General features: G+C 59.7%; 56 protein-coding genes and 1 tRNA gene (2 of these 57 running past the window's edge). 33 read left to right on the forward strand and 24 right to left on the reverse strand.

Annotation, left to right across the window (positions count from 1 at the left end; translation table 11 throughout):
* A protein-coding gene (locus HKK55_RS03355; RefSeq protein WP_003172487.1) for a glycine cleavage system protein R crosses the window boundary here: on the reverse strand, positions 1-304 show its 5' portion. It extends 257 nt beyond the left edge of the window; the window shows 304 of its 561 coding nt (coding positions 1-304); the start codon lies at positions 302-304; the stop codon falls past the left edge of the window.
* A 261-nt stretch (positions 305-565) separates the two neighbouring features.
* Here HKK55_RS03355 and dapA point away from each other — a divergent pair, with 261 nt between their 5' ends.
* The 5 genes from dapA to HKK55_RS03380 all read left to right on the forward strand — a co-directional run bounded on the left by dapA (position 566) and on the right by HKK55_RS03380 (position 4,255).
* Complete coding sequence (dapA, locus tag HKK55_RS03360) at positions 566-1,444, forward strand: 4-hydroxy-tetrahydrodipicolinate synthase (protein WP_169353358.1); 879 nt, start codon at positions 566-568, stop codon at positions 1,442-1,444.
* Positions 1,445-1,461: 17 nt separating this feature from the next.
* Complete coding sequence (gene bamC / locus HKK55_RS03365; RefSeq protein WP_169353359.1) at positions 1,462-2,577, forward strand: outer membrane protein assembly factor BamC; 1,116 nt, start codon at positions 1,462-1,464, stop codon at positions 2,575-2,577.
* Positions 2,578-2,581: 4 nt separating this feature from the next.
* Positions 2,582-3,340: an MBL fold metallo-hydrolase gene (locus HKK55_RS03370; protein ID WP_169353360.1), complete on the forward strand. Its 759-nt coding sequence runs from the start codon at positions 2,582-2,584 to the stop codon at positions 3,338-3,340.
* A 28-nt stretch (positions 3,341-3,368) separates the two neighbouring features.
* On the forward strand, positions 3,369-4,082 hold the full coding sequence (gene purC / locus HKK55_RS03375; protein WP_003211975.1) for a phosphoribosylaminoimidazolesuccinocarboxamide synthase: 714 nt from the start codon (positions 3,369-3,371) through the stop codon (positions 4,080-4,082).
* Positions 4,083-4,165: 83 nt separating this feature from the next.
* Positions 4,166-4,255: transfer RNA gene (locus tag HKK55_RS03380), tRNA-Ser, on the forward strand.
* Between the two features lie 131 nt (positions 4,256-4,386).
* Here the strand turns inward: HKK55_RS03380 and HKK55_RS03385 are convergent.
* Positions 4,387-5,358, reverse strand: coding sequence for a hypothetical protein (locus HKK55_RS03385; protein ID WP_237151313.1), 972 nt, complete (start codon positions 5,356-5,358; stop codon positions 4,387-4,389).
* Positions 5,359-5,505: 147 nt separating this feature from the next.
* Here HKK55_RS03385 and HKK55_RS03390 point away from each other — a divergent pair, with 147 nt between their 5' ends.
* Entirely contained in the window at positions 5,506-6,408 is a 903-nt protein-coding gene (locus tag HKK55_RS03390; protein ID WP_169353361.1) for a LysR family transcriptional regulator, read from the forward strand.
* Here the strand turns inward: HKK55_RS03390 and HKK55_RS03395 are convergent.
* Together HKK55_RS03395 and HKK55_RS03400 are read right to left on the reverse strand one after the other, a co-directional pair.
* Entirely contained in the window at positions 6,400-7,158 is a 759-nt protein-coding gene (locus tag HKK55_RS03395) for a substrate-binding domain-containing protein (RefSeq protein WP_169353362.1), read from the reverse strand. The two genes, HKK55_RS03390 and HKK55_RS03395, sit on opposite strands and share 9 nt — an antisense overlap.
* A gap of 16 nt (positions 7,159-7,174) precedes the next feature.
* Positions 7,175-8,470 (reverse strand): MFS transporter, encoded by a 1,296-nt coding sequence (locus HKK55_RS03400; protein WP_169353363.1) that lies wholly within the window; start codon positions 8,468-8,470, stop codon positions 7,175-7,177.
* Between the two features lie 207 nt (positions 8,471-8,677).
* Here HKK55_RS03400 and HKK55_RS03405 point away from each other — a divergent pair, with 207 nt between their 5' ends.
* On the forward strand, positions 8,678-8,824 hold the full coding sequence (locus HKK55_RS03405) for a hypothetical protein (protein WP_169353364.1): 147 nt from the start codon (positions 8,678-8,680) through the stop codon (positions 8,822-8,824).
* Positions 8,825-8,845: 21 nt separating this feature from the next.
* Here HKK55_RS03405 and HKK55_RS03410 read toward each other — a convergent pair whose 3' ends face one another.
* Positions 8,846-9,031 (reverse strand): hypothetical protein, encoded by a 186-nt coding sequence (locus HKK55_RS03410; protein WP_169353365.1) that lies wholly within the window; start codon positions 9,029-9,031, stop codon positions 8,846-8,848.
* 130 nt (positions 9,032-9,161) lie between these two features.
* Here HKK55_RS03410 and HKK55_RS03415 point away from each other — a divergent pair, with 130 nt between their 5' ends.
* Genes HKK55_RS03415 through HKK55_RS03425 form a run of 3 tightly spaced genes read left to right on the forward strand, consistent with a single transcriptional unit; the run spans position 9,162 to position 11,750 of the window.
* Positions 9,162-10,097: a LysR substrate-binding domain-containing protein gene (locus HKK55_RS03415; protein ID WP_169353366.1), complete on the forward strand. Its 936-nt coding sequence runs from the start codon at positions 9,162-9,164 to the stop codon at positions 10,095-10,097.
* 42 nt (positions 10,098-10,139) lie between these two features.
* Complete coding sequence (locus HKK55_RS03420) at positions 10,140-11,327, forward strand: low temperature requirement protein A (RefSeq protein WP_169353367.1); 1,188 nt, start codon at positions 10,140-10,142, stop codon at positions 11,325-11,327.
* A 60-nt stretch (positions 11,328-11,387) separates the two neighbouring features.
* Complete coding sequence (locus tag HKK55_RS03425) at positions 11,388-11,750, forward strand: 5-carboxymethyl-2-hydroxymuconate Delta-isomerase (RefSeq protein ID WP_169353368.1); 363 nt, start codon at positions 11,388-11,390, stop codon at positions 11,748-11,750.
* A gap of 60 nt (positions 11,751-11,810) precedes the next feature.
* Here the strand turns inward: HKK55_RS03425 and HKK55_RS03430 are convergent, their stop codons facing one another.
* The 4 genes from HKK55_RS03430 to HKK55_RS03445 form a co-directional block, all read right to left on the reverse strand.
* On the reverse strand, positions 11,811-12,746 hold the full coding sequence (locus tag HKK55_RS03430; RefSeq protein WP_169353369.1) for a LysR family transcriptional regulator: 936 nt from the start codon (positions 12,744-12,746) through the stop codon (positions 11,811-11,813).
* A gap of 163 nt (positions 12,747-12,909) precedes the next feature.
* Positions 12,910-14,097: a cyanate transporter gene (locus tag HKK55_RS03435; protein WP_169353370.1), complete on the reverse strand. Its 1,188-nt coding sequence runs from the start codon at positions 14,095-14,097 to the stop codon at positions 12,910-12,912.
* A 135-nt stretch (positions 14,098-14,232) separates the two neighbouring features.
* Entirely contained in the window at positions 14,233-15,675 is a 1,443-nt protein-coding gene (locus tag HKK55_RS03440) for an aldehyde dehydrogenase family protein (protein ID WP_169353371.1), read from the reverse strand.
* Positions 15,672-17,297: a 5-guanidino-2-oxopentanoate decarboxylase gene (locus HKK55_RS03445; protein WP_169353372.1), complete on the reverse strand. Its 1,626-nt coding sequence runs from the start codon at positions 17,295-17,297 to the stop codon at positions 15,672-15,674. Before HKK55_RS03445 ends, HKK55_RS03440 begins: the two co-directional genes overlap by 4 nt.
* 115 nt (positions 17,298-17,412) lie before the next feature.
* Between HKK55_RS03445 and HKK55_RS03450 the strand changes: the two genes are divergently transcribed.
* A complete protein-coding gene (locus HKK55_RS03450; RefSeq protein ID WP_169353373.1) occupies positions 17,413-18,285 on the forward strand; it encodes a LysR substrate-binding domain-containing protein in 873 nt (290 codons plus the stop codon).
* Positions 18,286-18,387: 102 nt separating this feature from the next.
* Here HKK55_RS03450 and HKK55_RS03455 read toward each other — a convergent pair whose 3' ends face one another.
* A complete protein-coding gene (locus HKK55_RS03455) occupies positions 18,388-19,002 on the reverse strand; it encodes an NAD(P)-dependent oxidoreductase (protein WP_169353374.1) in 615 nt (204 codons plus the stop codon).
* Positions 19,003-19,033: 31 nt separating this feature from the next.
* The gene (locus HKK55_RS03460) at positions 19,034-19,900 is read right to left on the reverse strand and encodes an MBL fold metallo-hydrolase (RefSeq protein ID WP_169353375.1); all 867 of its coding nucleotides are present in this window, start codon (positions 19,898-19,900) and stop codon (positions 19,034-19,036) included.
* A 114-nt stretch (positions 19,901-20,014) separates the two neighbouring features.
* Here HKK55_RS03460 and HKK55_RS03465 point away from each other — a divergent pair, with 114 nt between their 5' ends.
* A complete protein-coding gene (locus HKK55_RS03465) occupies positions 20,015-20,920 on the forward strand; it encodes a LysR family transcriptional regulator (protein ID WP_169353376.1) in 906 nt (301 codons plus the stop codon).
* Between the two features lie 100 nt (positions 20,921-21,020).
* Complete coding sequence (locus HKK55_RS03470; RefSeq protein WP_169353377.1) at positions 21,021-21,197, forward strand: hypothetical protein; 177 nt, start codon at positions 21,021-21,023, stop codon at positions 21,195-21,197.
* On the opposite strand, the gene HKK55_RS03475 is transcribed toward HKK55_RS03470, so the two are convergent.
* Positions 21,190-22,077: a helix-turn-helix domain-containing protein gene (locus tag HKK55_RS03475; RefSeq protein WP_169353378.1), complete on the reverse strand. Its 888-nt coding sequence runs from the start codon at positions 22,075-22,077 to the stop codon at positions 21,190-21,192. The two genes, HKK55_RS03470 and HKK55_RS03475, sit on opposite strands and share 8 nt — an antisense overlap.
* Positions 22,078-22,265: 188 nt before the next feature.
* Here HKK55_RS03475 and pobA point away from each other — a divergent pair, with 188 nt between their 5' ends.
* Positions 22,266-23,450, forward strand: coding sequence for a 4-hydroxybenzoate 3-monooxygenase (pobA, locus tag HKK55_RS03480; RefSeq protein ID WP_178128868.1), 1,185 nt, complete (start codon positions 22,266-22,268; stop codon positions 23,448-23,450).
* A gap of 72 nt (positions 23,451-23,522) precedes the next feature.
* The gene (locus tag HKK55_RS03485) at positions 23,523-25,040 is read left to right on the forward strand and encodes an MDR family MFS transporter (protein WP_169353380.1); all 1,518 of its coding nucleotides are present in this window, start codon (positions 23,523-23,525) and stop codon (positions 25,038-25,040) included.
* A gap of 823 nt (positions 25,041-25,863) precedes the next feature.
* On the opposite strand, the gene HKK55_RS03490 is transcribed toward HKK55_RS03485, so the two are convergent.
* From HKK55_RS03490 to HKK55_RS03500, 3 genes are read right to left on the reverse strand one after another with little or no spacing between them, the layout of a single operon-like run.
* Positions 25,864-26,703 (reverse strand): cache domain-containing protein, encoded by an 840-nt coding sequence (locus HKK55_RS03490; protein ID WP_169353381.1) that lies wholly within the window; start codon positions 26,701-26,703, stop codon positions 25,864-25,866.
* Positions 26,704-26,757: 54 nt separating this feature from the next.
* The gene (gene cynS, locus HKK55_RS03495) at positions 26,758-27,228 is read right to left on the reverse strand and encodes a cyanase (protein WP_169353382.1); all 471 of its coding nucleotides are present in this window, start codon (positions 27,226-27,228) and stop codon (positions 26,758-26,760) included.
* A 27-nt stretch (positions 27,229-27,255) separates the two neighbouring features.
* Positions 27,256-27,915: a carbonic anhydrase gene (locus HKK55_RS03500; RefSeq protein ID WP_169353383.1), complete on the reverse strand. Its 660-nt coding sequence runs from the start codon at positions 27,913-27,915 to the stop codon at positions 27,256-27,258.
* Between the two features lie 112 nt (positions 27,916-28,027).
* On the opposite strand from HKK55_RS03500, the gene cynR reads away from it, so the two are divergent.
* Positions 28,028-28,894, forward strand: coding sequence for a transcriptional regulator CynR (gene cynR, locus HKK55_RS03505; RefSeq protein ID WP_169353384.1), 867 nt, complete (start codon positions 28,028-28,030; stop codon positions 28,892-28,894).
* Here the strand turns inward: cynR and HKK55_RS03510 are convergent.
* Positions 28,869-29,645 (reverse strand): transporter substrate-binding domain-containing protein, encoded by a 777-nt coding sequence (locus HKK55_RS03510; RefSeq protein WP_169353385.1) that lies wholly within the window; start codon positions 29,643-29,645, stop codon positions 28,869-28,871. The genes cynR and HKK55_RS03510 overlap by 26 nt on opposite strands.
* Before the next feature lie 388 nt (positions 29,646-30,033).
* On the opposite strand from HKK55_RS03510, the gene HKK55_RS03515 reads away from it, so the two are divergent.
* The 7 genes from HKK55_RS03515 (at position 30,034) to HKK55_RS03545 (ending at position 40,251) form a co-directional block, all read left to right on the forward strand.
* Entirely contained in the window at positions 30,034-31,407 is a 1,374-nt protein-coding gene (locus tag HKK55_RS03515; RefSeq protein WP_169353386.1) for a glutamine synthetase family protein, read from the forward strand.
* Positions 31,408-31,570: 163 nt separating this feature from the next.
* On the forward strand, positions 31,571-33,220 hold the full coding sequence (locus HKK55_RS03520; protein WP_169353387.1) for a phosphoethanolamine transferase: 1,650 nt from the start codon (positions 31,571-31,573) through the stop codon (positions 33,218-33,220).
* A gap of 73 nt (positions 33,221-33,293) precedes the next feature.
* A complete protein-coding gene (locus HKK55_RS03525; protein ID WP_169353388.1) occupies positions 33,294-33,953 on the forward strand; it encodes a class I SAM-dependent methyltransferase in 660 nt (219 codons plus the stop codon).
* A 122-nt stretch (positions 33,954-34,075) separates the two neighbouring features.
* Positions 34,076-35,209: a ribonuclease D gene (gene rnd / locus HKK55_RS03530; RefSeq protein WP_169353389.1), complete on the forward strand. Its 1,134-nt coding sequence runs from the start codon at positions 34,076-34,078 to the stop codon at positions 35,207-35,209.
* Positions 35,206-35,499: a YcgL domain-containing protein gene (locus HKK55_RS03535; RefSeq protein ID WP_169353390.1), complete on the forward strand. Its 294-nt coding sequence runs from the start codon at positions 35,206-35,208 to the stop codon at positions 35,497-35,499. Before rnd ends, HKK55_RS03535 begins: the two co-directional genes overlap by 4 nt.
* A 122-nt stretch (positions 35,500-35,621) precedes the next feature.
* Positions 35,622-36,554, forward strand: a complete 933-nt coding sequence (locus HKK55_RS03540) for a D-2-hydroxyacid dehydrogenase (RefSeq protein WP_169353391.1) — start codon at positions 35,622-35,624, stop codon at positions 36,552-36,554.
* Positions 36,555-36,750: 196 nt separating this feature from the next.
* On the forward strand, positions 36,751-40,251 hold the full coding sequence (locus HKK55_RS03545) for a hypothetical protein (protein WP_169353392.1): 3,501 nt from the start codon (positions 36,751-36,753) through the stop codon (positions 40,249-40,251).
* Between the two features lie 89 nt (positions 40,252-40,340).
* On the opposite strand, the gene HKK55_RS03550 is transcribed toward HKK55_RS03545, so the two are convergent.
* Positions 40,341-40,934, reverse strand: a complete 594-nt coding sequence (locus tag HKK55_RS03550; protein WP_169353393.1) for a nitroreductase family protein — start codon at positions 40,932-40,934, stop codon at positions 40,341-40,343.
* A 186-nt stretch (positions 40,935-41,120) separates the two neighbouring features.
* Here HKK55_RS03550 and HKK55_RS03555 point away from each other — a divergent pair, with 186 nt between their 5' ends.
* Complete coding sequence (locus HKK55_RS03555) at positions 41,121-41,570, forward strand: YcgN family cysteine cluster protein (protein WP_155586388.1); 450 nt, start codon at positions 41,121-41,123, stop codon at positions 41,568-41,570.
* An 11-nt stretch (positions 41,571-41,581) separates the two neighbouring features.
* Positions 41,582-42,820: a hypothetical protein gene (locus HKK55_RS03560; protein WP_169353394.1), complete on the forward strand. Its 1,239-nt coding sequence runs from the start codon at positions 41,582-41,584 to the stop codon at positions 42,818-42,820.
* 122 nt (positions 42,821-42,942) lie between these two features.
* On the opposite strand, the gene HKK55_RS03565 is transcribed toward HKK55_RS03560, so the two are convergent.
* The 3 genes from HKK55_RS03565 to HKK55_RS03575 all read right to left on the reverse strand — a co-directional run bounded on the left by HKK55_RS03565 (position 42,943) and on the right by HKK55_RS03575 (position 44,311).
* Positions 42,943-43,293, reverse strand: coding sequence for a DUF2892 domain-containing protein (locus tag HKK55_RS03565; protein WP_169353395.1), 351 nt, complete (start codon positions 43,291-43,293; stop codon positions 42,943-42,945).
* A gap of 68 nt (positions 43,294-43,361) precedes the next feature.
* Positions 43,362-43,829, reverse strand: coding sequence for an RNA methyltransferase (locus tag HKK55_RS03570; protein WP_063032537.1), 468 nt, complete (start codon positions 43,827-43,829; stop codon positions 43,362-43,364).
* Positions 43,830-43,936: 107 nt separating this feature from the next.
* On the reverse strand, positions 43,937-44,311 hold the full coding sequence (locus HKK55_RS03575) for a YajD family HNH nuclease (RefSeq protein WP_003210675.1): 375 nt from the start codon (positions 44,309-44,311) through the stop codon (positions 43,937-43,939).
* A gap of 175 nt (positions 44,312-44,486) precedes the next feature.
* Between HKK55_RS03575 and HKK55_RS03580 the strand changes: the two genes are divergently transcribed.
* On the forward strand, positions 44,487-45,407 hold the full coding sequence (locus HKK55_RS03580; RefSeq protein WP_169353396.1) for a ParB/Srx family N-terminal domain-containing protein: 921 nt from the start codon (positions 44,487-44,489) through the stop codon (positions 45,405-45,407).
* Positions 45,408-45,449: 42 nt separating this feature from the next.
* Here HKK55_RS03580 and HKK55_RS03585 read toward each other — a convergent pair whose 3' ends face one another.
* The gene (locus HKK55_RS03585; RefSeq protein WP_169353397.1) at positions 45,450-46,136 is read right to left on the reverse strand and encodes a spermidine synthase; all 687 of its coding nucleotides are present in this window, start codon (positions 46,134-46,136) and stop codon (positions 45,450-45,452) included.
* A gap of 81 nt (positions 46,137-46,217) precedes the next feature.
* Between HKK55_RS03585 and HKK55_RS03590 the strand changes: the two genes are divergently transcribed.
* Positions 46,218-46,505, forward strand: coding sequence for a hypothetical protein (locus tag HKK55_RS03590; RefSeq protein WP_169353398.1), 288 nt, complete (start codon positions 46,218-46,220; stop codon positions 46,503-46,505).
* Between the two features lie 28 nt (positions 46,506-46,533).
* On the opposite strand, the gene HKK55_RS03595 is transcribed toward HKK55_RS03590, so the two are convergent.
* Complete coding sequence (locus HKK55_RS03595; RefSeq protein WP_169353399.1) at positions 46,534-48,588, reverse strand: S9 family peptidase; 2,055 nt, start codon at positions 48,586-48,588, stop codon at positions 46,534-46,536.
* A 90-nt stretch (positions 48,589-48,678) separates the two neighbouring features.
* On the opposite strand from HKK55_RS03595, the gene HKK55_RS03600 reads away from it, so the two are divergent.
* The 3 genes from HKK55_RS03600 to HKK55_RS03610 are packed head-to-tail and all read left to right on the forward strand — an operon-like array spanning position 48,679 to position 50,522.
* Complete coding sequence (locus HKK55_RS03600) at positions 48,679-49,161, forward strand: MFS transporter (RefSeq protein WP_237151355.1); 483 nt, start codon at positions 48,679-48,681, stop codon at positions 49,159-49,161.
* Positions 49,162-49,191: 30 nt separating this feature from the next.
* Positions 49,192-49,968, forward strand: coding sequence for a class II glutamine amidotransferase (locus tag HKK55_RS03605; protein WP_169353400.1), 777 nt, complete (start codon positions 49,192-49,194; stop codon positions 49,966-49,968).
* An 11-nt stretch (positions 49,969-49,979) separates the two neighbouring features.
* On the forward strand, positions 49,980-50,522 hold the full coding sequence (locus HKK55_RS03610) for a DUF2937 family protein (RefSeq protein WP_169353401.1): 543 nt from the start codon (positions 49,980-49,982) through the stop codon (positions 50,520-50,522).
* 216 nt (positions 50,523-50,738) lie between these two features.
* Here the strand turns inward: HKK55_RS03610 and HKK55_RS03615 are convergent, their stop codons facing one another.
* On the reverse strand, positions 50,739-51,677 hold the full coding sequence (locus HKK55_RS03615) for a LysR family transcriptional regulator (protein ID WP_169353402.1): 939 nt from the start codon (positions 51,675-51,677) through the stop codon (positions 50,739-50,741).
* Positions 51,678-51,855: 178 nt separating this feature from the next.
* On the opposite strand from HKK55_RS03615, the gene HKK55_RS03620 reads away from it, so the two are divergent.
* Genes HKK55_RS03620 through HKK55_RS03630 form a run of 3 tightly spaced genes read left to right on the forward strand, consistent with a single transcriptional unit; the run spans position 51,856 to position 54,211 of the window.
* Positions 51,856-52,596, forward strand: coding sequence for a 5-oxoprolinase subunit PxpA (locus HKK55_RS03620; RefSeq protein WP_169353403.1), 741 nt, complete (start codon positions 51,856-51,858; stop codon positions 52,594-52,596).
* A complete protein-coding gene (locus HKK55_RS03625; protein WP_169353404.1) occupies positions 52,593-53,297 on the forward strand; it encodes an allophanate hydrolase subunit 1 in 705 nt (234 codons plus the stop codon). The genes HKK55_RS03620 and HKK55_RS03625 overlap by 4 nt, the downstream gene beginning before the upstream one ends.
* Entirely contained in the window at positions 53,294-54,211 is a 918-nt protein-coding gene (locus tag HKK55_RS03630) for a biotin-dependent carboxyltransferase family protein (RefSeq protein ID WP_169353405.1), read from the forward strand. Before HKK55_RS03625 ends, HKK55_RS03630 begins: the two co-directional genes overlap by 4 nt.
* Positions 54,212-54,315: 104 nt before the next feature.
* On the opposite strand, the gene HKK55_RS03635 is transcribed toward HKK55_RS03630, so the two are convergent.
* Positions 54,316-55,254 carry the 3' portion of a VWA domain-containing protein gene (locus HKK55_RS03635; RefSeq protein ID WP_169353406.1) on the reverse strand. Its footprint extends 240 nt past the window's final position, so only the last 939 of its 1,179 coding nucleotides appear in the window; the start codon falls outside the window, past its right edge; it ends in the stop codon at positions 54,316-54,318.

Below are 55,254 nucleotides of genomic sequence, written 5' to 3' on the forward strand. Positions count from 1 at the left end.
CATAGGCCACATACGGCAGGGCTTGAGGACGGTTCTCCAGCGCTGCACTGCGTACCACGTTGACGGTGAAGTCATGTTTCTTGGCCAGGCCCGGCAAGCCGGTTTCCAGACGTGCCAGGGCATCCCAGGTTCCGGAAATCTGCAGGACCAGCGCGCTGCACTCGCCATGGCGGGTCAGGCGGGAGGTCACGACGGCGCAGCGATTTTCATGGCTGGCGCGGCACAGGACGTTAGTCAGCTCCATGGGGTTGGCGCCGAGGGCACTGATGACAAGGAATTGTTCGCGGACTGTGGGGGTGGACATGCAGCCTTCCTAAAGCGATGAGCGGTCGATACGATGACAGCGGTATCAATCAAAGGATGAAGGGTAGCGAAAACCATCGCCAAGGGCTAGGAGGTGGCGTTTTCATTACGTTATCGCCTTCTTTAAACCTTCCTTTGCCTCAATGATGGCATTGCGGGCGACTAAGTTGATCCATAACGCGTACTCATACGGTACTTCGCTTGTGCAAGCATCTTGGCGCCAGTACCATTACCGCTCTCTTTTTCCGGCAGGAGCGGTTGCATGATTGCGGGCAGTATGGTGGCACTGGTCACACCCATGGATGCACAAGGTAATCTCGACTGGGACAGCCTGGGCAAACTGGTGGACTTCCACCTGCAAGAGGGCACCAACGCCATTGTGGCGGTCGGCACCACGGGTGAATCGGCCACGCTTGATGTGGAAGAACACATCAAGGTGATCGAGTACGTGGTCAAGCGCGTTGCAGGGCGTATTGCCGTGATCGCTGGCACAGGCGCCAATTCGACCCGCGAAGCGATCGAATTGACCAAGAACGCCAAGAAAGCAGGCGCTGATGCCTGCCTGCTGGTGACGCCGTACTACAACAAGCCGACCCAGGAAGGCCTGTACCAGCATTTCCGCACCATTGCCGAAGCCGTAGACATCCCGCAGATCCTCTACAACGTGCCCGGTCGTACCGCATGCGACATGAAGGCCGAGACGGTGATTCGCCTGTCCACCGTGCCGAATATCATCGGTATCAAGGAAGCCACTGGCGACCTGCAACGTGCCAAGGACATTCTGGCCGGCGTGAGCAGCGATTTCCTGGTGTACTCCGGTGACGACGCGACTGCCGTCGAACTGATCCTGCTGGGCGGCAAGGGCAACATCTCGGTGACCGCCAACGTTGCGCCGCGCGCCATGAGCGAGTTGTGCGCCGCTGCCATCGCCGGTGACGCTGTCACTGCTCGTGCGATCCACGAGAAGCTGATGCCGCTCAACAAGAACCTGTTTATTGAATCCAACCCTATTCCCGTGAAATGGGCGCTGCATGAGATGGGCCTGATGCCGGACGGTATCCGTCTGCCGCTCACCTGGCTCAGCGAAGCCTGTCACGAACCGCTGCGACAGGCCCTGCGCCAGTCCGGCGTCCTGGTTTAATTGAGGAAGCACTACGCATGAAGCGATTGGCCGGACTTTCCGCACTTGCCTTGATTATCTCCAGCACCAGTGGCTGCGGTTGGATCTGGGGCCCGGAAGGCTACTTCCGTGACCGCGGCAGCGATTACCTGGAAGCACAACCCTCCAAACCGATGCAATTGCCGCCGGATGTCACTGTCGCCAAGCGTCTTGACCCGTTGCTGCCAATTCCACGCAACGTCGCCGATGACACTGCCAAGGGCGAGTTTGAAGTGCCGCGCCCACAGCCGATCTCGGCCGTGGCTGATGCCAGCGACTACAGCCTGCAGAAGAGCGGTGATTCTCGTTGGATCATGGCCCAACGCCCACCTGCCGAAGTCTGGCCGGTGGCCGTGCAGTTTTTCCAGGACAACGGTTTCCGCATGGACCAACAGCGCCCGCAAACCGGTGAGTTCACCACTGCGTGGCAGCAACCGAGCGAACTGTCGGCCACAATGGCCAAGCGCCTGCAAGCAGGCGGTGTGGCTGGCGATGGCGAAACCCGTATTCGGGTGCGCATCGAGCCAGGCGTGCAGCGTAATACCAGTGAAGTCTATGTGGTCAGTGCCCAGCGTCCAGCGGGCAGCACGGCCGACGTCGACTTCACCACGCGCTCGGTCAACACCGGTGTTGATTCCGCGCTGGTGGACGAAATGCTTGCCAGCATGAGCCGCATTTCCGAGAAGGGCGGGTCTGTCTCCCTGCTCGCCGCTGGTAGCTTCGACACGCCTAGCCGCGTCAGCCTCAGCGAAGACGGCAGCGGCAACGTCGTACTGAACCTGGGTGAAGACCTGGATCGTGCATGGTCGAGTGTTGGCCGTGCGCTGGAAAAGGGCCAATGGCGGGTTGAAGACATCAACCGCAGCCTGGGCCTGTACTACATCAACTTGGCCGAAAAAGCCGAGAAGAAAGACGAAGAGCCAGGTTTCTTCAGCAAATTGTTCGGTAGCACACCGACCAAGGAAGAAGTTGAAACTCGCGCCGAGCGTTATCAGGTTCGTTTGAGCAAGGTAGGCGAGAGCGTGCAGGTCACCGTCGAGAAAAACATCAACACCGTGGCGCCGGCAGAAGTGGCGCGCAAAGTGTTGGGCGTGATTCAGGACAACCTGGGCTGATCCGATGCGTTTTGCCGTTCTCGGCAGCGGTAGCCAAGGGAACGGCACGCTTGTAGCCCACGACGACACGTACGTCCTGGTGGATTGTGGTTTCTCCCTGCGGGAAACCGAGCGACGCCTGCTGCGCCTGGGGGTTCACCCCGCGCAGCTGAGCGCGATTCTGGTAACCCACGAACATGCCGACCACGTGCATGGCGTGGGTTTGCTGTCTCGACGCTACAATCTTCCGGTGTACCTGAGTCGCGGTACCTTGCGCGGGATGCGCAAACCCATTGAACCCGCAGGTTTCCTGGCCGGTGGCGAGCAGCTACAGGTCGGTGCCCTGAGCATCGACGTGATTGCCGTGGCTCACGACGCCCAGGAACCCACGCAGTACGTATTCAGTGACGGTGAGCGCCGCTTCGGCTTGCTCACCGACCTGGGTTCTTATTGCTCCAGGGTGCTGGACGGTTACCGGGACCTCGATGCATTGATGATCGAGTCCAACCACTGCCGTGACCTGCTTGCACGCGGTCACTACCCGTACTTTCTCAAGCAGCGGGTCGGCGGTGAACTGGGACATTTGAACAACCACCAGGCGGCGTACCTGGTGTATGAGTTGGGCTGGCAAGACCTGCAACACCTGGTCCTGGCCCACCTGAGCAGCAAGAACAACCTGCCGCAGCTGGCCCGGCAATGTTTTGTCGACACCCTCGGGTGCGACCCGGACTGGCTGCAACTGGCCGATCAAGATTCAGGGCTCGACTGGCGACACATCGCCTAGCCCACCTACTTAGCAAGCGGAGCCCATCATGGAAAAACGTGAAGAACTCTACCGCGGCAAAGCCAAATCGGTTTACAAGACCGACGACGCCAACCGCTTGATCCTGTTGTTTCGCAACGACACCTCGGCGTTCGACGGCAAGCGCATCGAACAGCTCGATCGCAAAGGCATGGTGAACAACAAGTTCAACGCCTTCATCATGCAGAAACTCGAAGCGGCCGGCATTCCGACCCAGTTCGACAAACTGCTGGGCGACAACGAATGCCTGGTGAAAAAACTCGACATGATTCCGGTCGAGTGCGTTGTGCGTAACTACGCAGCCGGCAGCCTGGTGAAGCGTTTGGGCGTGGAAGAGGGCCTCAAGCTCAATCCCTACACCTTCGAACTGTTCCTGAAAGACGACGCCAAGGGCGACCCGTTCATCAACGAATCCCACGTGGTGGCATTCGGTTGGGGCACCGCTGAGCAACTGGCCCGTATGAAGGAGTTGTCCCTCAAGGTCAACGACGTCCTGAGCAAACTGTTCGACGACGCCGGCCTGCTGCTGGTGGACTTCAAGCTAGAATTCGGTGTGTTCCACGACGGCTCCATCGTCCTGGGCGATGAGTTCAGCCCGGACGGCTGCCGTCTGTGGGACAAGGACACACGCAAGAAGATGGACAAAGACCGCTTCCGCCAAGGCCTCGGTGACGTCATCGAAGCCTACGAAGAAGTCGCCAATCGTCTCGGCGTACCGCTGTAATCGACGCAAGCATCTGATAGCACGGAAAAAAATCTCTTCGGAGCTTTGCTTCCAGGTAACAGGCTGTTATGATGCGCGCCGTTGGAGAGATGCCAGAGTGGCCGAATGGGACGGATTCGAAATCCGTTGTACCTTCACCGGTACCTAGGGTTCGAATCCCTATCTCTCCGCCATACATAGAAAAGCCCCGTAACTGAATAAGTTACGGGGCTTTTTCGTATCTGGGATTTTGCTCCAGAATGCGTTCACTGTGCGGCATCCTCACCCAGGTCCGCCCGGCTTCAAAGCCGAGCGGATAATGTACTTACTGCTGAGGCTTTCCCTCATCAAGAACATGCTCCTCCAGATTCACGACATCGAGTGCCTTACCCATTGAATCGCGTGCCACAAGCGTCTGAGACGGCACCAACTCTAACACCCGATTCCGACCACCTTCGGCCACCAGATACGTCCCTTTGGCGGTACGCACGATCGACTGCGGTGCCTTCAAGAACGACAGAATGGTCTGCTGGTGCCCTTGTTTATCAATCAGCAATAACCGTGCACGGTGTGTCGAGTCTTCATTGATCCATAACCCGCGCTCATCGCACATCAAAAAGGTAGGCTTGTTCAGATTGGACAACACCACGGGGTCGCTGCCGTCTTCGGTCAACTCACGTACAACGCCTTTCTTCTTTTCCGTATAGAGCATGCGCCCATCCGTACAGCGTGTGATCGACTCGCCTTCGTTGAGCTGGTCGCGCAGTACGGTCAATGTCTGGTCGCTCCAGCCGTAGCGCAGTATTCGTCCACCTTCCTTACGGTCTTCGATGGCGTAGAGGTATTCGCCGTCATCCCATAGCCCCTGCACGTTTTCCCCTGTGAACAGGGCGGTAACGCTGCCGTCCTTGAGGAGGCTGACAGGTGCGCCACCGACTTCCTGGCTGAACGCCCAGCCACCCTGAGTGGGGACTAAACCATCGGGTTTGGAGAGGTTTCCTACAACCACTTCGCGCTTACCGTCGGGGTGGATGCGCACGATGCTGCCGAGGCCCTTATTCAGTTCCTGGCTGACCATCAGCGACCCATCGAGCATCGGGGCCAGGGAGGCGGCCTTTTCCACATCGCGATGGAGCACGTGATAACTCCAGTCATCGGTGGCCTGTACCGGGTAGAAGCTCTGCCAGGCAAAGAAGCCCAGGGTGGCGAAGCATGCGAGGCCGAGTATCGAGAATCCCAATCGAAGTGCTCGATACGGCGAACCTGCGCGGTTAGTCCTTTTTATTGTCTTGCCCATGGATCCCACTGCTAAACACTCTTTAAGAAAGGTCGTACCGACCGATGCTGCCCGCTACGGTAACAAGTAGAGGACTCAACATCACCCTGCTATTTTCAATCCCGCCCCCCATAATGACGCCACCCGCGACCAGCCAATGGCCCACCCATGATCATCAACTTCGACCTGAACGATCTCCAAGCCTTCCGCGCCGTGGTAGACAAGGGCAGCTTCCGCGCCGCCGCCGAGGCGATCCGCATCTCTCAGCCCGCCTTGAGCCGACGCATCGAAAAACTCGAGTCCGCCCTCGACGTGAAGCTGTTCGAGCGAACTACTCGACGCGTCAGCCTGACCATGGTCGGCCGCGCTTTTCTGCCCCAGGTCGAACGCATGCTGGATGACTTGGATATCGCCTTGATGGGCATCAGCAACGTCGCTTCGACCCGTATGGGCAATGTCACCATCGCTTGCGTCCCCTCGACCGCCTACTACTTCATGCCTCACGTGATTTCCGAGTTCCACAAGTTGTACCCGAAGATCCGCCTGCGGGTGCTGGATGCCAGTGCCGGTGAAGTCAGCGCGGCAGTGGCCAGCGGCGAGGCGGATTTTGGCGTGAGTTTCAGCGGCAGTCTGGCGGACGAGGTGGAGTTCGAGTTGCTGTTGCAAGAGCGTTATGTGTTGGCCTGTCGACGTGATCATCCGTTGGCCGAGCGCGTGAATGTGACGTGGGCCGAGGCTTACGAGCACGACTACATCACGGTGGACAAGACCTCAGGCAATCGTTTTTTGCTGGATCAGGCGTTGCGTGGCGTTCGGGTGAAGAAGCCGAGCATCTGCGAGACCCATCATGTGACGACAATGATCGGGCTGGTGGAGGCGGGGTTGGGCGTGGCGATGGTGCCGTCGATTGCGATGCCGGCTGGGGCGCACCCGATTTTGGTGAGTGTGCCGCTGGTGGAGCCGGAAGTGGTGCGCAATGTCGGTTTGATCAAGCGCCGAGGGCGTACTTCTACGCCGGCGGCGCTGGAGTTGGAGCGCCTGGTACGAGAGAAACCGTTCCGATCAGGGTGAGACCGAGTCCAGGCCAGTGGATTGCACCACCGGTTGCGCCTGGGGCGAGGCGAGGAATTGCAGCAGCGCCTTGGCTTGGGCCGGGTGTTCGGCGTTGACCGGGATACCGGCGGCGAAGCGGGTGACCGACTGCACGTCTTCGGGGATTTTGCCGACGTACGTCACACCGGGGACCGGCAGCAGTTCAGCGACTTGCTGCAAACCCACTTCGTAATCGCCCTTGGCAACCACCGAAGCCACCGGGATGCGTTCGATCATCGTGCCCTTGGATGCCATCCCCAGTTTTTTGAACAGCTCCTTTTCCACGTACACACCACTGGCGCTGTCGGAGTACGCCACCGACTTGGCCTTGAGCAACACGGCCTTCAGCTCTGCATCGTTGCCAATCAACGGCTTGGCGGCGCCTTGCTTGATCACCATGCCGATCCGCGAATCCGCCAGCTCAACGCGGGAGTCTTTGTCGACCTTGCCTTGTTTGATCAACTCATCCAGGGCGTAGCCGACCATGATCACCACATCGGCCTGTTCACCACGGGCCAGTCGATTGGGAATGGCTTCAGGCGCTTTGCCCATCGAAGGGCCGAGGATGGTGTCGAGGCTATCGCCGCTTTGGCTGGCGTATTGCGGGCCCAGTAGTTGGTAGGCGGCGGTGAATCCGCCGGATGTCATGACTTTCAGCTCTTCGGCCTGGGCTGCCATTGCCAGCGTTGCAGTCATCAATACAGCCAGTGCCTTGCATGCAAATTTCATCAGTTTGGCTCCTGGATTACACCGCCACTTGCGTACGCAAGTTGGCGCGGCGGTACAGCATCAAGGTCGAGCAGAGCGCGCACAGCGCCGCAAACACCAGCCAGTAGGCAGGCGATGCCTTGTCCTCGGTGACATGAATCAGCCAGGTGGAAATGGCGGGGGTGAAACCACCGAACACCGCCGTGGCCAAGCTGTAGGCCAGGGAGAAACCTGCCACACGCACTTCCACTGGCATGATTTCAGTCAGGGCCGGGATCATTGCGCCGTTGTACATGCCGTAGAGGAAGGAGAACCACAACAGGACTTCCAGCATGTGCGTAAAGCTGGGTGCTTGCACCACGAAAGACAACGCTGGATAGGCCGTCAGTACAGTCAGCGTGGTCATGGCGACCAGCACCGGCTTGCGGCCGAAACGGTCACTCAAGGTGCCGCCAATCGGCAGCCAGATAAAGTTGGAGATCGCCACCAGCAAGGTCACCAACAGCGCGTCGGCGGTGCTCAGGTTCAGTACGGTCTTGCCGAAGGTCGGCGCGTAGACAGTGATCAGGTAGAACGCGGTGGTGGTCATGGCCACCATCAGCATGCCGGCGATGACGATGGTCCAGTTTTTGACCAGCGTGGCCAGCACTTCGCGCATGGTTGGGCGATGGCGGCGGGCGGCGAACTCTTCGGTTTCCTGCAGGTTACGACGCAGCACAAAGATGAACGGAATGATCACGCAACCGATGGCGAACGGGATGCGCCAGCCCCAATCCGCGACCACGGCGGGTTCCATCCACTGGTTCAGGCCAAAGCCGAGGGCGGCCGCGACCACAATTGAGATCTGCTGGCTGCCTGATTGCCAACTGGTATAGAAGCCCTTGCGCCCCGGCGTGGCCATTTCAGCCAGGTACACCGACACACCGCCCAGTTCCGCACCGGCCGAGAAACCCTGGAGCAGACGGCCGAGCAGCACCAGCAGCGGTGCCCACAAGCCAATGGTCTGGTAGCCAGGCACCAACACGATCAACAGGGTGCCGCTGGCCATGATCGAGAGCGTGACGATCAGCCCTTTGCGACGCCCAACATCATCGATGTATGCGCCGAGAATCACGGCGCCCAGCGGCCGCATCAAAAAGCCCGCGCCGAATACGGCGAAGGTCATCATCAATGAAGCGAATTCGTTGGCGGCCGGAAAGAACGCTGCGGCGATGTAAGTGGCATAGAAACCGAACAGAAAGAAATCGAACTGTTCGAGGAAGTTGCCGGAAGTGACGCGGAATACCGCGCCGGCTTTCGAGCGGGCAGAGTCAGGCCGGGAAGGGCTTTGCATGGTTTGTGTCTCCAGCGTTCTTTTTAAAGTGCTTGTTTCGCTTAAGACCGCCGATAGTGGCTGACACATTTAGAAATGATAAGTGAGTTATTTACATGTATTGATGCGTGAAGGTTATCAATCTGGCCAAATTATCCGGGCTACACAACGACATTCCCTGTTCTATGCTTGGCCAGTGTGATCAATTCTTGCGCAGGGGAGGTGAGTATGACCAACGAGCAAAAGCCGCGGGATGAGACGGATCAGGAGCGCGCCAAGCGACAACGCGAAGAAGAAAAGCCCCAGACCTGGAAACATCCAGACGACGGAACGGAGCTTTCCGAGCGGGATCAGGAGCGCCCGCTCAAGCCTTGACTGTGCCTGCCGGGAGCCGCATCAGGCTCCCGACACCAGCAATGAGACAGGAAACCCGGAGACCAGGCACAAAAAAACCAGGAACGCCGCCAGACATAACCCGATTAATACCCGCAGCAGTGTCCTGATGGTTGGATGATCGATGAACTTGATGGCCCAGAACAAAACGCCGACCAGCAGGACGATCAAAGGAAGAATCAGCAGCACGATGACGCTCCGGATAGCCGTAAAAGCTGATTTATAGTCCCAATGACGCAGGTTGGATAGTCTGCGCATAGACGCCGGGCCCGCTGTGTTTCTACACTGGCTGCTGTCTTGGGGAGTGGGGCGAGCACCAATGAATCGCAATGAATTACGCAAGGCTGACATCAACCTGATGGTGGTCTTCGAAACGCTGATGCTTGAGCGCAACGTGACACGGGTGGCGGAGAAGCTGTTCCTCGGGCAGCCGACCATCAGTTCGGCCCTCAACCGCTTGCGCACCTTGTTCAATGACCCGTTGTTTATTCGTGTGGGCCATCGCATGGAACCGACGGCGCGGGCCGAGGAAATCATCCAGCATCTGTCGCCGGCTCTGGACTCGTTATCATCGGCCTTGAGCCTGACCCACGACTTCGACCCGTCCATCAGCACCATGACTTTTCGCATCGGCCTGTCCGATGACGTCGAGTTCGGTCTGTTGCCCCCTTTGCTTCGCACCTTGCGCCAGGAAGCGCCCCAGGTGGTGTTTGTGGTGCAGCACGTCGATTACTGGCGTATCCCCGACCTGCTGGCCTCGGGTGATATCACCGTAGGGATCACCCAGACCCGTGGCCTGCCGGCCAATGCCAAGCGCAAGTTGCTGCGCCATATCCGTCCTTGCGTGTTGCGTGCCGATGCCTCGGAACATCCATTGACCCTCGATGAGTACTGCGCGCGGCCCCATGTACTGGTGTCCCACACTGCCAACGTCGCAGGCTTTGCCGATGAGTGGCTGGCAGAGGTCGGGCGCAAGCGCCATGTGGTGTTGTCGGTGCCGCAATACAGCTCCTTGCCGGCGCTGCTGGCCGGGACTGACATGATCGCCAGCCTGCCGGACTACACCGCCCAAGCCATGGCGGCTTCGGGCAGCCTGTTCTGTGAACCATTCCCGTTCGAAACCCCAACCCTGGATTTGTCCATGGTCTGGCTTAGTCACGTGGACACCGACCCGGCCGAACGCTGGATGCGCTCGCGGCTGGAGGCGTTCATGAGTGATCGGGAATTGTTGCCGGTTGTGGCGTCTAAGCCCTGAACCAACACCGGTGCTGCTAGTAACCCCTATGGAGATCCACCCATGAACCCATCCCGTTCATTGCTGCGCGGACGCGGCAGTCATGACAGTGGCAAGGTCGGCATGGTCGAGTTGTTTTTCGACCTGGTGTTTGTCTTTGCCGTCACCCAACTGTCCCATTCCCTGTTGGCCCATTTGTCCATCGGCGGCGCGGTGCAGGTGGCGTTGATGATGATCGCGGTCTGGTGGGTGTGGATTTTCACCTCCTGGGTCACCAACTGGCTGGACCCGGAAAAGATCCCGGTCCGCCTTGGCCTGTTCGCCTTGATGGTGGCGGGGTTGCTGCTGTCGTCGTCGATCCCCAAGGCGTTTACCGACCGTGGCCTGCTATTCGCCGGCGCCTATGTGTTCATGCAGGTCGGCCGAACATTGTTTGCGCTGTGGGCGGTGCGTGCCGCGCCGCTGAACATGACCCGCAACTTCCAACGAATCCTGGTATGGCTGCTCTGTTCAGCCGTGTTTTGGATCAGCGGGGCGTTGCTGGAAGGTGACCAACGCCTGGCATGCTGGGCGGTAGCGCTGCTGATCGAACTGATTTCACCATCGTTGTATTTCTGGGTGCCGGGGATGGGGCGTTCGACCCTGACGGACTGGAATGTGGAAGGTAATCACATGGCCGAGCGTTGCGGACTGTTTGTGATCATTGCCCTGGGCGAGTCCTTGCTGGTGACCGGGGCAACCTTCGCCGAGCTGCCCTTGAGCCTGGACGGCCTGGCGGCGTTCCTGGTGGCGGTGGTCGGCAGTATTGCCCTGTGGTGGATCTATTTCGACAGCGGCGCTGAGCGCGCCCATCACCGTATTGCCAGCTCCGACGACCCCGGCCGCCAGGCGCGGATTGCCTACACCTACCTGCATGTGTTGATTGTCGCCGGGATCATCGTCAGTGCCGTCGCCGATGAACTGGTGCTGGTGCATCCAGGCCATGCCAGTGACGCCGGGATTGTGGCGATCATTGCGGGGCCGCTGTTGTTCCTGTTGGGCAGCGGGTTGTTCAAGTGGGTCATGAACGATCGGCCATTGCCGCCGTTCTCTCACGTGGGCGGCCTGGTGCTGTTGCTGGTGTTGTTGCCGCTGGGCTTGCAGCAGGTGTTTTCGGCGTTGGTGCTGGGTACGTTGACCACGGCAGTGCTGGTGCTGGTAGCCGCATGGGAGAACCTGTCGCTGCGAAGCAGTGCGGTGGTTTCACACTGAACACTGTCCAGTCTCGTGCTATATCTATGACTCTTTTCTTACAGCAACTCGGAGCTTTTCATGCCTCACCTGCACCTGGAATACACCGCCAACCTGCCGGAGCTGGACACCGACAAAGCCCTGCTGCGACTCAATCATGCGCTGGTGGCCTCCGGTCAGTTCGGGGCCGAGTTCGATATCAAAAGCCGCGCGGTGAAGGTGGAGAGTTTCCGTGTTGGCACCGCCATGTCACCACGGGGTTTTGTCGCGGTGAGGCTGGCGTTGCTCAGCGGGCGTTCACCGCAGGTCAAGAAGCAGTTATCGGAAAGCTTGCTGGCGGTGTTGCAGGACTTGGGCGCTTGGCCTGCTGATGTGCAAGTTCAATTGAGTGTCGAGCTGCTGGATATCGATCGCGATTCCTATAGCAAAGTCGCCATTGGCTGATGCCGAAATCCTGTAGGGCGGTCCTACGGACCGCATCGCAGCCTTGTACCTCGGCAGCGGCTACAGCACTCCCTGAACCCCACACACCTTCACTACCTGCTCGCGAAACCAGGTATTGGCGTTGTCCTGTTCGCTGGACTCATTCCATTGCATCTCCAGGGTGAACCCCGGCAGGCCGTTGGGTGCTTCGCAATGGCCGAAGAGCGGCTCGACCGCCAGCAGTTTCTGCACCCGTCGGGGTAGGGTGACGATGAAGTCGGTGCCGGTGATCATCTTCAGGGCCGCGCTGTAGCTGTTGGCCCGGGCAATCACCTGGCGCTTGTGGGCCTGGCGGGCCAGCCAGCCATCGATCATGTTGGTGTCGGAGGTCCAGGGCGTGGGGAATACGTGGCGCCGGGCCACAAAGGATTGCAAGCTGAACGTCGGCTCGCGAGGGGCTGAACGTTTATCGAAGACGCAGACCAGATCGTCCTCCAACAGCATTTGCGTCTTGAGATCCTTGTGGGTCCGATGAAAGTGCGGGCCAAAGCAGATCACCAGGTCCAGGCTGCCGCTGCGCAAGGCTTCGGCAGGGATGTCGGTTTCCAGCTTCTGCACGTTGACGATCACCGGCAGGTCGGCGTGATCGAAGTTCTTCAGCAGCCGAGGCAGGATCAGTTGCTCGAAGTATTCCGGGGCGCAGATGTTGAAGGTCACGGCTTCCTGGCTCGGGTCGAAGGCCTGGCTGCCTGCATGACACAGGTTGATGCTTTCCAGGATCTTCTGCACATGGCCGTACATGCTGGTGGCCTTGTACGTGGGACGCATACCGGCCCGGGTGTTGATAAACAAATCGTCCTCGAAACTGGTGCGCAGTTTCTTCAAGCTGTAGCTCACGGTGGACTGGCTGACGTAGAGGGTTTCGGACACCTCGGTGACGCTGCTTTGCTCATACACAGCGATAAACACCATCAGGTCCTGCATATCGAGCTTTCTAAGCAAGTTGCTGTTTAGCATCCATTCCGTCCGATAAGCCCTTTGCGCTGTTGCAGCGCAATACAGGGTCAAAATGTTAACGGAACGAGCGTACCAATAGAAAGGTCTGTAGCTCCTTTCTATGTTTGGTGTGGGACAAATAGTGTTTTGAATACGACGCTGCGACCAAAGGCTCTAGCTCAAGCTATTTAATATGTTGGGTGTAATGCCGTGGATCGAAGCGCAGCACGATCAGCAGCATGACCACCATCACCGCCGTCAGCGACCACCAGGCCCATTCGAAGCTGCCCAGTTGGTCGCGGATCATCCCGGCAATCAGCGGCGACAGGCCTGCGATCAAATAACCGATGCCTTGCACGAAAGCTGTCAGGCCACCGGCGCGGCGGGGGTTGTCCAGGTGGTCGAGGGACAGGATCAGGCTCATCGGAAACAACCCGCCAATACCCAGGCCCAGCAGGCACGGCCACAGCAAGCTCAAGTGTTGGGGAGACAGAATCAGGCCGTAGAAACCGGCGATGATCAGCACCAGCAACACCGCGACCACGCCACGTTTGTCCTGGCGTCGGTTGGCGATGGCCGGCGTGATCAGGCCCGAGACCACTTCCATGGCGGTCAGAAAGCCCAGCAGCAGCCCGGCGTTCTGTTCGCTCCAGCCTTGTTCCACGTAGTACGGCGCGAGCCAGGCCAGTACGCAGGTGTAGGACGCGGTACCGAGACCGAAGAAGATCGCCAGCAACCATGCACGACGATTGCCGAAAAACGACTCCTGCGGCCCCGAGCCCGTTTGCGGCAGTGGTGGCAGCGCCGAGCGCTGGGCGAACCAGAACACCAGCGCCAATACAGCCAGCACCGCCCAGATTGCCAGGCCCATGCGCCAACTGCCGGTGCGTACCTGGACGAAGGGCGAAAAGGACGCAGCGAGGGCCGCGCCGCCCATGATGGCGGTGACGTACAGGCCCATGAACAGCGAAACGTTATCGCTGAAACGGGATTTGATCAGCGCCGGCATCAGCGCCTGGATCATCGCGATCCCCACGCCGGCAGCGATGGCACTGATGATCAACTCCAGCGCCGAGTTGAGAAACAGCCGCGACACCGTCGCCAGGCCAATCACCACCAGCGACAGCACAATGCTGCGGTGCTCACCGAAGCGCTTGGCCAGGCCCATGCCAAAGAACATCGCCAGCCCCATGGCCATGACCGGCAACATGGTCAGCAATGAAGCGCTGCTGAAGCTCAAGGGCACATCGGCGCGAATCGACGACAACAACGGGCCGACCGCGGCCATCGACGGTCGCAGGTTGAGGGCGACCAACACGACACTGATCATCAGCCAGAGGGCGGTGGTGGGTTTTGCGCGAACGGTTTCCATGGGCGGGCCTTGAAATGACAAGGGCATGATTAGGCCGCGCAGGAGGGAGTGGGGCAAATGAGAAAGTCGTTGAGGCTATTGAAAAAATACATCCATTGGCCTAACACAAATCAAATGTGGTGATCTTGAGGTGTACTACACCGCCCGAATTACGTGCTTGATCTCCTGAAACGCCTGCAACCCCCACGGCCCCAGCTCCCGACCGATGCTGCTCTGCTTGTAACCACCCCATGCCGTTTGCGGGAAGATCACCTGCGGTGCATTGATCCACACCAGGCCCACCTGCAAGGCATTCGCCACCCGTTCGGCAGCGTTCAAGTCAGCACTGACCACGCTGGCCACCAACCCAAAATCGCTGTCATTGGCCAGGGCAATCGCCTCGGCTTCGTTGGCAAAGCTGCGTACACACAGCACCGGGCCGAAGATTTCTTCGTTCCACAACGCACTGTCCAGCGCCACTTCGGTAAACACCGTGGGCCGGATGAAGTAGCCGTGGGGCAGGTCCGCAGGCCGTTTGCCGCCGCACACCAGATGCGCGCCGGCCTGTACACCGCGTTCGATATGACCAAGTACTCGCTGATACTGCGCACGATTCACCAGTGGACCCATCTCCACACCCTCGGCAAACGGCTCGTCCACACGAATACTCTCGGCCTTGGTTTGCAGGCGCATGAGGAACTCATCCGCCAACTCATCGGCCACCAACACCCGACTGGTGGCGGAGCACATTTGCCCGGCATTGAAGAAACCGCCGCCACAGGCCAGCTCCACGGCCAGTTCCAGATCAGCATCCGCCAGTACCAGCAACGACGATTTGCCACCCAATTCCAGGCTCACACTCTTGACGGTTTCGGCGGCGCGTTGCATCACCTGCACCCCCACGGCATTGCTGCCGGTGAAGGAAATTTTCGCCACTCGGGGATCCGCCGCCAATGGCGCACCGACCGCAAGCCCGGTGCCGCAGACCAGATTGAACACGCCGTCCGGCAAGCCCGCTGCCGCGATGATCGTCGCCAATTGCAGCTCCGCCAACGGCGTGACTTCCGACGGCTTGAGCACCACGCAGCAACCTGCAGCAAGGGCCGGGGCGAGTTTCCAGGCAGTGGTGACCATCGGGAAATTCCACGGCACGATCAGCCCCACCACGCCACAGGGTTCGCGGCGCAGGCGGGCACTGAAATCGTGGCTGGGCAGCGCCACCGGCTGGTCTTGTCCCGCGTCCAGTGCTTCGGCCACACCGGCGTAGTATTCAAAGGTCGCGATCACGTCATCCACGTCGATACCGGCCTCGAACAGCGGCTTGCCGTTGTTGCTCGATTGCAGGTGCATCAGCCGTTCACGTTGTTCGCTCACGCCTTGGGCGATCTTGCGCAGCAGCGCGCCCCGTTCAGCGCCGGTGGTGTTGGCCCAGGCCGGGAAGGCCGCGCTGGCGGCGTCCACCGCCGCAGTCACCGCATTGGCATCGCCGACGCTGACCTGAGCGAGGGTGACCTCGGTCGCGGGGTTGATCACCTCCAGCACCTCAACGCCTGCGCGCCATTGACCGTTAATGTACAAACCTTCGAGCGCGGCACTCATACCGAGACTTCCTTCATCCACCGGCCCTGGTCGATTTCAATCAGCGTCGGCCCCTGGCGGTCAGTGGCGGCGCGCAATGCCGTACGCAGTTCTTCAACGCCGCAGATGGCCTGGGCGGCGCAGCCCAGGGCCTTGGCCACGCCGATAAAGTCCGGGGTGTAGATGTCCACGCCCACCGGTTCGATAGCGCGGTTGACCATGTATTTCTTGATCTCTTCGTAGCCCTGGTTATTCCACAGCAGGACGATGATCGGTGTGCGCGCCTCCACGGCGCTGGCCAGTTCTGACAGGGTGAATTGCAGCCCACCGTCACCAATCAGGCACACCACCGGCGCCCTGCAACCACGCCCCAGCCAAGCGCCGATGGCGGCGGGCAGGGCGTAGCCGAGGGTGCCGTAGCCGGTGGACGAGTTGAACCAGCGACGCGGTTGATCGAGGTTCAGGGTCAGGTTGCCGGTGTAGACCGGTTGCGTGGAGTCGCCCACCAGCACTACCTCGGGCAGCTCTTCCAGAACAGTGTTGAGGAACAGGGTTTGCGCGCGGGTGGCGGCGTCCCAGGTGGGTGTCAGGTCGGCCCACAGGCGGGCGACGCGGTTGACGCCCCAATCATCATGACGAGGCGGCAACGGTTGGCGATTTAACGCTTCCAGCAACGCCTCGGCGGCGATCTGCGCGTCAGCCACCAGCGCCACCTGCGGCGGGTAGTTGCGTACGGTCTGGTCCGGGTCGATGTCGATGCGCAGCAAGGCGCCGGGAATCTCGAAGCCGCCGGCGAAGGTGACGTCGTAGTCGGTTTCGGCCAATTCAGTGCCGATAGCCAATACCACATCCGCTTCGGCGACCAACGCGCGGGTGGCCACCAGGGTTTGGGTGGAACCGATCAACAGCGGATGGTTGGCCGCCAGCATGCCTTTGGCATTGATGGTCAGGGCCACCGGTGCGCCAAGAGTTTCGGCCAGGCGGGTCAGTTCGGCAGCGGCGTCGATGGCACCGCCACCGGCCAGGATCAGCGGCCGTCTGGCTGCTCCCAGCAACTGGCTCATCTGCTTGACCGCCGACGGTGCGGCACCGGCCCGGGCGACACTGATTGGCTCACTGCCAAGCAGCGCATCGGCATTCTCCACCAGCACATCCAGGGGGATTTCGATATGCACCGGACGCGGCCGCCCGGCCTGGAACAGCGCAAACGCCCGCGCCAGTACGCCCGGTAATTCGGCGGCCGACATCAACGTATGGGAAAACGCCGCGACACCGGCCACCAGCGCGCTCTGGTTCGGCAGTTCATGCAACTTGCCGCGCCCGCCGCCCAACTGGCTGCGGGACTGCACGCTGGAAATCACCAGCATCGGGATCGAGTCGGCGTAGGCCTGTCCCATGGCGGTGGTGATGTTGGTCATGCCCGGGCCGGTGATGATGAAACACACGCCGGGTTTGCCGCTGGTGCGGGCATAACCGTCGGCCATAAAGCCGGCGCCTTGTTCGTGGCGCGGGGTGACGTGGCGGATGCTGGAACGAGCCAGGCCTCGATACAGCTCCACGGTGTGAACCCCGGGGATGCCGAACACCTGTTCCACGCCGTAGCCTTCCAGCAGCTTGACCAATACTTCGCCACACGTCGCCATTTCAAAAGCCCTTGTTGTTAATTGAGACGAGGGCGCTATTGGACGGCTGGGCTGTAGCGGCAACAATCGATAAAAAGTCATACTAGCCATGTCCTCACGTCATGGCTGCTGCCCGATGAAACGCCTCCCACCGTTGCCCGCACTGCACACCTTCTGGGTCACGGCCCAGTGCTGCAACTTCACCCGTGCTGCCGAGCAATTGCACATCACCCAGGGCGCGGTCAGCCGACAAATTGCCGGGCTGGAAAGCCATCTGGGCTACCCGCTGTTCCAGCGCCAGGCCCGCGGCTTGAGCCTGACCGATGAGGGGCGCGAGTGGTCGCTACGGGCGCAGCAAGTGTTCAGCCTGATCGGTGATGCGGTGGAGCAGATCGGCCGCCGCCGCGAGACTTTACAACTCAAGGCCTCCACCTGCGTCATGCGCTGGCTGCTGCCACGGTTGATGCAGTGGCAACAGGAACGGCCGGACGTGCCGGTGGAACTCACCACCACCGTGGCCTACACCGTGGATTTTCGTCGTGAGCAGTTTGATGCGGCGGTGATCTATGCGCCCATCGCTGAGCAGTCAGCCCAGGCTCGGCATCTGTTTGATGAGCAACTCACACCGGTTTGCGCGCCGGCCTTGCTGGAGGGGTTGAAGACGCCGGCGGACTTGCAGCGGCAGGTGCTGCTGCACCCCACGCGGGATGAGCGGGATTGGGCGTTGTGGTTGAAGGCGGCAGGTACACGATTGGGTAACTTGAACCAGGGGCATCATTTCGAGACGCTGGACTTGGCCATGACCGTGGCGTCACAGGGTTCGGGCGTGGCGATTGGCGACAGCGCGTTGATCGGCGAAGACCTCAAGGCCGGGCGGCTGGTGATGCCGTTTGAGTTGAGGGTGCCAACAGGGATGGGGTATTACCTGGTGTATCCGCCGGGGACGGAGCCGTCGGTGGGGCTTGAAGCGTTGCTGACCTGGTTGGTGGGGCAAACTCAACCTGTGTAGCCGCTGCCGAGGCACGAGGCTGCGATGGGCTGCGCAGCGGCCCCCGAGGGCGGTCCTGCGTCCCGCATCGCAGCCTCGTGCCTCGGCAGTGGCTACAGGTGATTAGTAACCGACAGTAAACCGCTGGCGCGAATGCTTCGGCGTTTCCACTTCATCAATCAACGCAATCGCGTAGTCGGCAAAGCTGATCCAACTGCGACCTTCGCTGCTCACCAACAAATCATCCTGACCCAGGCGGAATTTGCCGGTGCGCTCAGTCTCGACAAACTCCGCCGACGGCGACAGAAAGGTCCAGTCGAGCTCCTTTTCCTGACGCAAGGCGTTGAGGAATTCAATCCCAGCGCCGGCTTCAGCCTTGTACTCCGCCGGGAAACCAGGGCTGTCGAACACGCGACCACCGCCCGGTAGCAACAGCGAAGCGGCACCGCCCACCACCAACAGGCGTTTCACGCCGGCCTTCTTCACCGGGCCGATCACAGCGCTGGCGGGCAGGGTGGCAAAGTGTGCGGCGCTGATCACCACGTCGTTGCCGGCGACGGCCTGTTGCAGGGCATTGGCGTCCTGGGCATCCACCTGCTTGACCGTCACACCAGGGCGTACGCCGATCTTGTCGGTATTTCGGGCAATGGCCGTAACGGTGTGGCCGCGACGCAGGGCTTCTTCCAGCAGTTGGCTACCGGCACGACCGGTGGCACCAATAATTGCGATCTTGCTCATGACGTTCTCCAGTACGGTAGGTTGAAACACTTCACCACTTCATCTCGCCCTTGGCGACTTTGGCACTCAGCTCCAGGGAGCTTTCGTCGGCCAGGTTCGGGTAACGCTTTTTCATGGCTGTAATCAGTGCGGCGGAATCCTTGGCCTTGGCGGTTTCTTCGTCGAAGGCCTTGATGTAGTCAGCGGTAAACGCCACGGATTTCAGCGACGGTGTGCCCAGGTAGTGACCTGGAACCACGGTGCGCGGTTTCAGGTCTTCGATACGTTGCAGGGTGGCCAGCCAGTCCGTGTGGGATTTCGCGCTCTGGGTGTCAGCCATCCACACATGGATGTTTTCAGCCACGACTACACCGCCAACCACCGCCTTGATGGACGGGATCCACACAAAGCTGCGGTCCGGCTGCGGGCTGTCGAGGCCGATCACTTCCAGTTTCTGCCCTTCGAGGGTCAGCTCATGGCCTTCAAGCACTTGAGGGACGATGGTTTTGGCGGGCTTATCGGCGCCCATTTTCGGCCCCCAGAATTCAAGTTTGCCGGCCACGGTGGCTTTGATGTGATCCACCACCGGTTGTGGCGCCAGCACCTTGGCGTCAGGGAAGGCCGCAATCAGAGTATCGAGGCCGAAGTAATAGTCTGGGTCACCGTGGCTGATATAGATGGTGGTCAGTTGCTTGCCACTGGCGCGGATCTTCTGCACCAGTTGCTCGGCCTGGCCCTTGCCGAATTGGGCGTCCACCAGGATCGCGTCTTTCTGGCCGCTGACCAGTACCGAACTGACCGGGAAAATTGCTGCTTCACCTGGGTTGTAGACATCCAGACTCAGGTCGGCGGCTGCGGCGTGGGCGGCAAAGCCCAGGGCAGCCGAAGCCAGTGCAAAACGCTTGAGGATCGAGAACATGTGCAACTCCAGCAGTCGATAGGCCTTGGCAGGCGATGAACAGAGCTTAGTTGCACTGAACGCAGCAAAAAATGCGATGCTTGAACATAGTTTGTTTCTGAAATCGGGCAAATCATGGATCGTCTTCAAGCAATGCGGGTGTTTGTCACGGTGGTGGACCTGGGCAGCCAGTCGGCTGCTGCCGATCATCTGGACCTGTCACGCCCGGTGGTGTCGCGTTACCTGGCGGAGCTGGAGGATTGGGTGGGCGCGCGGTTGATGCATCGCACCACACGCAAGCTGAGCCTGACTGCCGCCGGCAGCGAAACCTTGCCCCGTTGTCGCCAGATGCTGGAACTGTGCAGTGACATGCAAGCCGCCGTCAGCGAACCGGACGAAGCCCCACGGGGCCTGTTGCGCCTGAGTGTCAGCACCTCCTTCGGCCAGGCGCAGTTGGCGGATGCCATGGCCGAATACGTCAAGCGCTACCCGCAGGTCTCTGTCGACCTGCAAATGCTCGACCGTACGGTGAACCTGGTGGATGAGCGCATCGACCTGGCCATCCGCACCAGCAACGACCTGGACCCCAACCTGATCGCCCGCAAGCTCACGGTCTGCCGCTCGGTGATTTGTGCATCACCACTTTACCTGCTGGAACATCCGCAACCGCACAAGGTGGAGGACCTCGCCCGACACAACTGCCTGACCCATTCCTATTTCGGCAAAAGCCTCTGGCATTTCGAAGAGGGTGGCGAACACGTCTCGGTGCCAGTGCAAGGCAACATCAGCGCCAACGAGGCCAGCACGCTGTTAAGAGCGACGTTGGCCGGTGCGGGGGTCTCTATGCTGCCCAGCTACCAGGCCGGGGACTATATTCGCAGCGGCCAGTTGATCCGCCTGCTTCCCGAGGCTGAACCACGGCAGATGAACATGTACGCGGTGTATGCCTCGCGCAAACACATGCCGTCGGCGCTGCGCAGCCTGCTGGATTTCCTGGTGTTGAGGTTTCCCGAAGACCCGGTGTGGGATATCGGTCTTTAACGCGTCATAAAGGTGTTGAATACCGCCCCATAATGGCGGTGTGCCCTGTCTGATCTATGCTGATTGAAGCACCTTCTTGATCGGATCAGAGGTCAGCATCATGTCGATCAAAACAAGAAAGTATCTGACGATTTTCACCCTGTGCGCTGCCGCCACGGCGTTGTATGGCACGGCCGCCTATCGCGTCGAACAGACCCGCATGAAGCCGAGCCTGGCTGCCAGTTGCGACCGTGACCATTGCATTCCCCAAACCGCCAGCTTGAGCGCCCTCAGGTAACGTCCTGATCGGCTTTCAACTGCTCTCGAAACGCCTTGGGCGAGAACCCGACACGCCGGCGAAACAGCCGTGAGAAGTTGGTCGGGTCGGAAAACCCCAACACTTCCGACATTTCATTGATGGTCATGCTGGTGTAGGTCAGCAGGCGCTTGGCCTCCAGCAATTGGCGGTCGTGCATGATCTGCAACGCCGGTTGCCCGCCCAGTTCCCGGCAGGTGCCATTGAGGTGGGACACCGAAATCCCCAGCTTATGGGCCAGGTCCTCGATTTTCGGGTGTTCGCGGTAGTGCTGTTCAACCAATTGGGTGAAGTGCCGGAAATATTCGCGTCCCCGGGGCGCCCGAGGATGACGGCGCTGGATGGCCTGGCGGCTGATCCACACTAGCAGCACGCTGACCAGGGCGTGCATCATCATGTCGCGCGCGGGCTGGTCATCGGCGTACTCGTCCTGCAGCCGGGAAAACAGGCTGTTGAGGTAGTCACCATCCTGGCCAGCAGGGTAACTGCCCAGGGCACTCAAGCCGTCTACCGCCGAACCCAACTGCCCCTGCAAATGCACCACTAGCGGTGCAGAGAGGGTCACGACATAACCTTCAACCTCTTCGGAAAAACGAAAGCCATGGACGCACAGCGGCGGCAGCACTTGCAGCGTCGATTCGTTCAGCACCGTGCGCTGGCCTTCGATCTCCAACTGCGCCTGGCCCTTGTACACAAACAGTAACTGACACAGGTCCGCGTGCCGGTGCGGTGCAATCTCCCACTGATACTCGCGGCTGCGCCGGGAGATGGTTTCGCAGTGCAACAGATCCGGGGTCGGCCATTGCTGGTTTTCCCCATACAGCTTGAAGACCGGAATCGCGGTAGTGGCAGTTTTGGTCATGGTTTCAATCCGATATTCAGGATAGTGGTGCGGTAATCGCCCCGATTGGCAAAAAGCGCAGGCTTTGGATCAGTTTTCACCTTCTGATGCTGGCCATTCAAGTGAAAAATGCCAGCACCAAGACCAATGACAACTCTTTCACCGAATACGTTCGCGGAAAGCTACGGGCCATAAAAATAATGAAAACGTTGAAAACCCAAATCGCCATCATCGGCGCCGGTCCCTCCGGGCTGCTGCTAGGCCAACTGTTGCACGAGGCAGGCATCGAGACCCTGATTCTTGAGCGTCAGACGCCCGATTACGTCGCCGGGCGGATTCGTGCCGGCGTGCTGGAACAAGGCATGGTCGACCTGTTGCGCCAAGCCGGTGTAGGCCGACGAATGGACACCGAAGGGTTGGTGCATGACGGGTTTGAGCTGGCGCTGAATGGGCAATTGACCCATATCGACCTCAAGTCGTTGACCGGTGGCAAGACGGTGATGATCTACGGCCAGACCGAAGTCACCCGCGACCTGATGGCGGCACGCCAAGCGGCGGGTGCCGTCACCTTGTATGAAGCCCGCAATGTGCAGCCCCATGACCTGAAAAGCCAGAAGCCCTGGCTGACGTTCGAGCATGACGGCGAGTCGTTTCGCCTGGAATGTGACTACATTGCTGGTTGCGACGGTTTCCACGGTGTGGCGCGGCAGTCGATCCCGGCCGAGCATGTGAAGGTTTTCGAGCGGGTCTATCCGTTTGGCTGGCTGGGGATCCTGGCCGAAACCCCACCGATTCATGATGAACTGGTGTACGCCAAGCATGAGCGCGGTTTTGCCTTGTGCAGCATGCGTTCGCCTACGCGCAGCCGCTACTACTTGCAAGTGCCGGCCGAAGAGGCTGTCGAAGATTGGTCCGATCAGCGCTTCTGGGATGAACTCAAGGCCCGCCTGCCAGCAGGGTTGGCAGCGCAACTGGTGACTGGGCCGTCCATCGAGAAGAGCATCGCGCCTCTGCGCAGCTTCGTGGTGGAACCCATGCAGTACGGCCGCCTGTTCCTGCTGGGAGACGCCGCCCATATCGTGCCGCCCACCGGCGCCAAGGGCTTGAACCTGGCGGCCAGCGATGTCAGTACCTTGTTCAATATCCTGCTCAAGGTCTATCGCGAGGGGCGTGTGGATTTGCTGGAGAAATACTCACAGATCTGTTTACGGCGGATCTGGAAGGCCGAACGCTTTTCCTGGTGGATGACCTCGATGCTGCATCAGTTCCCGGAGGCGGACGGCTTCAGCCAGCGCATTGCCCAGAGCGAATTGGAATACTTTGTCGGCTCCGAAGCTGGGCGCAAAACCATTGCAGAAAATTACGTCGGACTTCCTTACGAGGCTATCGAATAGCGGGCTATCGAGTAAACTGACAAGCATTCCTGCGGGCCCTTTTACCCGTGGGGCTTGCCTGCAGGTTCAGCCGTGACCAACCTCAATCAGCCCGTTCAGCCCAAACCCGCCATCCGCAGTGTTCTGGTCGCCTTGATGATGGCGATTTTTCTCGGCGCGCTGGACCAGACCATCGTCGCCGTCTCGATGCCGGCCATTTCCGCCCGGTTCAACGACGTCAACCTGCTGGCCTGGGTTATCTCCGGCTACATGGTGGCGATGACGGTGGCGGTGCCGATCTACGGCAAGCTTGGTGACCTGTACGGGCGGCGGCCGATGATGCTGATTGGCATGGGCCTGTTCACTATTGCTTCGTTGTTCTGCGGCATGGCGCAAAGCATGGAACAACTGGTGTTGGCGCGGATCCTCCAGGGCATTGGCGCCGGTGGGATGATCTCGGTGAGCCAGGCGATCATCGGCGACATCATCCCGCCCCGTGAGCGCGGTCGCTACCAAGGCTATTTCAGCAGCATGTACGCGGTGGCGAGCGTCGCCGGGCCGGTGCTGGGCGGTTATATGACTGAATACTTGTCCTGGCGCTGGGTGTTCCTGATCAACCTGCCGCTGGGCGCGGGCGCCTGGTGGGTGGCACATCGCACGCTGGTGGGGCTGCCAGTGCCGCAACGTAAACCTGTCATCGACTATCTGGGCACCTTGCTGATGATCATCGGCCTGACCGCGCTGTTGCTGGGCATCACTGAAATCGGCCAGGGCCACCATTGGCGTGACGATCAAGTCTTGGGGTTGCTGGTCTGCGCCCTGGTGGCGCTGACGGTGTTTGTCTGGCATGAACGCCGGGCACGCGAACCCTTGCTGCCGATGCACCTGTTCGCCAACCGCAGTGCGGTGCTGTGTTGGTGCACGATTTTCTTTACCAGCTTCCAGGCGATTTCGCTGATCGTGCTGATGCCTTTGCGTTACCAGACCGTTACCGGCGCCGGTGCCGACAGCGCGGCGTTGCACTTGTTGCCATTGGCTATTGGTTTGCCGATGGGCGCTTATTTTGCCGGGCGCATGACCTCGGTGACTGGCCGCTACAAACCGATGATCCTTACCGGCGCGTTGTTGACTCCGTTGGCGATCCTCGGCATGGCGTTCAGTGCGCCGCAGGCGTTGCTGTTGAGTAGCTTGTTCATGTTGCTCAGTGGGATTGCTGCGGGTATGCAGTTTCCCACCTCCTTGGTGGGGACGCAGAATTCGGTGGAACAACGGGACATTGGCGTGGCTACCAGCACCACCAACCTGTTTCGCTCCCTCGGTGGTGCGGTGGGGGTGGCATGTATGTCGGCGCTGCTGTTGGCGTTGTTGCAGGATTCCAGTTTTGCTCATCTGGCCAGTGGGGCGCTGGTGGCGGAGGGCAGTTCTGGCAATGTGTTGCTCGATGGGCTTAATGCGGCGCCAGGGCCGGCGCAGGATGCTTTGCGGGGGGAGTTGTTGGTGACGTTTCGGCATTTGCTGATGGTGAGTGCGGGGGTGTCGTTGTTGGGGTTGGCGGCGGCGGTTGCGATGCCTAATCGGGTGTTGCGGGGGCGGGAGGACAAGGTTAATTGATGGTGTACATATCCGTTGCTGCGGTAATGGCCGCCATTGGTTCCGCTCTTACAGCGGGTCACTTTGCAAAAGCGGCAAAGTAACCAAAACGCTCTTGCCCCACCACTCGGTGCCTCGCTTTGGCTCGGCATGCCCTCACTCCGGCATTGCTCCGTGGGCCGCCGCAATGGGCCATCCCTGGCCCAGTGCGGCTAAACCGGCGTCCTGCCGGTTTACCCACGGATCAATGCCTGCGTTCGGCCATCGTGGTTTAACGGGGCGCCTAAGATCAAAGTCAAAAGCAGATCAAGAGCACAGCGGCCTACCGGCCGGCTTGAGTGGTGTGAAGCGAAGGCAAAATCAAAAGCGAGCACGGTCTACTGTGGGAGCTGGCTTGCCTGCGATGCAGGCAACTCGGTCTTTCAGGAACACCGAGGTGATGCCATCGCAGGCAAGCCAGCTCCCACAGAAAAGCAGATCTGCTTTCGCTCTGGCCCTTGCCTTTGCTTCTACCACTCAGGTCGGCTTTCAGGCCGCCGTGCTTTTGATTGTGATCTTAGGCGCCCCGTTAAACCACGCTGGCCGAACGCAGGTATTACGCAGTGGGTAAACCGGCAGGACGCCGGTTTAGCCGCGTTGGGCCATGGATGGCCCGTCGCGGCGGCCCACGGAGTAATGCCGGAGTGAGGGCACACCGAGCCTGGGCGAGGTGCCGAGTGGTGGGGCAAGAGCCCTTTTGGTTACTTTTGGGGCTCTTTTCCAAAAGTGACCCGCTGTAAGAGCGGAACCAATAGCAGCCATTACCGCAGCAACGGATATGCCCCCTCCCAGCCCCTCCAAAACCTCAAGGACTGTAATACCCCACAGCCACCATCAAACGCCCAGCCTTACGCAAATAGGCATGCTTATCCTCAACCTTCCCCGTCACCGGGTTCTTCCATCGATACTGATATTCCCCCTGATCCTGCTCAGCCATCAGCTTCAAGATCGGTTCCCCCACCGGCTTACCCTCCGGGTCGTTGATCTTGCCAAAGTCGGTATTAACCAACCGCAAATTTGTCCCGTGAGCCACGTACCGCTGGGTATCCAGGTCAACCACAAACACATACAGATCATCCTGCAGAAAACCACCCTGCATCGCATTGATCGCCTTGAGCGTGCCGCTTTCATCTTTCGCCAGATCGTCTACTGCCTTGTCCCGCAGGGCCTTGGCCTGCTCCGGCGAGGCCCGTGGCAGGTAATAGCCCACCGCGAGAATGCGATCGCCAATGCGCTGATAAAACACGTGCTTGCGTTCGACCTTGCCGTCGTTCCAGTTCTGCCACCGGTAGTCGGCCTGCTGAATACCGTTGGCCTCGGGCTGTAGCAGCACATCCTTGAAGGATTTGCGCAGGTCCGGCCCCAGTACTTCGGAGATATCCCGATCGATCAACGCGGAGGAGGGCCCGCCACTGGCCAGCAGAACGCCCTTGGTGTCGACCACGAATACGTAGCGATCCTTGTCGACAAACTCGCCCTGACGACTGAAGGCTGCGAAGGCCTTGTCGCCATAGTCGTGGTAGTAAGCCAAGGCCTTTTCCAGCAGGGCTTTGGCGGCTTGGGCGTCTTTGTCTTGCGTGGTGGCGGCGTGCACCTGGCTGAAACACAACAGTAACAGCCAGGTGATGCGGAGCATTGCCTTCATTGCCCGTCCCTCGTTCTTGTCAGTGTCCCAAGAGCGTAGACGGTTGTCGGGTAATCAGAATGGCTTGGTTGGCAGGTATTTGCCGTCCAGGGTAATCACTGCGCGGGAGCCGCCGTCCGGGTCTTCGACCTTCTTGATGTCCAGTTTGAAGTTGATGGCGCTGATGATGCCGTCGCCGAATTGCTCGTGGACCAAGGCCTTGAGGGTGGAGCCATAGACCTGGAGCATTTCATAGAAACGGTACATGGTCGGGTCCGTCGGAATACCACCCGGGAAGCTGCCGCGCAGGGGCACGGTTTGCAGCAGGCGGCTGGCGTCCTGGTCGAGACCGAGTTTGTCGCAGACCACGTCAGCGGCGTCCTTGGGCAACGGGTGCTGGCCCAGCAAGGCGGCGGTGACGAACGCCAGGCTCAGGCCGGTGCCGTCGGTGAGGTCCTGCCATGACAGGTTCTTGCGGGTCTTGATGTCGATAACGGTATCGGCCAGGGCCAAGCGTGGGGTTTGAGCGAATTGGGATTGCAACATGGTGATTTCCTCTTGGGTAAACAGGGGTTATGCAGCGTGTTGAGGTGTGGTCGAGACCGCACGGGTCTGCGGGTTTTCCAGCAGGGACACAAAACGTCCGGTGGTGCCGTCCAGGGCGGCGATGCAGCCGCTTTCGATGTCATACACCCAGCCGTGCAGGTTCAGCCGGCCTTGTTCCAGCGCCAGGGCGACTGAGGGGTGAGTCTTGAGGTTAGCCAGTTGCGCGACCACGTTTTCCCGTACCAGGGAGTCCAGCCGGGCCTCGTCGGAGGCATGGGTACGGGCCGCATTGATCACCTTGGCCGATTCGGCATGGCGCAACCAATTGGCCACGGCCGGTAGGTGATCCAGGCATTTGCAGGTGGAGATGGCGGTCATGGCGCCGCAGTCGGAGTGACCGCAGATCACGATGTCGCTGACGCCGAGTACGGCTACGGCATATTCGACGGTGGCTGACACGCCGCCCGGCTCCGGGCCGTAGGACGGCACGATATTGCCGGCGTTGCGGATCACAAACAGGTCGCCGGGTTCCTGCTGGGTCAACAGCTCCGGGACTACGCGGCTGTCGGAGCAGGACACAAATAATGTGCCGGGGTTCTGGGTGGTAGCCAGGTGTTTGAACAGGTCGCTGCGCTGGGCAAAGGCCTCGTTCTGGAACTTGCGGAAACCGTCGATGAGATGCTGCATGGTGGTTCTCCTTGCGTCGCTGATGGGGCAAGGATGGAAGTTTTCAGCTATAGCGTCCAAGACCGGCTTATTATGGTTTCTATAAGTCATACCTATAGTTGAGCGCCCTCATATGCTGCTACGCCATATCCGCTACTTGCTGGCCGTTGCCGAGCACCGCAACTTCACCCGCGCTGCCGAAGCGTTGCATGTGTCCCAGCCGACCTTGTCGCAACAGATCAAGCAATTGGAAGACACCCTCGGTGCGCCGTTGCTGGATCGCACCGGGCGTAGCGTACGGTTGACCGATGCAGGTGAGGCCTATGTACGTTTTGCGCGGCTGGCCTTGCAGGATCTGCAGGCTGGTACGCGGGCGATGCATGACGTGCAGGACCTGAGTCGTGGCAACTTGCGCCTGGCCATGACCCCGACGTTTACCGTCTACCTGATCGGTCCGTTGCTGGCGCAGTTCAACAGCCTGTACCCGGGGATTGTGGTGAGCGTCGAGGAGCTGACTCAAGACCGTATCGAAGCGGCATTGGCGCAGGATCAGTTGGATATCGGTATCGGGTTTACCGGCGAGCACTTGCCGGATATCGAGTGCGAGGGATTATTTGTCGAGGAGTTGAGTGTGGTGGTCAGCGCCAGCCATCCGGACCTGGGTGGCCAGCACTGGCTTCAACAACCGCTGGTGCTGTTGAACTCGGGCTTCGCCACCCGACGCTACATTGATGACTATTGCCGCAGCCAGGACGTAAAACCGCAGATCGCTATGGAAGCCAACTCCATCAGCGCAATCATTGAGATTGTCCGTAACACGACGCTGGCGACCATTCTGCCCAGTGCGATTGCATGGGCTCAGGTGGGCTTGAGTGCGGTGCCCATTCACCCGGCGTTGCCGCAACGCACGGCGGCGTTGCTCAGTCGCAAAGGGGCTTATCGCAGCGCGGCTTGCCGGGCGTTTATCGAATTGATCAAGGCGCCGCCAACCACTGATTGACGATCCCGTCATACACCCCGGTGACCGTACTCAAATGCAGCCACTGGTCGACGTAGCTTTTCCAGGCCACATCGTCCCGGGGCAGCAGGAAGGCCTTTTCGCTGTATTGCATGTAACGCTCGGGGTTCACGGCGCACAGCCCAGGCTTGAGCTTCTGCTGGTAACGGGCCTCGCTGGCGTCGGTGATCATCACGTCGGCCTTGTTCGCCAGCAATTCGTCGAAGATCGTCACGTTGTCCGGGAACAGCCGCAATTGCGCCTGGCCCAGATGCGCCCGGGCGAAGACTTCGTTGGTGCCGCCCGCCGGCTCGATCACCCGGACTTGAGGCTGGTTGATCTGCTCCACGGTCTGATAGCGCGACACATCGGCACAGCGCACTAAAGGGATTTTGCCGTCGACATTCATCGGCTGGCTGAAGAAGGCTTTTTTCTGCCGCTCCAGGGACACAGAAATACCGCCGACGGCGAGGTCGCAACGCTGGGCGAGGAAGTCCGGCATCAGGGTTTTCCAGGTGGTAGGCACCCACTTGACCTGCACGCCGAGGCTTTTGGCCAGGGACTGGGCCATGGCGATATCGATGCCCTCATAGCTGCCGTCCGCGCGCAAATAGGTGTAGGGCTTGTAGTCACCGGTGCTGCAGACCGTCATTTCACCGCGCTGGATCACCTCGTCCAGGCGCGAAGCGGGGGAGGCGGCCAACGCGGGCAGCGCCAGACCTGTCAGCAGGCAAAGTGTCAACGGAGCTTTCATGCGGGCGAGTCCTTGGGGGGCAGAAGCGGGGCCCCATATTTTCAAATGTTTAGTCTGGGCACAACCAAACTCCGTCAAGACTGAATTGAACGACTTATCCAGCCATGTGACGCTGCCCGGCATCTCTTCACTGTGATCCTTGCATGGACGGTTCCTCCGACACTCACCCCGAGACACCGCCCGGCGCTACCGCGTCCAGCCGTCCGGCTCGTCGACGAACCTCTGCCGATGCATTGCCCTCCGAGTTGGCCTTCTGGGCGTTGTGGCACTGCCGCCATGCACGCCCACCGGATACTGCTTCTTTACGTTGATTGTCCCCGTGGATGCCCCGCGCATCTGACCGGCAGCGCCTGCGCGCCTGCCTGACGCGAACGTATGAGGACTCTCCATGAGCACCGCCTTTGCCACCCTGCATGAAGCCCAGTCCTTTCTTGACCTGAACCCGGATATCGAGATGTTCGAGTTGTTTATCCTCGATAACAACGGCGTACCCCGAGGCAAGTTGTTGCACCGCGATGAATTGCTGGCGGTCTATAAAAGCGGTCGGCCGCTGCCCAGCACCATCCTCGGCCTGACCATCAATGGTGACGACGTGGAAAACTCCGGCCTGGTGTGGGAAGTGGGCGACATCGATTGTCGCGCGTACCCGGTCAGTGGCAGTTTGCAGCGCATGCCCTGGCGGTTGATTCCGACAGCGGCGGTGCAGGTCAGCATGCACCCCGAGGAAGGCATGCCCGCCACCGTGGCCGATCCTCGGCATTTGCTGGCCAAGGTGATCGACGGGCTCAAGGCCGACGGTTACTACCCGGTGATGGCGGCGGAGTTGGAGTTCTATTTGCTCGATCAGAAGCCCGACAGCAACGGCCGGCCGCAACCTGCGCGCGATGTCGATGGCAGTCGTCCGCGCTCGACCCAGGTTTATGGTTTGCGGGAGTTGGAACAGATCGAACCGTTCTTGGCCGACCTGTACAGCGCCTGCAAACTGCAGGGTATTCCCGCGCGCACGGCGATTTCCGAGTATGCCCCGGGGCAGGTGGAAATCACCCTTGAGCACCGCAGCGATGCCCTGCAAGCCATGGACGAGGCGGTGCGCTACAAGCGACTGGTCAAGGGCGTCGCCCACAAGCACGGGATGACCGCCTGTTTCATGGCCAAGCCATTCGACGACTTGGCGGGCACCGGCATGCACATGCATGTCAGCCTGGCCGACCGAGACGGCAACAACCTGTTTGCCAGCGAGGCTGCCGATGGCACGCCGCTGTTGCGCCAGGCGGTGGGCGGCATGCTCAGTACCTTGCTCGATTCACTGCTGATGTTCTGTCCCAATGCCAACTCCTATCGACGCTTCCAGACCAATAGCTACGCACCGCTGGCAGCGACCTGGGGCGTGGATAACCGCACTGTAAGCCTGCGCGTGCCTGGCGGGCCGGCGTTTTCCCGGCATATCGAGCACCGTATCTGCGGCGCCGATGCCAATCCGTACCTGGCCGCCGCCGCGATTCTGGCGGGGATTCACCGAGGTATTCGCGAGCAGCGCGACCCGGGTGTTCCGGTGGAAGGCAACGGGTATGCCCAAGCTAAAGAGTTGCTGCCCACTGACTGGCTGACCACCTTGCGCGCGCTGGAGGGTTCGACCTGGGCGCGGGGGGCCTTTGGCAGTGAGTTCCTCGGGGTTTACCTGGCGGTGAAACGTGCGGAATACCGTCAGTTCATGGGGGAGGTCGGGGAGCAGGATTGGCGCTGGTACCTGCATCAGGCCTGACGGGTTCTTCCGGGAGTAAACAGAAAGTTTGGTAATTGTTCACTCCCACTATTTATTCCTATTATTTTCACGAAAAATTGATAGACGCCTGCTTACAGTCCGTGCCGTCGCTACCAAGGGGTTTTTTCCTGGCGGCACTTATTTCCTGGCCAAGCAGAGCGTTATGTTTAGCGTCAAACCCGTCCGCCCCGAGATTATTACCCTGATCGCCAGCGCTTTTCTGTTGCTGGGATTCAACCTCGTTCTGTGGCAGCACCTGGCAGATATTGTCACCCTCGACACCCGCGGGTGGCTGATGTGCGCAGCTTTCGCCGTCATGCTGCTATTCGGCTTCAATCTGGTGCTGACGCTGTTGGCCTTTCGACGGGTGCTCAAGCCGGTCTTGATGTTGCTGTTTTTGATCAGTGCCGGCGTGGCTTATTTCATGAGCCAGTATGGGGTGTTGATCGACGCTGCCATGTTTCGCAACTTTGCCGAAACCAACGCGACTGAAGTGCGCGACCTGCTGTCTTTAAAGTTGCTGGCCTATGTTTTGTTGCTGGGCATTTTGCCGTGTTGGTTATTGTGGAAAACCCCGATCAATTATCGGCGCTGGCACCGTGAAGTCTTGAGCAAAGTGCTGGTGAGTGTTGCCTCGGTTGCGGTGATCGGTGGTGTAGCCCTGATCAACTACCAGGGGTTGTCGTCGCTGTTTCGTAACCACCATGAACTGCATTTGATGATCGTGCCGAGCAACTACGTGGGGGCCTCCATTGGCTACCTGCGCGAACAGGTAGTTTCTGCCCGGCAACCGTTCCATACCATCGCCGAAGACGCGCAGAAAAGTCCCGCCTGGCAAGCCCACACCCGTAAGTCTCTGACCGTGCTGGTAGTGGGGGAGAGTGCGCGCGCCGAGAACTTCGGTATTCTGGGGTACGACCGTGATACCACTCCCGAGTTGTCGCAGGAAAGCGGCCTGATCGCCTTCACCGACGTGCACTCCTGCGGCACCGAAACGGCGGTGTCGGTGCCCTGCATGTTTTCCAATATGGGTCGCAAGAACTACAACGCCAGCCAGGCGAAAAACCAGGAAGGCTTGCTGGACGTGCTCAAGCGCGCCGGTATCGAGGTGATCTGGCGCGACAATCAATCTGGCTGTAAGGGCACCTGTGATCGGGTGACGGTCCAGAATGTCAGCAAGCTCAAGGACCCGGTGCTGTGTGCCAACAGCGAATGCCGCGACGAAATCCTGCTGCAGGGTCTGCAGGCGTTCATCGACAACCTGGACAAGGACACCGTGCTGGTGCTGCACCAGATGGGCAGCCATGGCCCGGAGTACTACAAGCGTTACCCCAAGGAGTACGAACATTTCACCCCGGTGTGTGAGAGCAATGCCCTGAACACCTGCAGCCGCGAAAGTATTGTGAACGGCTACGACAACACCCTGGTCTACACCGATCATGTGCTGGCCAGCCTGATCAACGTGCTGCGCAGCAATCAGCAGAAGGTTGATACCGCCATGCTCTACCTGTCCGACCACGGCGAGTCCCTGGGGGAATACAACCTGTTTCTCCACGGCACCCCGTACATGTTGGCCCCGGATCAGCAGAAACATGTGGCGATGTTGGCCTGGTTCTCAGACAGTTATCAGTCAGCTTTTTCGGTGGATACTCATTGCCTGCAACTGAGTCGTCACAAACCCTTGAGCCAGGACAATCTGTTTCATTCGATGCTGGGCCTGCTGGACGTCAACACCCAAGCCTACAACCCAGGCCTGGATATGTTCGCCGGCTGTCGCACGGCAGTGGCTGACGGTGTACTCGCCAAACATTGAACCTTTTTCGACCTTTTTTTCACGCGCCGGTAGTTAAGCTCCTTGCGTCTGAACCACCCACAAGAGTCGTGTGATGTCGTCGCAACCACCGTCCTCCATCGAGATTGAATTTGCCGAGCGCTATGATCGTGAGCACGCCCGCGTCTGTGGCGACACGCGTCCGCCCGGGCTGTGGCGTCGACTGGCGCTATGGCGTGATGAGCGGTTGGTACGCAATGCGCTGAAGATCGCCGGCGAGCCAGGCTTGATCCTCGATCTGGCCTGCGGTTTGGGTCGTTTCTGGCCGGTGTTGGCCGAGCACGGCAACCGGGTGATCCTGGCATCGGACAACTCCCAGGCCATGCTCGACCATGCCCGCACCCACCATGCCCCGGCGTTGCTCAAGCGCGTGAAGACCTTTCAGGGCTCGGCATTTTCCATCGGCCTGTCGGCCAACGCCGTGGATTGCATCTTTTGCCTGGAGTTGTTTCGCCATGTGCCCAGTGCCGAAGGGCGCTTGGCGCTGCTGCAGGAGTTTCATCGGGTCAGCCGCGACACGGTGATTGTCTCGGTAAACAGTGACGCCGGTTACAAGGCGTTCGCTGCCCAGGGCTTGGCCCCGACAGCCTCAGGCAGTCATCGGGCACAGGTGGAAGCGGAGTTCAAACAGGCCGGCTTCAAGATCCTCAACCACCAGGAATTCCTGCCAGGTTCGGCCATGTGGCGGGTGTACATCCTGCGTAAAAGAGGCTAATCCGCTTCTGTCGGACTATTCTTCGGCTCCTGTCAGAGTTTTCATGGCCGCTCTTGCACTGCGGATGCTCGCAAATCCCTTTAGCGATATATACTGCGCGCCATTCTTCAAGGGAGAGCCGTGTGGCCATCGATATTCACTGGATCTGCGACAACGATAGCCTCGGCCAGCATTGCGCCCAATGGCAGCAGTTGCCATTCGTCGCCCTCGACACCGAATTCATGCGGGTCGACACCTTTTACCCTATTGCCGGGCTGATCCAGATCGGTGATGGCGTTCGCGCTTATCTGATCGACCCCTTGACCATCGATAACTGGCAACCCTTGGCCGCCTTGCTGGAGAACCCGGCGGTGATCAAGGTGGTGCACGCCTGCAGCGAAGACCTGGAAGTGTTGCTGCGCCTGACCGGCAGCCTGCCGGTGCCGTTGTTCGACACCCAATTGGCGGCCGCGTACCTGAACCTGGGCTTTTCCATGGGCTATTCGCGGTTGGTACAAGCCGTCCTCGATATCGAGTTGCCCAAGGGCGAAACCCGCTCGGACTGGCTGCAGCGGCCATTGTCCGAGACGCAAATCAGCTACGCCGCCGAAGACGCCGTGCATCTGGCGGAGGTCTACACACGCCTGCGGCCCAAGCTGTCTGACGACAAATACGCTTGGGTCCTGGACGACGGCGCTGAGCTGGTAGCCAACCTGCGCCGGGAAGTTGACCCTTACGAGGTCTACCGCGACGCCAAGTTGGCCTGGAAACTGTCTCGGGCCCAGCTCGCCGTGCTGCGTGAACTGTGTGCCTGGCGTGAGCAGGAAGCCCGCGCCCGTGACCTGCCACGCAACCGGATCATTCGCGAGCATTCGTTATGGCCCCTGGCCAAGTCTCAGCCGGATAACCTCGCCGCCCTGGCAAAAATCGAAGACATGCACCCACGGACTGTGCGTCAGGACGGCGAGTTCCTGCTGGACCTGATCAAACGTGCCGGCAGTGTGTCGATGGACCAATGGCCGCCGGCGGTTGCCGAGCCTTTGCCGATAGATGCTGCTGTATTGATCAAGCAGCTGCGTGCCCTCGGCCAGGCGCAAGCAGAACGCCTCGACATGGCGCCGGAACTGATGCTGCGCAAGAAAACTCTCGAAGCCCTGGTCAAAAGTGGCTACCCCGAGGGCCCTTACCAATTGCCTGACTCGCTGCGTGGCTGGCGCCGCGAGTTGATGGGCCAGGCGCTGCTGGACAGCCTGGCCACCGCCGGAGAACAGCCTTGAAGCGTATTTGCTCCATCTATCGCAGCTTGAAACGAAACGAGATGTACCTCTATGTGCTGAAAAGCGATGCCTTGGAGCGCGTTCCGGAGACCCTGCTGGCGGCGTTCGGCAAGCCTCACCACGCCTTTGACCTGGTACTGAGCCCGGCGCGCAAGCTGTCCCGCGAAGACATCGAAGTAGTTCTGGAAAACCTCGAGAAGCAGGGGTATCACCTGCAAATGCCGCCGGCCGAGGACGAGTACATCGAGCACTTGCCTGACGAACTGCTGCGCCGCAACGACCCGATGTGATCGGGAGGTGTCCCGTCAGGGGCACGTTCATGAAATGGAATCGTATTATCTGGCGGCGGCCCGAGGGATGCCGTGAACTTGCTGCTTGCGGCCGCCTGCACTGTTTTTGAAAGGTTTGAACCATGCGCGTTCTGATTGCTGAACACGATCATCCGTTATACGCCCAACTGCTGCGCGAAGCCGCGCCGGACCTCGAAGTGATGACCAGCGGCGACTCCGCTGAATTATCACGCCTGGCCGCTGATTGCCCGGTGTGGCTCGGCCAACCGGACCTGCTGGCGACCCTGCTGCGTCAGGGCCACCATCCGCAATGGCTGCAATCGACCTGGGCCGGAATCACTCCGTTGCTGGCTGAAGGCTTGCCCCGCGACTACCGCCTGACCCGCGCCGTCGGCATTTTCGGCCAGGTGATGGCCGAATACGTGCTCACTTACATGCTCGGCCACGAGCGCGAAGTATTGGCGCGCCTGGTCAGCCAGGTGGAGCGCAAGTGGGACAACCGCATGGGCCAGAGCCTGGCGGGGCGCAAGGCGCTGATCGTTGGCACCGGTGATATCGGCCGCAGTGTGGCGCAGTTCCTCCAGCCCTTTGGGGTCGAGCTGTATGGCATCGCCAGCGAAGCCCGTGAGCAGGCACCGTTTGTTGAAGTGGCCGGGCTGGACCAGCTTGGCCGGTTGGTGGGGGAGGTGGACTACGTGATCAACCTGCTGCCCAACACGCCGAACACCCACGATGTGTACGACGCGGCGCTGTTCAAGCAATTCAAGACTACCGGTTTGTTTATCAACGTCGGACGCGGTGTGGCGGTGGTGGATGCCGACCTGGTGGAAGCCTTGAAGGAAGGGCATCTGGCGGGCGCGGTCATCGATGTGTGCCGTCAGGAGCCGCTGCCACAGCGTCATCCATTCTGGACGGCCTGGGGCTTGCTGCTGACCGGTCACAGCTCGGCGCCGACTTCACCGAAAATGATGGTGCAGTTGTTTGTCGAGAATTTGCGGGCGTATCAGGCCAAGGATGCGTTGCGGGGCGAAGTGAGTTTCGAGCGCGGGTATTGAAAAAAACGATTAAATCGACGGCGCTCAGGTGCGGACGTGGACACTTTCGCGCCAAGCATTAACCCTGCATAACCGGGAATGATTCGGCGAGGTGTGCGATGGCCGGCGCTCACAAACGTCTGTTAACACTAAGCTGATTTCGTCGTTGCGGGTCCCATGTGACGCTGGTGCTCTTCTTCAAAAAGAGTACTTGCTCATGTTGAATCTTGGCGTTGCGTCCTTACCTCCCCAGGACATCCCTGTGGTGCCCGTGGGGTTGACCGATCAAACAGCGGGCCCCTCAAGAAGCCCACCCGGGGAGCCGAGTCGAGTAACGGGTGGATCATATTTACCAGGGCCCATCACCCAAACCAGCCCTTCGCTCGCCCCAAAAGCTGACCTGAAAGTTGCACTGGGCGATAGGCAGAATTGGAAGATATTGGGACAAAAGCTCAACGAAATGGCTGCAAAGCTGGGTGTGAACGCTACCCCTCAGGCGGTGCAGGCGGCGCTGAAAAGCACACCGATGGACGTTCAGCCCGGTTCGTCCTACTCGACGCAGGTCGGCAACGCCGCAACCCTTGAGACTTTCATCAGGGGCCATGGCTTGCACGTGCCCACCACCCATTTCCATCTTGCAAGCCTTGCTGACTCGGTGAATGAGAGGGCCTTGGCGCATCCTTTCGGCAACTTTGGGGGTGGTTTGTCCTGGCCTGTTCCCCTGAGTGCCAGTGAGCAACGCACGGTGCTGGACACCGCCATTCATTATGCCAATCACAATCCGAATAAACCGCAAGTCGGTCCGAGCGTGGGTGTACTGGAATACCTGAACAGTAACCAACCCCTCTGCGGTGAAGCGTTGCGCGACCCGGCCAAAGCGCTGGAGGTGATCGTCAGCTCCGCCCGCGGGCAGGCAATGGGGCTGGCCGTACAGACCCAATTGAATGGCATTGCCACCGACACCAGCACCAATGAATACGCCTTGGCAGCCATCCATTCGGTACTGGACCCGGAGTCCATTGCTGTCCCCCGCCGAAACAAGGTGGCAGGCTTTGACTTGGGGCAGCCGCAACACTGGGGCAAGCCGGCGTCAGTGGTGCTTGATGGGCTGAGCGAGCACCTGAGTGTCAGCGGCAAGGCTACCCCCGAAATGGCCAAGGTGGGTGCGTACCTATTGCTGGCAAGGAACGCCCCTGAATTTCTGATCAAAGACATCCCCATCAGCGTGACATACGGCAGCCCGGCCTGGGTCAGCCTGTCGATCGCTGCGGCGACGATAGAAGCTCAGTCGCCAGGCACGGTGCCGAACATGACCTTTGCTCAAGTCATGCTCAAGGCCGAGCGTGCAGCGTTGGCCAATCCAGCAGTCACTCAACTTGCCCAGAAGGCAGCGTTAGTGGACTGGGGTGTGGTCAACGGCATTATCCCTGAGAAAGAAAATGATAGTTACAACCCCATCGAAGTAGAGGGTGTAAGAACCGCGTTCAATCAACAACTGCAGGAACGGATAGCGGCTTCGAAGTTATTGGAAACCGAAATTCCAAGTCGTAAAGAAATTGCACTGGCCAAACTCAAAACTCGGTTCGCAGAAAACGTACCTTTTGAAGAAAGGCTCTTAAGGGTCAACACTACGGGGCAGCCGTCAGCCCAGGCCCTTTACGATCCGAATCGGGCGCCTGCGGGCCTTCATTCGATGCTGGATATTGCCATGAGCGGGCTGGACCAATATGCGTGGAAAACGACGGACCAGCGCATTATCGACGCAACGAAAGGCAAGTCTCTTAAGTTCGATGTGAACAAGACTTTCAATGAGCAATTCAAACAGGCCATCGATTCGCGCAAGCAGGGCATCGGTACCACTGTCAAACACCTCATTGCTCAGCTTCCGTTGGCCGACAGGCAAAATCTGGAATATGCGAAGCTCGAATTTTTCCAAAACAATACTTACAAGCTCGGTATGGGCTTTACGGGTAAAACGCTGGAGCACAAAAATGACAACCTGCTGGTGAAAACCACAGGCGTTAATGGGGTGACTGCTTATGAAATTGACCTGAAGAATGGCGCCATCACGACTGTGCCGCCTTATGTATTGACGAGGCAACAAGAGCGAAATGCCAATCTGATATATCCGATAGAACAGTTTACGCCGGCTAACGCCAGCGAGGCCGACTTGGGACAAAAGCAGCCCGGCAGCACTTCAGAGATCCCCTTGAGCTTTTCCAGCACGCGGACCCGGTTTATCGCCGATGCGTTTGTCGAGCATCTCGATATCGATAATAAAGATGCTGTGAAACAGGCCGGGGGGAGCACTACTTACGATCAGCAAATGGAAAACGAGTGGAAAATAGCGGATTTTTTCCTGAATCTCGTTCCGCTTAGATCGGCCATCGTCAATTTTCAGAACGGTAACTATCTGGACGGTGCGATAGATTTGGGCATGGATATCTTTGGTTTCGTCACTGCCGGTGTGGGAGCTGCGGCCAAGGTGACGAAGGTTGGAACCACGGCCGTCAACACGACCCTCAAGGCAGTGAAAGTCGCAAAGATCATCGGCACCACTGCTGTCGGCGTATTTAATCCTGTGAGTGGTTTGGGCGATTTGGCGGTGGGAGGCGCCGGGTTGGTACGCAGAGGGGCGGGCTTGCTGTTCGACAAAGGTCTTGAAGGGGTTAATAAGCTCAGAGGCGCATCCGGCAGTTATGACCTGTTGAAGGCGGCCAGCAAACAGTATGAGGCCGCGGCAACGGGAACCTTCAAGGTTGCCGGTCATAGTGTTGAAGGTGGGGCTGTGTTGTGGAACGGTAAATGGCATGCCTTCGATGCAGACAAGATGCGGCCATATGGCGGCCCGCTCGAAGGGTTCACCTCCAAAACGAAGGCTGTGGATGGCGCGCTCACCACGGTGCGCATTGAGCCGGGCGGTGAATTGAACAACAGGCTCTTTGGTGAGTTCAAAGTCCCGGAATCCAGCATAGCCGGGCTCTCACGTAATAGTCAGGGTGTGTATGTCGCGGCCGATGGCCACCTGTCCCATATCCGTCACACCGACAGTACCGGACAAACCGCAGTCTACGAGGTACGACACGTCACCCGAACCGCTGACGGCGTTGTCCAGGCACGGATCTATCACAACAATCGACAAACGCCGGTGTTGGTCCAGCAGGTGCAGGGCGATCAGTGGCAACGCCTGGGGGCCCGGGGCGGAGATCCGCTGTCGGTCGCATCCGATCTGGGGCCTGTGATTGGGGGCGGCAGTGAGGGGGTCATCTACGCAAGTCTGGATGGAAAAAGTGTTTATAAAGACCTCGGTCAAACATCTTTAAAACCCTTCGCGGGCTACATGGATATGGAAACCCGATCCCTGAATAAATATTATGGTGACGGTTTTGCAAGGACGATCATTGAGGATGGCCGTAAATATATAAAGATGGGACGGATTGATGGGGTGGATCTTAGTAAGTTTGAGAAGGGTAGTTTGCCGTCGCAAGCGCGATCACTACTTGATGATGTATTTGTGCAGATGGAAGGGAAGGATATCTATCACAATGATCTGCAGTTGAAAAACTTCATGTATTCCTCACGGGACAAGAAGATTTATCCGGTGGATATGGATTCGCTGAGTTCTGAGTTTATGGTGCCGGTTGTCATGGATTCTTATAACCGACATAAAGAAGCGCTGCGCCGGGCCTTTAGCGGTCTTATCGCTAAAGCGAGTTGATCCATTTCAGGTATACCCTGCCGTTTTTAACGGCAGGGTTTTCGTGTGTTGCACAGGGCAGGCAATGACCTGCCAAGTCTGCATCAGCCTTAAAGGCTGAAATCCCCTTCCGCCACCAACTCAGTCAGCGGCCGACGCGGGCTCGGGGTTTCCCGGGCTTGCAGGTAGTCCGCCAATGTCGACTTGTCTCCCAGCTTGCCGACGGCCACGGCCGCATGCAGTGCATAGCCTTCGGGGATTTTCAGTTCCTTGCGGGTCAGTTCCTGATCGAAACCGGCCATTCCATGGGTGTGCCAGCCGCTGATGCTGGCTTGCAGTGCCAGGTGGCCCCAGGCGGAACCGGTGTCAAAGGTGTGCCACAGGGCTGGGGTTTCTTCGGTGGCGCCAGGCACAGCGAAGTCGGTTTTCGAGATCACGATCACCAGGGCCGAGGCATGCTGCGCCCAGCCCCGGTTGAATTCGTTCAGCAGGCCCAGGAAACGCTCCCAGTTCGGCGTATCACGGCGCGCATAGAGAAAGCGCCAAGGCTGTGAGTTGTACGCCGAAGGCGACCAGCGGGCGGCTTCAAAGAAGCTCAGCAGGGTTTTTTCCGGGATGCTTTCGCCGGTAAAGGCCCGTGGTGACCAGCGGTCGGTGAACTGCGGGTGAATGGCATAATCGGCAACGCGTGGCTGGGTGCTCATGGGCAGTTCCTGGTGACGGGATGGGCTAGGGTTGCAAGGTGCAGATCAAAAAACAGGGGCTCAAAACTACTGCGCCTTTTGGGTTGCTGACAAGTCTTGTTCTACCGGCAGTCGTAAGCGCTTGGCCCCGACGGCCTTGGGCACTAGACTGGCGGCCTTTTAACATACCGATACTGATGTAGAGCCATGGCCGCTAAAGTCGAACCTTTCTGGATCCGCAAAACCCTCGAACAACTCGACCAGGATGAGTGGGAGTCGTTATGCGACGGCTGCGGCCTGTGCTGCCTGCAAAAGCTCGAGGACGAAGACGACAACAGCGTCTATTACACGCGCATCGCCTGCAAACTGCTGGACCTGAAAACCTGCCAGTGCACCGATTACCCCAATCGTCGCGACTCGGTGCCTGACTGCATCCAGCTCACCCCGGGCCAGGCCGACCAGTTCAAATGGCTGCCGCCCACCTGCGGCTATCGGCTGGTCAGTGAGCGCAAGGACTTGCCGCTGTGGCACCACTTGGTCTGCGGCGATCGCGACGCCGTGCACCACGAACGCATTTCCCAGTCCGGGCGCATGCTCAGCGAAGGCAGCGTGGCCGAGGATGATTGGGAGGATTACCTGATTTTCCGCGCAGGCTGAAAGGAGTGTGTATGACGGTTGTAGGGAAACTGGCCGCAAGCCTGTTGCTGCTGGCGCTGAGCACGTCGGCATGGTCTGCGAAGAAAGTCGACCTGGACTATCACGTCAAGCTGTTGCCTCAGAGTGATCAAGCCGAAGTCCGCTTGAGCCTGTCCCAGGGCTCGGCCGTGCGCAGCCTGAACTTTGACTTGGGCCGCGATGGCGACTACAGCGATTTCAAGGCCGATGGCCAGTGGCAGGTTCTGCCGGGCCATACGGCCGGTGACAGCCGAGGCTTGTGGCAGCCCAGTGCCGACAAGGCCAGCCTGACTTACCGTGTACGCCTCAGTCATGCCCGCAAGAAGGGTATCTATGAGGCTCGAATGACACCGAGCTGGGCGCTGTTTCGCGGTGAGGACCTGGTGCCGACGGCCCGTCTCGATCAGCAAGACGGTATTGAGCTGGTGTCACGGCTGATCTTCGAACTACCGTCTGGCTGGAAAAGCGTCGAGACCACCTGGCCGCGCGTCGGTAAAAACAAATTCCGCATCGATAATGTTTCCCGCCTGTTCGACCGGCCCACCGGCTGGATGCTCGCCGGTACCTTGGGCACGCGCCGGGTGCGCCTGGGGGAGACCGAAATCACGGTGGCCTCGCCCAAGGGCCAGGGTATGCGGCGCATGGACGTGCTGACACTGCTGACTTTTGTCTGGCCCCAGGTACAAGCGGCGTTTCCCCGCCATCCGGCTAAATTGCTGGTGGTGGGCGCCAGTGACCCGATGCGGCGTGGCGCTTTTTCTGCGCGCGATTCGATCTACCTCAACAGCCGCACGCCACTGGTGAGCGAAAATGGCACTAGCCCATTGATGCGTGAGGTGGTGCAAGCCATTGGCCGCTTCAATGACAACCAGAGCAGTGACTGGATCAGTGAAGGCCTGGCCGAGTATTACGCTATTGAGCTGATGCGCCGTGCCGGTGGCATCAGTGACGAGCGCTACGCCGCGATCCAGGCCCGGCTGAATAAGGAAGGGAAGGCGGTGACGACGTTGCGCGGTGATCAGGTCAGCGGGGCGACTGTGGCGCGGGCGGTGGTGTTGTTACAGGAGCTGGACCGCGAGATCCGCCTTAAAACCCACAACAAGCGCTCCCTGGATGATTTGACTCAGGCGGTGATGCGCCTGAACAGCATCAGCACAAAGGAGTTTGTGCAGTTGGGGGAACGCATTATTGGCGAGTCGTCAGTGGTGCTGGATACCAAGCTGCTGCACTAAAGCTGTCTGTAGCCGCTGCCGAGGTACGAGGCTGCGATGCGTGTCCGTAGGACCGCCGCCTTGGGGCTGCTACGCAACCCATCGCAGCCTCGTACCTCGGCAGCGGCTACAGGTAATCATGTTCAGCCGGTGGTTTTAGCGGTTTTCTCAGCTGCGACTTCCGCCTTGGTCTTGAGGTTCTTCAGCTCTTCCCCCGCCCGTTCAATCTTCGTGCGCACGGTGTTCATGTCCTGGCGGCTTTTTTCCAGCAGGTCTTTCGCCGAGCTGTGGCCGCTGATACCACGGGCCAGTGCTACGCCGCCAATCGCTACCTGGATCAAGCCAAAAAAGCCGCCACGGCGCAGGCCTTTGCCCATCATCACTACGCCACCTGCCAGGGAACCAATGCGCTCCCAACCTTGCACGTTCTGCGTGGGGCGGGTCTGGAACGGGGTGGACTCGATGATAGGTCGCAGGGTTTTGCTGTCGCTCATGATCTGTCTCCAACAAGGGTCATTGATAGATAGCTGACTGTAGGCGGGACACAGATGTTCCCGAAAAGTCAGTACTTGGGTCCCGAGCGGGTGTTGTTGCCCTTGGCCAGACGGTCATAAAGCACGACGTTGACGGTGGCGGCGAGGTTCATGCAGCCGGTGGTCGGAATGTAGACCACGTCCTCACACCAGTCGCGAATCTCCTTGTCCAGGGAGCCGTCTTCCGGGCCGAAGATATACAGCGCACGGTCAGGGTGGGTGTATTCGGGGAGAGGGCGGGCGCCTTCCACCAGTTCCACGGCGACCGGGATGCAGCCCAGGGGCAGGATCTTTTTCAGGTCGTCGATGCCGATCAACGGAATGTCGTGGTGGACTTTCTTGGTGTCGGTGATGAAATCCCGGGCCCGTTCATACCGCTTGCCGGTGTAGAACACCGACGCCACGCCATAACAGCCGGCGGCGCGCATCACCGAACCGACGTTCTCGGGTGACTTGGGGTTATACAGACCGATACAGCTGTAGCGTTTATTGCCCACGGGGAAGGGTGCCTCGAGAAAAACCGCGATTATACGGGGATTGCTCCCAAGGCGGGCGGTTTGCAGGAAGGGTGTTGATTGGGCAATTGCCCAATCAACAAAGCCACTCAGTCGTCTTTCTTCATCAGGCCAGCCAACGCCGCAAAGGGGTTATGCGTCGCCTTGGCGATGGTTGGACTGCTGGTGGAACCTTCACCGAAATACTGCTGGTCGGTATAGCGCGAGTGTTCGTTATCGTGGCAGTACAGGCACAGCAACTCCCAGTTGGAGCCGTCCTGGGGGTTGTCGTCATGGTTATGGTTGCGGTGGTGCACGGTCAGTTCGCTCAGGCGCTTGCCAGCGAATTCACGGGCGCAGCGGCCGCACACGTGGGGGTACATCTTCAAGGCTTTGTCGCGGTAGCCCATTTCCCGGTCGCGCTGGGCATCGGCGAGGATGCGGTCCAGCTTGGCGGTGTGGGAGGGCGGGTTGGTCGAGCTCATCATGGCTCCTGTGTTTTAGTGAATCACGGATAGCGTTGATTCTAGCCGTTGGCGGAATAATTAGCCCCAGGCTTTTTTCAACGGTGCCCCCATCCCGTAGCAGGTTATTTTGTAATATTGCGGCTCGATGATCGGGTGATCGTCTGGAGAAATCACTATGAAAGGATCCTCATTCATGCGCTTGCAATCAGGGCTGTTGGCCCTTCTGTTATGTGTTGTCGCCGCTCAGGTCCAGGCGTTCTCTACGCCCAAGCCGGGTCAGGTGATTGATGTCGCCCTGGAGCAGTTGCATCCGACCCAGGCGGTCATCGGCTTTGATCAGATCTATTACAAGCTGGGGCTGTTCGCTGGGTCGCGGTCCAAGCTGTTCGACGAGTACTGTGAAACCAACGGCCAGGGCAAAGCCGAGAAGGTGCCGAAAAAGGCCGATTTGCAAAAGCCGGACAGCTTCACCTGTAAAGACCCCGTGGGCACTCACCCCGCGGATATGAAAACCGTGGTGGTCGGCCCCGCTGGCCAGTTGTACCTCACCGACGGCCACCATACGTTCAGCAGTTTTTGGGAACAGCCCGGCGCTGGCGCCAAGTTGAAAATGTGGGTACGGGTGACTGACGACTTCAGCGACAGCCCAAACCTGGCCACTTTCTGGCAGCGTATGGAGCAGGGCCGCAAAGTCTGGCTCAAGGACAGCCAGGGTAAAACCATTACGCCGGCGCAGATTCCTGCGCATCTGGGGTTCAAGGGCCTTCAGGACGATACCTTCCGCAGCCTGGTGTACTTCGCGCGCAAGGCGTCCTACGGCAAGCCGACTTCGGAGGCCGTGGTGCCGGAGTTCCTGGAGTTTTATTGGGGCGGTTGGTTGCGGCCGCAGGTGGACCTGACAGCGTTCAACTTGAACAAGAAGGGCGGGTACAGCGATGCCATTGAAGCGGTCGCCAAATTGATGGTGACGCTGGCGTCAGGTGCTCCTGTGGGTGACAGTGGCTTCACCGCCCAGCAGTTGGGGGGCTTTACGTCGCTGAACCGCAAGGAACTCGAGAAGACCTTCGAAGAGAAGGTGCCGTATGTGATCGATTACCGGAACGGGTTTCGCTAGGCCCTGATGACCGTTCCCACGCGAGCGTGGGAACGGTCCGGCTTAGCCTTTGAGCTTTTCAGCAATCCAGATGGTATGCCGCGTGCCCTTGTTGCCATGGGCAAACACCTGCACTTCTTCGGCCTTGAAGCCCGCCTTGCGCAGCTTGTCGCTGAATTGTTTATCCGCACTGGCCGACCACACCGCCAACACACCCTTGGGTCGCAGGGCCTTGGCGCAAGCGCTCAGGCCGCCGGCGGAATACAGCCAGCTGTTGGCTTTTTGCGTCAGGCCTTCGGGGCCGTTATCGACGTCCAGCATGATTGCATCAAAGCCCTGGGGTTCGGCCTGCAGTACCTTGGCCACGTCTTCCATGCGGATCACCGTGCGCGGATCCAGCAGCGGTCGGCCAGACTTTTCCCCTAAAGGGCCGCGATTCCACTCCACCACGCCCGGCACCAACTCGGCGACCACCACTTCGGCAGTCTTGCCCAGATGCTTGAGGGCAGAGGCCAAGGTAAAGCCCATGCCCAACCCGCCAATCAACACCCGTGAGCCGAGCCGGCCGGCGACTTTGCGGCACGGAATCTCCGCCAAGGCGTCTTCTGAACCGTGCATGCGGGTGTTCATCAACTGGCCACCGTCACCGCCCTGGATCTTGATGACAAAGTCCTCGCCGTATTCGAACAGGCACAATGCACCGCCGTTGTCAGGGATCGGGGTGGTGTCCAGCAGAACGAAACGTTTCATGGAAATCTCATTGAGAAGGGCATTCTTGCGCGGTTGGGAGTAGCCTTGGGACTGGATTACAGTCAGGCCATGGAGCCATCGATGAAGTGCAGCATTCTAACGGTCATTGTATGGGGCGCGCTCACCTTGAGTACCGCGTACGCTCAGGAGTTGCAAACCGTGCCCATTCCTCCCGCACCCACGCCGGGTTCGCCGGGCACTGCAACGCCCACACCCTACCCGCAAGTGACCCCGCCGACGACGCCCAAGGCGCCCGGCAGTACCGGTGCGCCGTTGTTGCCGCCGATTGAAATGCCCAAGCCGCCGAAGGATCAGACGCTTCCCGGCTTGCAGCAGAACGACATCAAGCCCAAGCCATCGGGCAGCTAGCACTGTCGGGACGGCAACTACCCGTTCCTTAAGCCAACCCCAGCGCCTTGAAAACGAATCCGTATTCGAGGGCTACGTCACGTAGTCCTTGATAGCGGCCACTCATCCCGCCGTGGCCGGCTCCCAGTTCAGTCTTGAGCAGCAGCAAGTTGTTGTCGGTCTTGGTAGCGCGCAGCTTGGCCACCCACTTGGCTGCTTCCCAATACTGCACCCGGCTGTCGTTGTAGCCCGCAATCACCAGCGTCGCGGGATAAGACTGGGCGCTGACATTTTCGTAGGGCGCGTAGGCCTTGATGCGCTCGTACACGTCCGGTTCCTGAGGGTTGCCCCATTCGTCGTATTCGGTGACGGTCAGCGGCAAGTCCGGGTCGAGCATGGTGTTGAGCACGTCGACGAACGGCACTTCGGCAATCGCTGCCTGGAACAGCTCCGGGCGCTGATTGAGTACGGCACCGATCAACAGCCCGCCGGCGCTGCCGCCGCTAATGGCTAGTTGCTTGGACGTGGTGAGGCCCTGGGCGATCAGGTGTTCGGCGCAGGCGATATAGTCGCTGAAGGTGTTCTGTTTGTGTTCCTGCTTGCCGGCGCGGTACCAGGCTTCGCCCAGCTCGCCACCACCACGTACATGGGCAATGGCGAAGGCCACGCCACGGTCCAGCAGGCTCAGGCGGGCGTGGGAGAACCACGGGTCGAGGCTTTCGCCGTAGGCGCCATAGCCGTACAGGTACAGCGGCGTTGGCTTGCCGAGTTGGTCGCGTTTGACCACAAGACTGATGGGCACCTGAGTGCCGTCGGCCGAGGTCGCCCACAGTCGCTGGCTGACGTAATCGTCGGCGTTGAACGCGCCCAATACCGGGGTTTCCTTGAGTACTTGCTGCGCGCCGCTGGCCAGGTCCAGCTGGCGCACCTGAGCCGGGCGGTTCAGGGCTTCATAGCGCAGGCGGATCTTGTCGCTGACGAATTCCAGGGTGTTCTGCACGTACAGGCTGTAGGCCGCGTCCGGCAACTGCACCCGATACGCCGGCAGGCCTTGTGGGTGAACCTCGATGCTCGGCAGGCCGCCTTCGCGCAGGCTCAAGGTCATGGCCCGGGCGTTGAGGCTCACGCCATCGAGCATCACTGTGTCGCTGTGAGGGATCAGGTTCTGCCAGTCTTCCGCGGCTGGCACGCTGCCGGTGTCGGCAGCCTGGAACAGGGCGAAGTTGATCCCGTCGCGGTTGCTGCGGATAAACCAGGTCCACTGATCATCCAATTTGCCGTGGTCGACGTCGTATTCATGGCCTTCGACTCTTGGCGCCAGGCAGGTAAAGACCTGTTGCGGCTGGTTGGCGTCCAGGGCCCAGACTTCGCTGGTGGTCTTGCTGCCCAGGGACAGCAGCAGTTGCCGTTCGGAGCTTGCGCGGTAGCAATGCAGGAAGAACCGTCCGTCCGGCTCATGGAACACTTCTTCGGCAGCCGTGCCGTCCAGGCGATAGCGATACAGTTTGTGCGGGCGATGGGTGTCGTCCAGCTCGCCAAAAAACAAGGTCCGGCTGTCGTTGGCCCAAGTCATGCTGCCGTCGCAATCTTCGAACGCCAGTTCGCTGACTTTACCGGTGGCCAATTCCTTCACGTACAGGGTGTAAATCTCTTCGCCGCTGGTATCCAGGCTGTAGGCCAGGCGCTGGTGGTCTGGGCTGATGCTGAAGGCACCGAGGGAGAAAAAGCCGCCGTTGGCCAGCACGTTGGGGTCGAGCAGCAACTCTTCGGCATTTTCGTCCACCTGCTGGCTGTCGTCGGCCGGGCGTGGGCAGCGGTAGTGACGGGCGTATTCGTCGCCGGCCGTGGTGCGGGTGTAATACAGGTACGGCCCCCACGGTGAGGGCAGGGACAGGTCGGTTTCGAGGATCCGGCCCTTGATCTCTTCAAACAGGGTTTCGCGCAGGGCTTTCTGATCCGCAAGCTGCGCCTCTTGCCAGGCATTTTCCGCCTTGAGGTAGTCGAGCACCTCGCTGCTGTCGCGTTCTTGCAGCCAGGCGTACGGGTCGTTTCCTGTGGCTTTGCGGGCAACCGGGGCGGCAGTGACGTGGGTCGATGGGGGCATGGATCACTCTCTGTCTGGCAGTTGGCCGACGGCATTGCAGCCTCGGCACTGAAAAGCCGTTATCATAGCGGCCTGTTTGCCTACCTTGCCATGGACACCATGACCGAGAACGACTATCTGACCGCTTGGGGCCTCTACGCCTTCGCAGCTTTGGGCTGCCTGTTGGTGTGGTTTGCCATGACCCGCTGGATGTGGCGCTGGCTGCGTGAGCCACTGCGGTTGCTGATGGCGGTGTTGCTGTTAAGCCCGACCATTGTCGATCCGGTCAAGACGCAGTTTGCGCCGGCCGTGGCCATCACCGCCCTGGACCTGGTGCTCAAGGTCGGTAACAACGCCTGGCGGGCAATTTCCGATCTGGTGATGTACGCGATGATCGCCTTCGGTGTGTACCTGGTGGTCGTACTGATCCGCTGGCCCATCGAGCGTGCTGCCAAGGCTCGCCGTGAGCAGAAGGCTGCGGCTGCAACTGCTGCGGCGGCGGAACCTGCAGAAGACGACGAACCCTTTGGTGGCGAGCGTTACGGTCGCCCGGCAGTCCCTGCCAGCAACCTGCGGGTCGAACCGCGTCTTTAACGTTGTCCGCCCTGCTGCGAGAGCCCTGGCATGTGTGAATTATTGGGCATGAGTGCCAACGTACCGACCGATATTGTCTTCAGCTTTACCGGGCTGATGCAGCGGGGCGGTCGCACCGGCCCCCACCGCGACGGTTGGGGCATCGCCTTCTACGAAGGTCGTGGCCTGCGCTTGTTCCAGGACCCGGCCGCCAGCAGCGAATCTGAAGTTGCACGGCTGGTGCAGCGTTATCCCATCAAGAGCGAAGTGGTGATTGGCCATATTCGTCAGGCCAATGTGGGCAAGGTGTGCCTGTCCAATACTCACCCGTTTGTCCGCGAGCTGTGGGGCCGCAACTGGTGTTTCGCGCATAACGGACAGTTGGCGGACTTCAATCCCCGCGCCACGTTTTACCGCCCCGTAGGCGATACCGACAGCGAAGCGGCATTCTGCGATTTGCTCAACCGGGTGCGCGAGGCTTTCCCGGAGCCTGTGGACATTGAACAGGTGCTGCCGGACTTGATCGCAGCCTGCGCCGAATACCGCAGTAAAGGCGTGTTCAACTGCCTGCTCAGTGATGGCGATTGGCTGTTTTGCTACTGCTCGACCAAGCTGGCGCAAATCACCCGTCGCGCGCCGTTTGGCCCTGCGCGCTTGAAAGATGTCGACGTGATCGTCGATTTTCAGGCCGAAACCACCCCCAATGACGTGGTGACGGTGATTGCCACCGAACCCCTGACCGAAAACGAGACCTGGACCCGTTACGAACCGGGCCAGTGGAGCCTGTGGCGACGCGGTGAATGCGTCAGCCAGGGCATAACGGCATAAGGACGTCGCTCATGTTGCTCAGCTATTTGCGCTTGGTGTTGTTTGCCATTGGCTTGTTGGTCGGTGTTCAGGTGCCGGGGTTTATCAATGATTATGCCAAGCGCGTGGAAGCCCACCTGATCGAGGCCCAGACTGGCCTGCGTGGCTTTGACGCCACGGCGCAGCAGTTCTTCAATGGTGACTTGCAGGCGTTGGTGGCCCATTACCGCGCCAGCGATGATCCAGTCTTCCGTAGCGATGCCAACAGCCTCGGCACCTTGCTCGACCGTCAGGTGGCGTTGGACAAGCAGTTCCAGGCGATGCAAGGCCCTTGGTACATCCGTGCCCTGCAAGTGGCGGTGGCCGCCGACCCGGATATTCGCCAGGAAACCTGGAACGGCTACAGCTATCAGTTACTCCTGACCCCCGAAGCCATGGGCTGGGGCCTGGGCGGGGCGATGTTGCTGTCGTTTGGCCTGGAGTGCCTGTTCCGGCTGATCGACTGGGTCGTGTTGGGCGGCAAGCGCCTGCGCCAGAGCCGGCCGATTGAAGAGCGGGATTTGAAGGGGCTTTAAGGCCCAGCCCTTTCAAGGTCTTTGAAAACAGCCTTATGGTTAACACCGAACCTGTGGCGAGGGGTCGTGTCGATCACCTGTAGCCGCTGGCGCAGCCTGCGATCGGCTGCGCAGCAGTCGCCAGGATCTTGAAACCGCCGAAGGTCCTTCGGCCCTTATCGCAGCCTTGTGCCTCGGCAGCGGCTACAAGTGCATTCGCGAGCAAGTCCCACATTTTCAAGTGGGTTCCTTCAGTGACGAGGGTTTGCTCAACACCATCAATTCCTCTCCCACCTCCTGCGCATATCGGGCCACGACCGTCTGGCACAGCCCGACAATCTCTTCCACCAATTCCACGCCAACCCGCCACGACACCACCACCTGCAAGTTCGGCGGCCGTTGCTCCATGGGCAGCATCACCAACTCACCCCGTGCCAGTTCTTCGCTGACCAGCACCGGTGGCAATGCGCCGATACCGAAGCCATCGCGCAGCAAACGGGTAATCGCCGATACCGAGTTCACGCAGTTCATCCTGGGAGTCGCCACGCCGTTGGCCTGCATCAGGCTCAGTACATCCTGGTGGGGATGGGAGTTTTTCGAGTAGGTGATGATGCGTTCCTGGGCCAAGTCGGCGAGGGAGGCGTAGTCGCGGTTGTAGATCGATTGGCTGGCGACGATCCAGCCCATGGGGTGGCTGGCCAGTTCCAGGCTGCGCAGGGTTTCCTGGCGCAGCAGGTCGGTTTGCAGGATCAGGTCCAGAAAGCCTTTTTGCAGCTGATCGCTGAGGTTCAATGCGGTATCGGCGACCAACTCGATTTCCACCAGTGGGAAATGGTCCATCAGTTCTGCCACCAACGGGCTGAGCCACGTGTGGATCACGGTGTCCATGGCGCCGATGCGGATCCGTCCGACCTTGCTGCTGGTGGTTTCCAGGGATTGCTTGAGCCCCTGCATGGTGACCATCATCTGCTCGGCATAGTCGAGCACCTTCAAGCCTTCCGGCGTCAGGCTCACGCCACGGGAGTCGCGCAGGAACAGCTTCACCCCCAACTCGTTTTCCAGCACGGCAATGCGGCTGGAGATCGAGGCCTGGGTCGTGAAGAGCTTCTCTGCCGTGAGGCGAAAACTTTTGAGCTTGGCCACCCAGACGAAGGTTTCAAGGAACTTCAAATTCATGGGATCAACTTTTTCTTATGCATGGATCGGTTTTTATTAGTTGGACGCAGCCTAAGGCAAACGCCAAAAATCGAGTTGTCTCACGATAAGCGTCGTGGGGGTTCAGGACAACATCGTTGCGATATCTTGGTAAAAGATCCCACACTACAAAAAAATAATGCCTACAGGAGTCCCCACCGTGAGCCGCCTGCTATTGAACTGCGACATCGGCGAAAGCTTTGGCAACTGGACCTTGGGTCTGGATGCCGAGGTCATGCCGTTCATCGACTGCGCTAATGTGGCTTGCGGCTTTCACGCCGGAGACCCGAGCATCATGCGCAAGACCGTCAACCTGGCGTTCCAGCATGGCGTGCAAGTTGGCGCGCACCCGGCGTATCAAGACCTGGCGGGGTTCGGCCGCCGTTCCATGGCCTATACGCCCCAGGAAATCCAGGACCTGTTGCACTACCAGATTGGCGCGCTCGATGGGATTTGCCGGGCCCAGGGTGGGCGGGTCAGCTACGTCAAACCCCATGGTGCGATGTATAACGACATGATGGCCAAGCCTGAGCAATTGCGCGCGGTGATCAAGGCCGTGGCGGCCTATGGCGAATTGCCGCTGATGTTGATGGCAACCCGCGACAACAGCGTCGCCCAAGCCTTGGGCGATGAATATGGCGTGACATTGTGGTTCGAGGCGTTCGCCGACCGGGCTTATGACAGCACCGGGCATCTGGTTTCGCGCTTGTTGCCTGGCGCCGTGCACCACGACCCGGACAAAATCGTCGAGCAGGCCATGCTCATTTCCAGTGGCGAGCCGCTCACGGCCAGTGATGGCAGTGCCTTGCACTTGCAGGCCAACACGTTATGCGTGCATGGCGACAATGTCAGTTCAGTGGCAGCGGTCCAACGCATCCGCGAGGCCTTGACCCTACGATGAAGCCGCGGATTGAAGTGGTGGCCATCGACTGCCTGATGGTGCGTCTGTTTGATGTGATTGCTGAAGACAATATGCCCTGGATGCTTGCTGCCACTCGTCGTCTGCGGGAAGGTTTTGGCGCGACGTTGGTGGATCTGGTGCCGTCTTACACCACCTTGATGGTGCATTACGACCTTCTTGCGTTGAGCCCGGTTCAGGCTCGGGAGTTGATTAGCCTGGCGCTGAATGGGTTGCAGCCCGAACCCAAAGGCAGCGGGCATTGCCATGTGTTGCCGGTCTGGTATGACCTCAGTGTCGGCCCCGAACTGACATTGCTGACCCAGCGCAGCGGCCTGGCAGCGGAGGAGGTGATTCGTCGTCACAGCCAACATGAATATCAGGTGTTTGCCCTGGGTTTTGCCCCAGGCTTTGCCTTTATGGGGCTGGTGGACGAGGTGCTCGCAACTCCCCGCCTGAGCACCCCGCGTAAACGTATAGCAGCAGGCAGTGTGGGCATCGCCGAACGACAAACCGCCGCTTATCCTGTGGTGTCACCGGGCGGCTGGAACCTGATTGGCCGTACCCCGGCCAAACTGTTCGATCGGGAGCGCGACGGCTATAGCCTGATGCAGCCGGGGGATACTGTACGTTTTGAGCCCGTCGATCATGCCGAATTCATCAACCTGGGTGGCGACGACACGCCGTTGGAGGCGCAGGCATGAGCCGCTTGTTGATCGAGGCCAGCACCCCACTGTGCCTGTTGCAGGATGCCGGACGTTTTGGTGTCAGGCACCTGGGCGTCACTCAGGGTGGTGCGCTGGATTGGGTGTCGATGTCATGGGCCAACGGGTTGCTGGGTAATGCACTGGATGCGCCTGTGGTGGAAATCACCCTGGGTGGGTTTACCGTGCGGGCCGAGGAATATTGCCTGTTGGCGTTGGCCGGGGCGGACCTGGGGGCTTATGTGGATGAGCGAGCGATCAGCCCCGGACGCAGTTTCATTCTGCAAAAAGGCCAGCGATTGCGGTTCACCCAACCTTTCAGCGGGGCACGGGCCTATTTGGCGGCACCGGGAGGCTTTGATGCACCGAAGGTGCTGGGCAGTTGCGCCAGTGTCGGGCGTGAAGAGCTGGGCGGGTTGGATGGATTGGGTCGGGCGCTGGCCGAAGGTTCGCATCTGGCCTATTCCGGCACTGGCGGTGATATGCGCGTGTTGTCCGCCGAGCAGTTGCCGAACCTGCAATCAAAGGCACCGCTGGAGTTGATCGTTGGGGCGCAGATCGGCCAGTTCAGCGGGCAGAGCCTGTTTGATGCGTTCAATACCGAGTGGACCCTGGACAGCCGTGCCGACCGCATGGGCATGCGTTTGCTGGGGACGCCATTGCAGTATCAGGGGCCGTCATTGATTTCCGAAGGTATCCCGTTGGGGGGCATCCAGGTGCCGCCGGACGGGCAGCCAATTGTGTTGCTTAATGATCGGCAGACCATTGGCGGTTATCCGCGATTGGGGGCATTGACGCCGTTGGCGTTGGCGCGGCTGGCGCAGTGTTTGCCGGGAGAGAAGGTGAGGTTGGCACCGGTGGTGCAAGAGACGGCGCATCAGCAGCATGTTGAGTATTTGCGACGGTTTCACTGAGCCTGTAGCCGCTGCCGAGGTGCGAGGCTGCGATGCGGTCCGCTTCGGTCGAGCGCGCCCCCGGTCCCATCGCAGCCTCGTACCTCGGCAGCGGTTACAGGACGTTATTTGGACAAGAAGCGCATCCCTTCCTCAAGCCCGCGCAACGTCAGCGGATACATCTGATCCTCGATCAAATCCCGCACGATGCCCGTCGACGCCGTATAACCCCAGGTGTCTTTCGGGTACGGGTTAATCCAGATCAGCTTCTTGTACTTCTCCATGAAGCGCTGCATCCACACATAGCCCGGCTCTTCGTTCCAGTGCTCGACACTGCCACCCGCCTGGGTGATTTCATAAGGTGCCATGGCTGCGTCGCCAATAAAAATCACTTTGTAGTCGGCGCCGTACTTGTGCAGTAAGTCCTGGGTCGAGGTGCGTTCCGAACCCCGGCGCATGTTGTTCTTCCACACCGATTCGTAAATGAAGTTGTGGAAGTAAAAGTACTCAAGGTGCTTGAACTCGGTCTTGCAGGCCGAGAACAGTTCTTCGCAGGTCTTCACGTGTGCGTCCATCGAACCGCCGATATCGAACAGCAACAGCAGCTTGATTGTGTTGCGCCGTTCCGGGCGCATCTGGATATTCAGCAGCCCGGCATCGCGGGCGGTGTGGTCGATGGTGCCGTCGATGTCCAGTTCTTCGGCGGCGCCCTGGCGGGCGAATTTACGCAGGCGGCGCAGGGCGATCTTGATGTTGCGGGTGCCCAGTTCCACCTGATCGTCCAGGTTCTTGTACTCGCGCTGATCCCATACCTTGACCGCTTTGCCCTGGCGCTTGCCGGCGTCGCCGACGCGAATCCCTTCCGGGTTGAAACCACCGGAGCCGAACGGGCTGGTGCCGCCGGTACCGATCCACTTATTGCCGCCGGCATGGCGTTCTTTCTGTTCTTCCAGGCGTTTCTTGAACTCTTCGATCAGCTTGTCGAGGCCACCCAGAGACTGGATCTGCGCTCGTTCTTCATCGCTCAGGGAGCGCTCGAATTCCTTGCGCAGCCAGTCTTCGGG

It is taken from the genome of Pseudomonas sp. ADAK18 (assembly GCF_012935695.1).
Classification (GTDB): domain Bacteria; phylum Pseudomonadota; class Gammaproteobacteria; order Pseudomonadales; family Pseudomonadaceae; genus Aquipseudomonas.

Bases quoted from the DNA above. Each gene is read 5' to 3' on its own strand.
- dapA (WP_169353358.1), top strand. From the start codon at position 566: ATGATTGCGGGCAGTATGGTGGCACTGGTCACACCCATGGATGCACAA.
- bamC (WP_169353359.1), top strand. From the start codon at position 1,462: ATGAAGCGATTGGCCGGACTTTCCGCACTTGCCTTGATTATCTCCAGC.
- HKK55_RS03370 (WP_169353360.1), top strand. From the start codon at position 2,582: ATGCGTTTTGCCGTTCTCGGCAGCGGTAGCCAAGGGAACGGCACGCTT.
- purC (WP_003211975.1), top strand. From the start codon at position 3,369: ATGGAAAAACGTGAAGAACTCTACCGCGGCAAAGCCAAATCGGTTTAC.
- HKK55_RS03385 (WP_237151313.1), bottom strand. From the start codon at position 5,358: ATGGGCAAGACAATAAAAAGGACTAACCGCGCAGGTTCGCCGTATCGA.
- HKK55_RS03390 (WP_169353361.1), top strand. From the start codon at position 5,506: ATGATCATCAACTTCGACCTGAACGATCTCCAAGCCTTCCGCGCCGTG.
- HKK55_RS03395 (WP_169353362.1), bottom strand. From the start codon at position 7,158: ATGAAATTTGCATGCAAGGCACTGGCTGTATTGATGACTGCAACGCTG.
- HKK55_RS03400 (WP_169353363.1), bottom strand. From the start codon at position 8,470: ATGCAAAGCCCTTCCCGGCCTGACTCTGCCCGCTCGAAAGCCGGCGCG.
- HKK55_RS03405 (WP_169353364.1), top strand. From the start codon at position 8,678: ATGACCAACGAGCAAAAGCCGCGGGATGAGACGGATCAGGAGCGCGCC.
- HKK55_RS03415 (WP_169353366.1), top strand. From the start codon at position 9,162: ATGAATCGCAATGAATTACGCAAGGCTGACATCAACCTGATGGTGGTC.
- HKK55_RS03420 (WP_169353367.1), top strand. From the start codon at position 10,140: ATGAACCCATCCCGTTCATTGCTGCGCGGACGCGGCAGTCATGACAGT.
- HKK55_RS03425 (WP_169353368.1), top strand. From the start codon at position 11,388: ATGCCTCACCTGCACCTGGAATACACCGCCAACCTGCCGGAGCTGGAC.
- HKK55_RS03430 (WP_169353369.1), bottom strand. From the start codon at position 12,746: ATGCTAAACAGCAACTTGCTTAGAAAGCTCGATATGCAGGACCTGATG.
- HKK55_RS03435 (WP_169353370.1), bottom strand. From the start codon at position 14,097: ATGGAAACCGTTCGCGCAAAACCCACCACCGCCCTCTGGCTGATGATC.
- HKK55_RS03440 (WP_169353371.1), bottom strand. From the start codon at position 15,675: ATGAGTGCCGCGCTCGAAGGTTTGTACATTAACGGTCAATGGCGCGCA.
- HKK55_RS03445 (WP_169353372.1), bottom strand. From the start codon at position 17,297: ATGGCGACGTGTGGCGAAGTATTGGTCAAGCTGCTGGAAGGCTACGGC.
- HKK55_RS03450 (WP_169353373.1), top strand. From the start codon at position 17,413: ATGAAACGCCTCCCACCGTTGCCCGCACTGCACACCTTCTGGGTCACG.
- HKK55_RS03455 (WP_169353374.1), bottom strand. From the start codon at position 19,002: ATGAGCAAGATCGCAATTATTGGTGCCACCGGTCGTGCCGGTAGCCAA.
- HKK55_RS03460 (WP_169353375.1), bottom strand. From the start codon at position 19,900: ATGTTCTCGATCCTCAAGCGTTTTGCACTGGCTTCGGCTGCCCTGGGC.
- HKK55_RS03465 (WP_169353376.1), top strand. From the start codon at position 20,015: ATGGATCGTCTTCAAGCAATGCGGGTGTTTGTCACGGTGGTGGACCTG.
- HKK55_RS03470 (WP_169353377.1), top strand. From the start codon at position 21,021: ATGTCGATCAAAACAAGAAAGTATCTGACGATTTTCACCCTGTGCGCT.
- HKK55_RS03475 (WP_169353378.1), bottom strand. From the start codon at position 22,077: ATGACCAAAACTGCCACTACCGCGATTCCGGTCTTCAAGCTGTATGGG.
- HKK55_RS03490 (WP_169353381.1), bottom strand. From the start codon at position 26,703: ATGAAGGCAATGCTCCGCATCACCTGGCTGTTACTGTTGTGTTTCAGC.
- cynS (WP_169353382.1), bottom strand. From the start codon at position 27,228: ATGTTGCAATCCCAATTCGCTCAAACCCCACGCTTGGCCCTGGCCGAT.
- HKK55_RS03500 (WP_169353383.1), bottom strand. From the start codon at position 27,915: ATGCAGCATCTCATCGACGGTTTCCGCAAGTTCCAGAACGAGGCCTTT.
- cynR (WP_169353384.1), top strand. From the start codon at position 28,028: ATGCTGCTACGCCATATCCGCTACTTGCTGGCCGTTGCCGAGCACCGC.
- HKK55_RS03510 (WP_169353385.1), bottom strand. From the start codon at position 29,645: ATGAAAGCTCCGTTGACACTTTGCCTGCTGACAGGTCTGGCGCTGCCC.
- HKK55_RS03515 (WP_169353386.1), top strand. From the start codon at position 30,034: ATGAGCACCGCCTTTGCCACCCTGCATGAAGCCCAGTCCTTTCTTGAC.
- HKK55_RS03520 (WP_169353387.1), top strand. From the start codon at position 31,571: ATGTTTAGCGTCAAACCCGTCCGCCCCGAGATTATTACCCTGATCGCC.
- HKK55_RS03525 (WP_169353388.1), top strand. From the start codon at position 33,294: ATGTCGTCGCAACCACCGTCCTCCATCGAGATTGAATTTGCCGAGCGC.
- HKK55_RS03540 (WP_169353391.1), top strand. From the start codon at position 35,622: ATGCGCGTTCTGATTGCTGAACACGATCATCCGTTATACGCCCAACTG.
- HKK55_RS03545 (WP_169353392.1), top strand. From the start codon at position 36,751: ATGTTGAATCTTGGCGTTGCGTCCTTACCTCCCCAGGACATCCCTGTG.
- HKK55_RS03550 (WP_169353393.1), bottom strand. From the start codon at position 40,934: ATGAGCACCCAGCCACGCGTTGCCGATTATGCCATTCACCCGCAGTTC.
- HKK55_RS03555 (WP_155586388.1), top strand. From the start codon at position 41,121: ATGGCCGCTAAAGTCGAACCTTTCTGGATCCGCAAAACCCTCGAACAA.
- HKK55_RS03560 (WP_169353394.1), top strand. From the start codon at position 41,582: ATGACGGTTGTAGGGAAACTGGCCGCAAGCCTGTTGCTGCTGGCGCTG.
- HKK55_RS03565 (WP_169353395.1), bottom strand. From the start codon at position 43,293: ATGAGCGACAGCAAAACCCTGCGACCTATCATCGAGTCCACCCCGTTC.
- HKK55_RS03575 (WP_003210675.1), bottom strand. From the start codon at position 44,311: ATGAGCTCGACCAACCCGCCCTCCCACACCGCCAAGCTGGACCGCATC.
- HKK55_RS03580 (WP_169353396.1), top strand. From the start codon at position 44,487: ATGCGCTTGCAATCAGGGCTGTTGGCCCTTCTGTTATGTGTTGTCGCC.
- HKK55_RS03585 (WP_169353397.1), bottom strand. From the start codon at position 46,136: ATGAAACGTTTCGTTCTGCTGGACACCACCCCGATCCCTGACAACGGC.
- HKK55_RS03590 (WP_169353398.1), top strand. From the start codon at position 46,218: ATGAAGTGCAGCATTCTAACGGTCATTGTATGGGGCGCGCTCACCTTG.
- HKK55_RS03595 (WP_169353399.1), bottom strand. From the start codon at position 48,588: ATGCCCCCATCGACCCACGTCACTGCCGCCCCGGTTGCCCGCAAAGCC.
- HKK55_RS03600 (WP_237151355.1), top strand. From the start codon at position 48,679: ATGGACACCATGACCGAGAACGACTATCTGACCGCTTGGGGCCTCTAC.
- HKK55_RS03605 (WP_169353400.1), top strand. From the start codon at position 49,192: ATGTGTGAATTATTGGGCATGAGTGCCAACGTACCGACCGATATTGTC.
- HKK55_RS03610 (WP_169353401.1), top strand. From the start codon at position 49,980: ATGTTGCTCAGCTATTTGCGCTTGGTGTTGTTTGCCATTGGCTTGTTG.
- HKK55_RS03615 (WP_169353402.1), bottom strand. From the start codon at position 51,677: ATGAATTTGAAGTTCCTTGAAACCTTCGTCTGGGTGGCCAAGCTCAAA.
- HKK55_RS03625 (WP_169353404.1), top strand. From the start codon at position 52,593: ATGAAGCCGCGGATTGAAGTGGTGGCCATCGACTGCCTGATGGTGCGT.
- HKK55_RS03630 (WP_169353405.1), top strand. From the start codon at position 53,294: ATGAGCCGCTTGTTGATCGAGGCCAGCACCCCACTGTGCCTGTTGCAG.